Here is a 57,671-nt window from a genome sequence, read left to right on the forward strand (position 1 = left end):
CCTTTTAATTATGAAATATCTAAGTCCTGAAATTGCAGCCTTCTATGCAAATCAAAATCAAAAGTCTTTAGTGCGATCAAACACTTCTTGTGGGATATTTCAAGAATGTGATTTTGATACATCGAAACAAGAGGACTATCATAATTTCTTAAATCAAAAACACCGCAAAGGTTAATTCGTCTACTGTTAGGTTCTAAAATCAGGCTTAAACTATTTGTTTTCATTATTTTATAGGAAAATACTTCACAAAATTGACTCTTCATCGATTTTTTGAGAGTTTAATCTACACTTCATTAAGATTTTATATATATTGGTGTATTACAAATTGTTAAAGTCTTAGCAATGAATGTCTTTTAAGAATCAACCATCGGTTTTTTAGGATCGACTCAAATAAATGACATTCACTCCCTCATCGCTAGGTATAAAAAAGTATTTATCAACTAAATTATATACTAACCATGTAAACTTGGAAGCGCCCCTTGTGTCTTTAAGTTTACGTCAACACCTAAAACCATGATGAGAACATTACTTAAAACCGCATTAATTTTTTGTGTGATTGTTTCATGCAAAACCAACGGATCTGAAACTAAAGTTGCAAACGATTGTGATTTGTTTCAAATAGGCCATTATAAGTTTTATAACCCTAGGGTTTATGAACACCCGGTAATATTTGAAAAAGGCAATCACAATTTAATGAACAAAGATTTCACCCCTGTTTGGTACGATGGTTATTGTGCTGAAAATTTACCATCTCATTTCGATACTAAAGAGGCTTATTTAAAATATATCCCCACCGATAGAATTAATAAAGAAGGTCGTACCTCTTTTGCTAACTTTTATGAAGTAAATAAAAACAGTTTAAAAGGAAAGCCAGGTTTGTATCATGATGATTACCATTTGTTATTTAGAGGAACGGTAAGTGTTAAAAACCTAAAATCAGATCAACAATACCTTTTGGTAGCTGGTAAAAATTACATTTTAAAAGAAGAAGATTACGATAAGAATACCGAGTTTTATGAGCCTAATGTAAATACCATGTTTGCTTATTTATTGGAAGATGGGGTTTACAAATCTATAGACATTGATTATGTCTTAGGAAACTTTAGTAAAGCGCAACACGATAAGGTATTTGAAGTTTTAAATGTTACCAACTTAGTGAATTCAGTGTGTGTTGAAAGCGTGAATACACAAGGGAAGCCTAACTTTGATAGTGCATCACTGCCAAAATGGGTATATAACAAATCTGAAATTAGTGACTACTAAAATACAAGTATAAAAACTTTATATTTCCAACCAAAAATTTTTAACCAAAACTAACCAACCAGAAGCTTCACTTTTAAAAGTGAAGCTTCTTTTGTTTAAAAGCTAGCCTTAACTAATTTTTAAGGCGTATTAAAATTATGTATTGTATTTTTGCTATGAACTGATTTAACCTTTTTTCATTTGCCAAAAAATGGCTCTTTTTCACCCATTTTTTACTTTTTTTCTTTCCGTAGCCCAGCTATGGCATTCAAAAAACTTTCAAATGGTAAAAAATGTTTAATTTTCGCTTAAACACAAAAAGTTTAAACCAGTTCTAAACTTAATAGATTGATGAAAAAAGGCATACTACTTGTAAATTTAGGTTCTCCAGACAGCCCGGAGCCCAAAGATGTAAAGCGATATTTAGGTGAGTTTTTAATGGATGAGCGTGTTATTGATATACCGTTTTTGGCTAGAACAGCTCTGGTAAAAGGCATTATATTAAAAACACGTCCTAAAGCCTCTGCAGCAGCATATAAAAAAATTTGGTGGGATGAAGGTTCGCCATTAATCGTTATTTCTGAAAGGTTACAACATGGTATTCAACAACAGGTTGAAGCCCCTGTAGCTCTAGCTATGCGCTACGGTAGTATGACCATCAAAAAAGGCCTTCAGGAATTGGTAGATCAAGGGGTAGAGGAAGTGTTGTTGTTTCCGTTGTATCCTCAGTTTGCCATGGCCACAACCGAAACCATTACGGTTTTAGCTGAAGCATTGCGTCAAGAATTTTTTCCGAAGTTAAAAATAGAATCGGTACCCGCTTTTTATAACAAACCCGATTATATAGCAGTACTATCTGATTCTATAAAAAATCATTTGGCCGATAAGAAAGTTGATCATTTATTATTTTCATATCACGGGGTTCCAGAGCGTCATATTAGAAAAAGTGATGTGACGAAATCACATTGCAAAATAGACGGAAGCTGTTGCGCTACCCCAAGTAAGGCACATGAGTTTTGTTATAGACACCAATGCTTAGAGGTGACCCGTTTGGTGGCCGAAAAACTAAATCTTGATGAAGGGACCTATTCCACCTCGTTTCAGTCGCGTTTAGGCTTTGATCCTTGGTTACTGCCTTATACCGATCGTACTATTGAACGCTTGGGTAAAGACGGTATAAAAAATATGGCCATTGTAACCCCAGCTTTTGTAAGTGATTGTTTAGAAACGCTTGAAGAAATTGCTATGGAGGGTCAGGAAATCTTTCATGAAATGGGCGGTCAAGCTTTTACTACGGTGCCTTGTTTGAATGATGACAAACCTTTTGTAGATTTATTGTCTAATTGGATTAATACATGGCTCATGCCAACTACATAAGTTAAATATGGCAAAAATATCATCTCAAGATTTGGGGTCTCAGCCTATCGGGAAGCTTTTAGTTAGGCAAGCGGTTCCTGCGGCCATAGGAATTTTGGTGATGTCATTAAATATTTTAATCGATACCGTTTTTGTTGGCCATTGGATTGGAGTGAATGCTATTGCAGCAATAAATGTGGTGCTTCCTGTGTCCTTCTTTATTGCAGCCCTAGGAATGGCTATTGGTATTGGGGGGTCTTCCATTATTTCTCGTGCTCTTGGGTCTTCCAACCATAAAAAAGCCTTAAAAACTTTTGGTAATCAAATCACTTTAACCCTCTTACTGTGTACCACGTTTGTAACCGTAGGTTTATTATTTCAGGATGCTATAATTAATTCATTTGGTGGTAAAGGTGATATTTTTGAACCCGCTAAAATTTATTACCGCATTGTGCTTTATGGCGTGCCTATCTTGGCTTTAAGTATGATGGGTAACACGGTAATTCGTGCTGAAGGCAAGCCAAAATTTGGAATGTACGCCATGATGATTCCTTCAGTTAGTAATTTATTGCTCGATTATCTTTTTATAAATCTTTTTGACTTCGGAATGGCTGGAGCTGCTTGGGCAACGACCTTATCTTATGGGTTTTGTTTTGCTTTTATTCTTTGGTTTTTTCTTTCGAAGCATTCTGAATTAAAAATTAATTTCTCTCATCTCGTCTTAAATTTTAGCGTGGTGAAAGAAATTAGTGCCTTGGGTTTTGTGACCTTAGCCAGACAAGCTGTGGTGAGCGTGACCTATTTGTTTATGAACAATATTTTATACAATTTAGGAGGTGTGCATGCGGTAACTTCTTATGCGATTGTGGGGCGTATGCTTATGTTTGCCATGTTTCCTGTTTTAGGGGTGACCCAAGGATTTTTACCCATCGCAGGCTTTAATTACGGGGCCAAACAGTACGACCGTGTGAAAAAAACCATCTATATCTCGATTAAATACGCCTCGCTTCTGGCCACATTGGTGTTTATTATATTGATGAGCTTTCCAGATCTTATCACTAAAATGTTTACCACCGATCCTGACGTTATTAAAGAAACCCCAAGTGCTATGCGTTGGGTGTTTGCGGCAACGCCAATCATTGCGCTTCAGCTTATAGGTGCTGCTTATTTTCAGGCCACTGGAAAGGCTAGACCAGCTTTATTATTAACCTTAACACGACAGGGATTTTTCTTTATTCCGTTAATTTTTATCTTGCCAAATTTTTATGGCGAATTGGGTGTTTGGATTTCATTTCCTATTGCCGATACACTAGCCACAATTGTTACCGCTTATTTTTTAAATCGAGAAATTAAAAAAACTTTAAATTCTAAATCCCCAGAAGTCAATTCAATCCTTTAATCATGGAATATTATAACTATATAAAATCGTTTCACCTCATTTTTGTAATTACTTGGTTTGCCGGATTGTTTTATATTCCGCGTTTATTTGTGTATCAAATTGAAGCCTTCCACAAGCCTTCTCCAGACAAAGAAATTCTAGGGAAACAGTTAAGATTGATGACTAAGCGTTTGTGGTATATCATCACTTGGCCTTCAGCTATTTTAGCAACCGTTTTCGCGATTTGGTTGCTTATTTTACAACCATATTGGCTAGAACAACCTTGGATGCATGTGAAATTACTTTTTGTGCTCTTGCTTTTTATTTACCATTATATGACCCACGTTTATTACAAACAGTTGCAAAATGATGTGGTTAAAAAATCGTCGAGCTACATGCGTATTTGGAACGAAGGCGCTACTTTTATCCTTTTTGCCGTGGTGTTTTTGGTCATATTAAAAAATACTATCCATTGGATTTGGGGTGTGGTCGGTATTGTAGTTTTAGGTGTTTTGATCATGGTTGGTTTTAAAGTCTACAAGAGTATTAGGGATAAGAACCCCGACGCCTAAATACCAGGTTCAAATCAAGGAAATTGCTTTTTAAACCAATCTATTAGCCCTTGGTTTGATTATTGCTATATTTAACCTTCAATACAAGCTCAAGTGCCTTTAAAATTTAAAAAACCATCGCTGCGTACCCGTATTTTCCTTGCTATGATCCTGTTGGTATTGCTGGGGTCTGTGCTGATTACCGTGGTTGCTATTAGGCAATACAAGCAACAAAGTGAAGATTATCACAACGATCGTTTACAGGCTAAAGAACAGAGTATAAGCACACATCTTAGGCGTGTGCTTAACGGTAGAAACAATACCTGGGAGGTGAAAACCGAAAATATTGCCATCATATTTAAAGAGGAAATTTATAATATCGCCGATATTCATAAGCTTCAAATTAACTTATACGATTTAGATGGTACGCTATTAATTTCTTCAAAAGCAGGTTTTAGAAATAATGTGGCCGATAAATGTATAGATACCGAGGTTTTGAACGCTATTTCCAACACAGCCGTGCACCGTTACGTTGATAAGCACATGGAGAATGGTGAAACTTTCTTATCTTCTTACACCTATCTTACCGATCAGAAATCTAGAGAATTAGTGATTTTAAATATTCCCTATTTAGAAAACGACGATTTTTTAACTAATGAGCTAGAAGCTTTCCTAACCCGCATGGCTTACGCCTTTACTTTTGTGCTTTTAATGGCTATTGGTTTGGCTTTTTTACTGTCTAAATTCATCACCAAGTCTTTAAAAACCATTAGCGATAAAATAAATGCCACGCGATTAGAAAGACTTAATGAAAAAATTGAAATCGATGATACCAGTGAAGAGATTACCACTTTAGTAAACTCTTATAACAGTATGATTGACGAGCTTGAAGAAAGTGCCATCCAATTAGCGAGAAGTGAACGAGAACAGGCGTGGCGAGAAATGGCCAAGCAAGTGGCGCATGAGATTAAAAATCCGTTAACACCCATGCGATTAACGGTACAAGATTTTCAGCGGAAGTTTAATCCTGAGGATACCAACATCTATTCTAAAGTTGAAGAATATAGTAAAACCTTAATTCAACAGATAGACACCATGAGTTCTATAGCTTCAGCATTTTCAAATTTTGCCAAAATGCCGGCACAGCAAAATGAAAATTTGAATGTTGTTGAAATCATAAAACTTGCCTTAGATATTTTTAATGAAAATTACATTAGATTTTCATCTGATAAGGATGTTGTTATAGCAAAATTAGATCGTACGCAGTTAATTCGTGTGGTGACTAATTTGGTTAAAAATGCCATTCAAGCTATGGCTGAAAATGATAATCCGGAAATTTTAGTAAAGGTGTCTGAAGTTGGTGAGGCGGTTGTTATTTCGGTATCTGATAATGGTTCTGGGATTTCAGAATCGAGCAAATCAATGGTGTTCGAACCAAAATTCACGACCAAAACAAGTGGTATGGGCTTAGGGCTGGCCATGGTTAAAAATATTGTTGAAACTTACAATGGCACCATTTCTTTTGTTTCCGAAAAAGGGCGTGGTACGACCTTTACGGTTACTTTTCCTAAAGTTGAAGTTTAGGCAATAAGTTATTCTTTATTTCAATACTTATTGCTTTCACGTTCGTGCTTCATTTTAAAAATCATTAAATTTAAGTCATTAAAAAGAATATAAAATAGCGCTGTTAACAGATACTTAATTGGGCTTTAACTTTAAAATTTCTTGTCATTATGAATTATAATACCATTATTTTAAATAAAATAGGAGCCATAAGCACGATTATCATTAATCGTCCTAAAAAATTAAATGCTTTAAATAAGGAAACGATTGAAGAACTACATGACGCCTTTAAAGAAGCTGACTCAGACAAAGACACTAAAGTGATTATTATTACCGGAAGCGGTGAAAAAGCGTTTGTCGCTGGTGCCGATATTAGTGAGTTTTCAGATTTTAATGCTTCTGAAGGTAAAATGTTGGCGGCGAAAGGTCAGGAGCAGTTGTTTGATTTTGTTGAAAATTTATCGACACCAGTGATTGCCGCGGTAAACGGATTTGCTTTAGGAGGTGGTTTAGAGCTCGCTATGGCTTGTCATTTTAGAGTAGCGAGTAGCAATGCTAAATTAGGACTTCCAGAAGTGTCTCTAGGGCTTATTCCTGGTTATGGTGGTACACAACGTTTACCACAATTAGTAGGTAAGGGACGTGCCTTAGAAATGATTATGACAGCAGGGATGATTGATGCTGCTAAAGCTTTAAATTACGGTTTAGTGAATCACGTAGTTGATCAGAGTGAATTACTGCCTTTTTGTGAAAGTATCGCTAATAAAATAACTCAGAACTCATCTGTTGCTATTGCTGCGGCTATAAATGCGGTAAATGCAAATTATAAAACTTGCGTTAATGGTTTTGAAGTGGAAATAGATGGTTTTGGAGCTAGTTTTGGTACTGCCGATTTTAAAGAAGGTACTACGGCTTTCTTAGAAAAACGCAAAGCAGAGTTTCCAGGAAACTAAAAGATGAAGAATGTCAATACCATTAAAAAAGAAAAAGGCTATCTGATACGATAGCCTTTTTAATAATAAAATGTGGTTCTCATGTGCTTTTAAATGTGTTTAACATATTCACGTCCATCCGTATGGAATACAATTTTATGACTGCCATCTTCCAGTCCTTTTAATCTGTAAACCTTTTGAATGTTTGTTGTGTTTTCAATGGTTTCAGAATGTAAAAGAGTTTCCTCATCAAAGGCTGTAGAATAGATGTAAATTTTAAGCATTTGTTCTTCTAAGGCCAACTTGTTAACGTATACTACGTTGCCTTCAACGCGAGTATGTGGCTTGTGAATAATCGCTTCCTTTTCCTTTTCAAATAATACTAATCCTGATTTTACTGAAAACGGGATCATACTAATTTCAAGTCCTTTATCTACTTCAAAGCTATATGTTCCATCAGGTAACATCGTAAGATCAAATCCTGTCGAAAAAATGCCCGTTGCTTGTATAACTTCTTTATGTAGAATGACACCATTACTATCTTTAATTGATAATAGATTCCCTGGCTTGACGTAATCTAAACCGAGAGCAGTTCTTGTTGTTTCATTTTTAATGTTGAAAGATGAAACTTCATTTGCGAAACTTAACAAGGTAGTCATCATGATTACCATTAAGAATCCTTTTTTTGAGTTTTTTAGTACGTTTTTCATAATGTATGGTTTTTAACGTTCAACTACTCAAAGTTAGGATTTAATTACAAATCATAAAACACTGATATTGAAGGTTTTATGTGGTATTTTATCTGTTATTTTTATATATCTACTGTGTTAGCTTATAATGAATTATGGGGGAGATTGTTAAGAATAGGTTATAAGATTAAAGGATAAAAAAAAGGTGAACTCTTTTGGGAGTTCACCTTTTTAGTAAAAACTAAATAAGATAATAGTTCAATATTGTTGTTTTAGATTGTTTTTTCGTAAACTCTACCAGCAGAGTGAAGTACAACTTCATAGTTGCCTAAGTTAAGACCATCTAATTTGAATGCTTTTTCAATTTTAGAGTCATGGCTTGCAACTTCAGAAAGAATTAATTCTTTGTATTTATTTTCATTATTTGTGAAGTAAATGTTTATTTCAAGAGGTTGACCGTCTACAGCTAATTTGCTAATGTACAGGAAGTCACCAGATACTCTAATGAATGGTTTGTATACAACCTTTTCTTTTTTCTCGTTGATGAAAGCATTTCCAGAGTTAATAGAAAAAGGAATCTCCTTAATAACTAAATCTTTATCAACTTCAAACATGTATTTTCCGTTAGGTAAAAAAGATAAGTCAAAAGCTCTTGAGTATCTTCCAGTTACTTTAATCGTTTCAGAGTAAAGTACGGCCCCGTGGCTATCCTTGATTGATAGTGCACTTCCTTCTTGAACATTATTTAAAGTTAATGTTGTTTTTGCAGCAGCAATTTCAACAGTGTAAAACGGATTTTCATTGGCGAAACTTAACATAGTAACTAATAAAGTTACTACTAAGAATCCTTTTCTTGAGGGTGTAAATATGTTTTTCATAATCTTAAATTTTATCATTTTGATACTACAAAGATAGGGTGGTTTCATGTGGTGTAAAACATTGGTATTGATTACTTTGTGTGTTATTTTGCCTGTTGTTTAACCGTTGTTTTAGTGTTAAGTTAATTTAGTATAAAAGGAGGGTAATTGTGTGTTTTATTTGGATGGTGAGTAGTATTACTAATAGATTGTGATCACATTTGAGATAAGCACAAAAAAAAGGTGTTCCACATAAAGAGGAACACCTTTTTCTAACTAAACTAAACTAAGATCTTAGATTTCTTTTTCAAATTTTCTATGAGCTGTATAAAGTACTACTTTGTAGGTACCTTCATTTATACCGCTTAATTTATAAGCTCTTTCAATTTTTTCAGTATCTGTGATTTTTTCAGAAACAACAACGTGAGAGTTAAAACCGTTTCTTGGTGTGTAAACAATTTCGATATCTAAAGGTTCACCGTCAATAGCTAACTTGCTAATGAAAAGCATATCGTCAGCCACTCTAATAAATGGTTTGTAAACTGTTTTTTCTTCATATTTATTGAAAGCAGCTACACCAGATTGTACTGTGAATGGAATTTCTTTAATTTCAAGGTCTTTTTCTAATTCAAACATGTATTTTCCGTTTGATAAGAAAGATAAATCGAACTCTCTAGTGTATTTTCCTGTTGTTTTAATAGTCTCTGAACAGATTACCTTACCAGCAGCGTTTTTAAGAGATAATAAACTTCCTTCTTTAGCATTGTCTAATGTTAAAGTCGTTTTCTTAGCCTCAACATCAACAGTGTAGAATGTAGCTTCTTTTGCGAAACTTAATAGGGTAGCAAATAAAGTTACCATTAAGAATCCTTTTCTTGTGTTTGTGATTATATTTTTCATAGTATAAAATTTTTCTGTTTTGATACTACAAAGATACAGGCGTTATGGCTTGTAGAAAACATGGAGATTGACGTATTTATGTACTATATTATCTGTTATGTTTTTGTTGTACAATTGTTAAGTTAATATAGCATATAAATGAGGTAATTTCGATATATAATGACTTACCTGGTCTATAATTAATAAAATGATGATGCTCTTGGTTGCCTATTTTTCTTGGACTGGTCACTTTTTAATAAAGTTTATAAAGCAAAAAAAAGGTGACCTCGTTGAGATCACCTTTTGTTAACTAAATCTGAATTTAAGATTTAGATATTCTTTATATACGTTCTGTTGGCAGAATGTAAAACAATTTCATAACTTCCGTTGTTAAGACCTTCCAATTTATAAGCCTTTTGGATGCTGTTCTCATTTGAGAATTGCTCAGAAATTACAAGCTCTGAATTTGATCGGTTTTTCTCTGTATAAAAGATTTCAACTTTTAGATCTTCACCGTCGATAGCAAGTTTGCTGATATAAACGATATCGTTAGAAACTCTTACGAATGGCTTGTAAACTAATTTTTCTTCGTTTTTATTGAAATTAGCAACACCTTCAGTTAAAGTAAAAGGAATTTCTTTAATTTCAAGATCTTTTTCAACTTCAAATAGGTAGTTTCCGTTTGGTAAAAAAGTTAAATCAAACTCTCTTTTGTAACTTCCTGTAGTGGCAATAGTTTCAGAATAAAGCACTGAACCAGCTACATCTTTAATAGATAAAGCACTTCCTGCTTTTGCGTAATTTAAAGTTAATGTCGTTTTGTTAGCTTCAACGTTTACATTGTAAAATGAAGTCTCGTTTGCGAAACTTAATAGGGTAGCAAATAAAGTTACCATTAAGAATCCTTTTCGTGTTTTTGTTAATATGTTATTCATAATATATAAATTTTCTGTTTTGATACTACAAAGATACGTGGCCTATATGATGTGCAAAACATTGGAATTGATGAATTTATATGTTAGATTAACTGTCAGTTTGACACAGATTCCTTTGTGAGTTAATATAGTATAATTGTAAGGTAATTGTAGTTACTTTTAGCCTTTGAAATCTGTTTAATTGTATTTTTTACTAATTGGAGTTTATGATTTTTAAAACCAAAAAGGCACCCTTTTTTATAAGAGTGCCTTTTGGCTATTAAAAATACTATGTTTCAAATTACTTAAAGAGCTGTTTTGTCTTCTTTGCTACTTCCTTATAATGAATACGATTATGCCGGCCTTCATATAGCTGACTTAAATGGTAAATGCTGCCATTAATTTTTGCTTTATTTCTGTCTTCTTCTTTATTGAAAAAAATTAAATTCTTAGTTACTCTAAATGGAATACGACTGGCTTTCATGTTTTGAATTTGAAAATAATATGAACCGTTGTCTAAAAAAGATACATCAAAACCCTTGGAGTATGAATTTGTTTTTTGATAGAGTATGTTGCCTTGAGTATCAACTATGGAAATAAAACTTCCAAGAGGGATTTGATCTAAGGTCATGGCTGTTTTTTTAGCCGTATTACTTAATGTGTAATAGCTAGCTTTTCTAGCAAAGCCCGATATACTAAAAAGTAAGGCGCCCGCGAAAAGCAGTGTTTGTGTGAGAGAGGTTATGTTTTTCAAAATGAGTAATTTACAATATAAAAGTAACTGTGTTGTGGAGTTATTAAAACAACACAATTGATGATATTGTATGCTATATTGATAAGGTTGAAATTCATCAATAATTTAATGTTAGATGCTGTTTGTGAAACCTAAATAAATGGCCTTAGGGATGTTACCTCAAATATGTTGAATTCTTCTGCACCTTTGGAAAGTGTTATAGTGGAACTGCTAAAATTTTTGGATGTGGTATGGTGAGAAAATATGCTATATTGATTTTTCTTGAGAGCGTTGGTTAATGGTTAAATATAGAGCAAAAAAAAGTGGGCCACCACAGCCCACTTTACCAACTAAACTAAACTAAACTAAATAAGACATTAAACTAATTATTAATGAATTTCGTGTACTCCTTGTTATTAGAGTTTATTGTTATTTTGTAATTACCTTGATTCAATTTGTAAACCTTTTCAATTACTAATGCATCTTCAATTAATTCTGAGTGAATCATTTCGTATTCACCTCCTGCAACTTCAGCAAAAATGTTGATGATAGCAGTTTCATTGTTAGAACATAGTTTGGTTACATATACTAAGTCATTTTCTTTCTTAGTGTGAGGTTTGAAATATGTAGATTCTGCCGCTTCATCAAATTCAATTACCGTAGTACCTACTTTAAAAGGAATGGTGTTAACTTCTAAATCTTTATTAATTTCAAAAACATAGTTTCCATTAGCTAAACCTGTTAAATCAAATCCTTTTTTATAAGTACCAGTTGCTTCAACCGATTCTTTAAAAATGATGATCCCTTGGTTATCTTTAATAGTAACTAAGTCACCTTGCTTTACGTCTTCTAATGTTATTGTTGTTTCTTTAGCGTCTCTTTTTACGATCATTTTGTCTTCAGAACTGGCGAAACCTAAAATCGTTTCTAGCATAGCTACCATCAAGATCCCTTTTTTCGTTAGTGTAAGTACGTTTTTCATAATGAGTCGTTTATAACGTTCAACGGTACAAAGATATGTGAGATATAGAAGGTGCAAAACATCAATTTTGGCTTATTTATATGCTATTTTATCTGTTAACTATTTGTTAACTGTAGGTGATGTTAATTTAACATATATTTGAGGTAAATAAATATACAATGTATGCATAATAAGTATTAATTTTGCCAATAAAACCCTCCATTTATGATTGCTAAGAAACCCACGTTAAAGAAGCTCAGCCCTAGTTTTGGTAGCTCTATTTTGGTTAAACAGCATGTAGAGCAGGTAGATAGGAACGGTGCCTTTTGGCATTTTCATCCAGAATTAGAACTTATATATATAAATCAAGGACAAGGAAAGACACATATAGGTAGTCACCTGTCTTATTTTAACAATAGTCAATTGATATTAATAGGGTCTAATTTACCACACAATGGCTTTACCGATCGTTTAACCGCAAACGGAACCGAGACCACTATTCAATTTAAATCAAATTTTTTAGGAGATGATTTTTTAAGTGTTCCTGAAATGGCCAATGTGGCCGCTTTATTTGAGCGCGCTAAAAAAGGTATTCGTTTTAAAGTTGAAACGAAGAAAAAGTTAGGTCCGAAAATTGAAAAATTATATGATTATAAAGGATTAAAGCGTGTTATTAAGTTTTTAGAGATATTACACCATTTATCTAAGACCGATGATTACAATTTATTAAACGCCGACGGTTTGGCTTTTGAAGCCGAAGCTCAAGACAGTGCTAAAATTGGTATCATCTTTAAATATGTGAATAAAAACTTTACACACCACATTGCTTTAGATGAAATAGCCGATAAGGTAAGCATGACCGTTCCTGCTTTTTGTAGATACTTTAAGAAAGCTACAGGTAAAACATTTACTCAAATTGTAAATGAATACCGTGTGGTACATGCTACAAAATTATTATCGGAGGAATTAGAAATGAGTATCGCCGATGTTTGTTTTGAGTGTGGCTTTAATAACTTCTCACACTTTAATAAAACCTTTAACGATATTACCGGTAAGAGTGCTTCCAAATTCCGTAAAGAGATCAAGAAGATTATAGGTTAGGCGTTTATTTATTTCCTTTCCATTCATTATAAAACTGCTCTAGAAAGCCCAACATATAATTGTGGCGTTCTAGGGCAATTTTTTTGCCCGTTTCTGTATTCATACGGTCTTTTAATAAAAGGAGCTTCTCGTAAAAGTGATTGATGGTTGGTGCGGTAGAGTTTTTGTATTCCTCCTTAGTCATATTAAGGTTGGGTTTAATTTGAGGATCGTAAAGCCCTCTGTTTTTAAAACCTCCATAATTAAAGCACCTAGCAATACCTATAGCGCCAATAGCATCTAGTCTGTCGGCATCTTGTACAATATCTAATTCAAGCGATTTAAAAGTTTGTGTTTCGTTACCTCCTTTAAAAGAAATGTGTTTAATGATTTGACACACATGTTCAATAACTAAAGGGTCCACATGAAGCCCAGTTAAAAATGCGGCTGCTTTTTTAGGCCCTACAGTCTCATCACCATCATAGAACTTACTATCGGCAATATCATGAAGTAAAGCGCCTAAAGCAATTATGAAAGTGTCTGCTTGCTCGGTTTTTGAAATAAGCAAAGCGTTTTTATAAACACGCTCTATATGAAACCAGTCGTGTCCGCCTTCAGCGTTAGCTAAAGTGTCTTTTACAAAAGTGATGGTTTTATTAATAATGTCTTCGGAAGAGTACATAAGCTGAAATAAAAAATTCCTTTCAGAACAAACTGGAAGGAATTGATTGTTATTTTAAATTGATTTTGTCATTCAGAGGGAGGTACGACTGAAGAATCTTTTAATAATTGTTGAGATTCCTCGATTCCTCGGAATGACAAAACTGTTATTATTCATTATGAGAACCTAAATCACCCGCCTGCGGCCGGCATGAGTTTAGGTTGATGAGCGTTATTACTTAATAATAGCAGGTTCTACCCATTTAAATTGGAATGAGTTTTCAGGCACTTTCATACGGTCTGATAAACGGTACATTCTAGCTGGAAGCTTCATTAAATAATCTCTAGCTTTTTCAGCTTCGTCGTTTAATCCTGTGATTTTATCAATTTCCCAACGGTCAATTAATTTTTGTAAGATATCAACATAATCAGTGGCTGTATATACACCAATACGTTGGGCTGTGTTAGAAAATTCTTCAAAAGCAGAACTTATTTTACCACCAGATTCTCTTAAAAAGTGTGCAGGCATGGTGATTTTTTGTTTCATCATATAATGAAAGGCCATCATCATTTGACTAGGGTCTACTTTAAAAATACGATCTACAAAATCTGAATACGCATGGTGGTGACGCATTTCATCACCTGAGATAATTTTACACATTTTAGACAAGCGCTTGTTGCCCATGTCTTTAGCGATTTTAGCTACGCGGTTATGTGAAATATAAGTAGCTAATTCTTGAAAACTCGTGTAAACAAAGTTTTTATAAGGGTCTCTATCGGTCCCGATATCAAAACCATCGGCAATTAAATGCTGTGTGGTTATTTCAATTTCTTTCATATTTACCCTTCCAGAAAGGTAAAGGTATTTGTTAAGCACATCACCATGGCGGTTTTCTTCAGATGTCCATTGGCGTACCCATTTACCCCAACCACTTTCTTTGCCGTCCATTTGGTCTACACCTTCAACATCCATTAACCAAGATTCGTAGGTAGGTAAGGCTTCTTCGGTAATCATATCACCAACTAAAACTACCCAGAAATCATAAGGTAATTCTTTAGCAAGCTCTCGTATTTCTTTAACTTCTTCGAAAAACTTTTCGTCTGTCGTTTCAGAATTTGGTAAAAAATCAGTTGGCTGCCAAATGGTATCAATAGGGATTAAATATTTTTCCATTAGGGCGTCAACGTCTTTTTCCAAAAACTTCATGACTTCTAATCTTTTATTTTTCAATGACATGTGGTTCGATGTTATGGTTTAATACTGTTTGTAATAGTAGTTTCAATACTATGTATTAGGTCTTGTTTATTTGCAAAGGTACTAACTTTTAAAGGCTTATGCACGGTAAATGTAATATGAGTACCTAATCCCATTGGGAAATTGCCATATTTTAACATTTTCCATGAATTATTTATAGTAATGGGAACCACTAGTGCTGAAGGAATCTTTTTAAATAGCACCTCTAAGCCTCTAGTTTGAAATGGTTTTGGTTCTCCGTTTTTGCTACGCGTCCCTTCCGGAAAAATTACCGCGGCGCGTTTGGTGTTTTCTATATATTCGCCAAATTTCATTAAGGCAGGGAGGGATTGTCTTGGGTTTTTACGGTCAATCAAGGCACCTCCACCATGACGCAAATTGTATGAAACGCTTGGTATGCCGCGTCCTAACTCAATTTTACTAATAAATTTAGGGTGGTGTTTACGCATGTACCAGGTAATGGGGTAGATGTCATGCAAACTTTGATGATTGGCAACAATAATTAGTGGCTGATTGGTATCGATATCATAAGGATTGGTAAAGGTAAAACGGGTGCCTAATAATCGCGCACAGCCTATTAAGGATACTTGAAGACCATCGACCACTTTTTTATGTACAGGGTAGCCAAATATATTAAAGCTTAGCCACTGTAATACGTGAAATACACATAGAGTCAAAAAGAATACGATCACATAAATGACGCTAATCGGATATGATAAAATTTTTCGCATGGCTCAAAAATAAGTAAATCTTAGTTCTGTTTAAATGAAGCTTCATGTATTTTCTTTACTATGACCCCATAGGGTTCTGAATTCATAAGAAAGAAACAAAAAACCACGATCGTTTGAAGTATCGTGGTTTCGTATATTTTGCTATTTATTTTATGTTAAAAAGCGACGGGTTTAAAGTGTTGCTCACTTCAACAAAAACAACTTACTAGCAGTGCTCGTTATAAGCATCTTTTAAGTTCTCTGCTATTAACTCAGCAGGACGTCCTTCAATGTGGTGACGCTCTAACATGTGAACCAATTCACCATCTTTAAATAAAGCCATACTTGGCGAACTTGGTGGGAATGGTACCATATGACCACGAGCTGCATCTACAGCTTCTTTGTCAACACCTGCAAAAACAGTCACGATGTTGCTAGGTTTTTTAGCGTTGTCTAAACTCATTCTTGCTCCTGGACGCGCATTAGCTGCTGCACAACCACAAACTGAATTTACAACAACTAAAGTTGTTCCTGCTTTTGCTAAAGCCGCATCAACTTCTTGGGCAGTATGTAATTCTTCAAAACCAACTTTCGTTAAATCTTCGCGCATTGGTTTTACTAATTCTGCTGGATACATATTTTTAAATTTTATTAATTAACATTTCAGACTGCAAAGATACCAATTGTGTAACAATTCCGTAAAGCAATCCACTAACAAATATTATATTTACGCTTTTATCTGATTTTTCAATAAAATTTGAGCGTAAACCATATAAAAACTTCCTTTTTTCTGTACAGGAGGTTTTGAATCTAGTTTGACGTTTAACAAAATAAATACTTACATGAGTTATTCAAAATGGATTGGCGGAGCGATTGGTTGGTCATTGGGCGGTCCTATAGGTGCTATTATTGGTATAGCCATAGGGAGTATAATTGATTCGATGGCTAAAAGTGGTGGAAGTCCGTTTTCTGCTGAACGCGAAACGTATAATCAAAGCGACCCGAGACAGCATCAACGCACTCAATCTGGTGACTTTGAAGTCAGTTTACTTATTCTAGCTTCGTCTGTTATTAAAGCTGATGGAAAATTAGATCAGCGCGAATTGGATTTTGTGCGTCAGCAGTTTGTTGGCATGTACGGGAAAGACCGTGCGAATCATGCTTTTAAGTTGTTTAAAAACATCAATAAACAGCAAGTGTCTATTCGTCCGGTGTGTTTGCAAATTCGTCAAATGATGGAGCATGCTTCGCGTTTACAACTCATACATTTTTTATTCGGAATTGCTAAAGCCGACGGGTTTGTGACTGAAAGCGAAGTGAATCAAATTCATAAAATAGCCGGGTACTTAGGTGTTTCAGCTCGAGATTATGAAAGTATTAAAGCTATGTTTTATAGTGATAGCGATGCGTCGTATAAAATTTTAGAAATTGAAAAAAGTGCTTCAGTAGATGAAATTAAAAAAGCTTACCGCAAAATGGCCAAAAAATATCATCCCGATAAGGTCATTCACTTAGGGCCAGCACATCAAAAAGGGGCCGAAGAAAAGTTCAGACAAGTGCAAAAGGCCTATGAACAAATTCAGAAGGAGCGCGGGTTTTAATAGCTTTTATTTCGAATTATTCAAATACAATAGACGATGCGTCTTTGGTCACTTTTAGAGTAATTTGGTCTCCAAAAATCAACGCCCGATTGTCTTTCGCGTGTCCCGCTTGCATATTAAAGGCTACAGGGAAATCATAATCGGCTAGAACATCAACTATAAGTTGTTCAATAGAGCTGCCCCAAGGCGTGGTGTTTTTCTTAATTTTGGTCATATCTCCAATAATAACACCAGCGCAGTCATCAAAATAGCCGGCGCGTTTCAAACTTTGTAGTAAACGATCAATATGGTATTTGTACTCGCCAATTTCTTCAATAAATAGAATTTTTCCTTTGGTGTCTAAACTAGATTTAGAACCTAGCATAGTTTGTAAAATACTTAAATTTCCACCGGCCAATTCTCCAGAAACGGTTCCTGGTTTATTGTAGGTTGATCCTTTTAGCGTGTAAGCAAGCGGATTTCCAAAAAGCGCATCTTTAAAGGTAGAAATGGTTTCTGCAATAGTTTCTGGTGCATCCTGTAAACTGGTACACATCATGGCATGTAAAGACTGGTAGCCTAAATTATGAACATCGCTATGTAGGGCAGTGATATCAGAATAGCCAATAACCCATTTCGGACTTTCCTTAAACTTGGTCCAATCCAGTTTGTCTAAAATACGCACGGCGCCATAGCCACCACGAGCACACCAAATGGCTCTAATGTTTGGGTTGTCTATGGCTTGTTGGAAATCTTCGCAACGTTCATCATCGGTTCCAGCAAAATGGTTGTTCTGATTAAAAACCGATTTTCCAACTACCGAATGCAGTCCCCAACTCTCTAAAAGGGCTTGGGCTTTTCTAACTTCGCCAACACGATTTTTTAAAATTCCTGAAGGTGCAACAATAGCAACCGTATCGCCTGCTTTTAAGTGTGGTGGTTGTATCAAGCTTTTGTTCTGTGTTTCGTGAGTTGTATTTTGAGCCGTTGGTTTTTGAATTCCGAAGAAAAAAACAGCGCAAAATAGACTAATTGTTAATAGGTTTTTTGCCATAATGTAAAAGTACATTTTTTTTCTAAATCGCTGCTTAAATGATTACTTTTGTGGCTTTATTAAGACTTGGTCATTGGATTATTAATGGCCTAAAACTATATTTTTACTTTAGATGAATACACCAAAACGATACACTGTTACTACAGCTTTACCATATACAAACGGCCCAATTCATATCGGGCATTTAGCAGGCGTTTACGTACCTGCCGATATTTATGTGCGTTATTTACGCTTAACAGGTAACGATGTTGCTTTTATTGGTGGAAGTGATGAACACGGTGTGCCAATCACGATTAAAGCAAAAAATGAAGGGGTTTCGCCTCAGGATATCGTTGATAAATATCATGCGATTATTAAAAAGTCTTTTGAAGATTTCGGAATTACCTATGATAATTACTCACGTACTTCGGCGCCTATTCATCATGAAACAGCATCAGAATTTTTTAAAACTTTATACGATAAAGGAGAATTTATTGAAGAAACTACCGAGCAGTTATACGACGAGCAAGCCAATCAGTTTTTAGCTGATCGTTTTGTTGTTGGAACCTGCCCAAAATGTGGTAACGAAGAAGCTTATGGCGATCAATGTGAAAAATGTGGTGCCAGCTTAAATGCTACCGATTTAATTAATCCTAAATCGGCATTAACAGGAAATGTACCAACCTTAAAGGAAACAAAACACTGGTTTTTACCTTTAGATAAGCACGAAGCCTTTTTAAAAGAATGGATTTTAGAAGGCCATAAAAAAGATTGGAAACCCAATGTTTACGGACAAGTAAAATCATGGATTGATGACGGTTTACGCCCTAGAGCGGTAACCAGAGATTTAGATTGGGGTATTCCTGTGCCTGTTGAAGGGGGTGAAGGCAAAGTCCTTTACGTGTGGTTTGATGCACCTATCGGGTACATCTCATCAACCAAAGAGTGGGCCGCGCGCGAAGGGAAAGACTGGGAGCCTTATTGGAAGGATGAAGATACCAAATTGGTACATTTTATAGGAAAAGATAATATTGTATTTCACTGTATTATTTTCCCAGCCATGTTAAAAGCAGAAGGCAGTTACATTATGCCAGATAATGTTCCGGCAAACGAGTTTTTAAACTTAGAGGGTAATAAATTATCAACTTCTAAAAACTGGGCCGTTTGGTTACCAGAATATTTAGAAGAGTTTCCTGGGCAGCAAGATGTGTTGCGTTATGTATTAACCGCAAATGCCCCTGAAACTAAGGATAACGATTTTACTTGGAAAGATTTTCAAGCGAGAAACAACAACGAATTGGTAGCCATTTTTGGTAATTTCATTAATAGAGTGGTGGTTTTAACCAATAAATATTATGAAGGTGAAGTGCCTACTCCAGCCAATTTTGAAGCTGTAGATGAAGAAACTTTGGCTGCTGTAAAAGCTTATCCAGACGTGATTGCTAGTTCTATTGAGCGCTACCGTTTTAGAGAAGCGGGACAAGAGCTTATGAACTTAGCCCGTTTAGGAAATAAATATTTAGCTGACGCTGAACCGTGGAAGGTGATAAAAGTTGATGAAGAACGTACTAAAACGATTATGTATGTGGCGCTTCAAATTGCCTCGGCATTAGCGACTTTAAGTGAGCCGTTTTTACCGTTTACTTCAGAAAAATTAAAAGGTATCTTGAATCTGGAAAAAGCTTTACAATGGAATGAAGTCACTACTGAAGACGTCTTACTTCCTGCAAGTCATAAAATTGGTAAAGCTGAATTGTTATTCTCTAAAATTGAAGATGAAACCATTCAGAAGCAGCTAGATAAATTAGAAGCCAGTAAAAAAGCGAACGAAGCTGCCAATAAAGTGGTAGAACCTCAAAAAGATACGATTACTTTCGATGATTTTACAAAATTAGATTTGCGGGTTGGGACGATTATTGAAGCTGAAAAAATGCCAAAAACCAAAAAACTATTGGTTTTAAAAGTGGATACTGGTTTAGATGTTCGTACCATCGTTTCTGGTATTTCCGAAAGCTTTAAACCCGAAGAAGTTGTTGGAAAACAAGTTACTGTTTTAGTCAATTTAGCGCCAAGAAAACTACGTGGTGTAGAGAGCGAAGGCATGATTTTAATGACTGAAAACGCCGAAGGTAAATTGGTGTTTGTAAACCCGGATGAAGCGAACATAGCTAATGGTTTACAAATTAGCTAGTATGGCCTTTTTATGAAGCTATCAGGTATTGTTTTTCCTTAATCTGTGGTTTTGCACCAAAAAAAAAGAGATGATCTAAAACCTGTTCTTCATAGGTTAGATCATCTCTTTTTCAATTAAGATAAATCACTAATTTTTAGCGCCTGCTTTCATGATCGATTCAATAGCTTTATTGATATCTAATGAAGCTGACTCTTGCCTTGGAGGAAATTCCTTAAAGGTGCTTAAATGCTTGTTCAGTAATCCAATGGCTGGTTGCATTACCCAAGATTTTCCCATGATTTGATGGAAACCAGTAAGGTCATCGTATTTTTCGAAAGGATCTTTTCTTAAATTGAATAACTGTGGCATGGTGTGGGCAACCATATCATCAAAATAACGTTCCTTAGTAGCAAAATGCATTTTCCATGGTCCAACACGTATAGCGGTCATATTGGTTTCATAATAATAGAAGAAATAATTTCTAGCCGATTTATCTGATTTTCCAGTCCAGTAATCTAAATTATTAAAACCATCAATGTAAACTTTGTAGTTCATACCATCTATTTTTTTACCGCTTTTTAGTTCCTCTTTAATGTTTGATTTTCCAACTGCTGCCATTAAAGTAGGTAACACATCTTCGTGAGCTGAGATGCCATTTCTTACTAATCCAGCTGGAATTTCTTTAGGCCAGCGCACTAAAAATGGAGAACGAAGACCGCCTTCATAGGTTGTCATTTTCTCGCCTCTAAACATGGTAACTCCCGCATGTGGCCATGTACTTTGTTCTGGTCCATTATCGGTGGTGTAGATTACTATGGTGTTTTCATCTAAACCTAATTCTTCTAAATAATCTAAAAGTTGTCCAACATGACCATCATGTTCAATAAAACCGTGACCAAATAAATCGCCATCCGTACTAATTTTTGTTGCTAAATTTTTAGACTCTTCTTTTAAGTGGGTATAAACGTGCATTCTACTAGAGGCATGCCAAATGAAAAACGGCTTGTCTGCATCTTTAGCTTTTTTCATAAACGCTTTAGAGCGCTTCACTAGTTCCTCGTCAAAAGTTTTCATGTCTTCAGTAGTTAAAGGTCCTGTATCTTTAACACGTTGTTTTCCAATAACACCAAATCTAGGGTCTTCTGTATTATCAAAACTGTCTGTAGCATAAGATTCTATAACACCTCGAGGGCCGTACATATTGGCAAATTCTTCAGATTTAGGATAATCTGCTTGTTCAGGTTCTTCCGAAACATTTAGGTGATATAAATTTCCGTAAAATTCGTCAAACCCATGAACTGTAGGTAAATGTTCATTTCTATCACCAAGATGATTTTTCCCTATTTGAGCTGTCATGTAGCCCAGTGGTTTTAAAAGTTCAGAAATGGTAGGATCTTCTTTTTTTAATCCAAGCGGGTTTCCTGGTTGTCCTACTGTTGTAAGACCTGTTCTAACTGGTTTTTGTCCAGTGATAAATGCTGCACGACCTGCAGTACAACTAGGTTGCGAGTAGTGGTCGGTAAATAAAACACCGCCTTTTGCTATACGGTCTATATTTGGTGTTGGGTATTGCATCCCCATCGTGTAAGCACTGAGGGCATTTGGTGCGACGTCGTCAACCATAATAACCAAAATATTTGGTTTATCCTGGGCGTAAATGTTTAAAAAGGTGCAGAAAAGCACAAAAAGTAAGGGTTTTTTCATAAAAATGGATTTAATTAATTTGTAGTTAATAAAAAGAATTTTAAAGATACTTGTTTTTTTTCAAAAAAAACAATGGTGTTATAATTTAATATGTTGTAATTGAGTTGTTTATAAGAAAATATTAAAAGAGAAGTATTTATTTTTAAAATCAAAATATGAATCAATACTCAAATTAAGTATCTTTATTAAATATTTTACAATACAGTATTCAAAATTTTTTATTTAAAAATCACAATCCATGAAAAAAATAGTATTAGTATTAATGACTTTAAGCTTGCTTGTGGCTTGTAAATCAACGCAAACAACTGCTGGTCCAAGTCCAGCTAAGAAAAAAGTACTTAAGGGCGATTGGACGCTTAGTTCGATTTCTTACAGTGAAGACGCCGAATTTAATGTAACCCTTTTAAATGAAGCGACCAAAGCGTGTTTTGAAGGGAGTAGATGGAATTTTATTCCTAACAATAATACAGGAAGCTATTCTATAGCAGGAGATGCCGATTGTAATAATGGTTTGCGCCATTTTATATTCACGGTAGACGGACAAAATTTCCTGTTAAAACCAACTGATGCCAAAGGAAAATCTTTAACAAATGTAGGATTTCATTTTAATTTAGTGTCTATGTCTGAAACTTCATTAATTATAGCTCAAACCGTTGCTATAGAGGGCGAAGAAGATTCATTAACGATTACTTGGCAATTTTCAAGATAATTATAGCCTTAAAGGCAAGTAACGTAGTATAATTTAAATAATCATTCAATTCAATATAAAATGAAAAAATATATTCAAAAAACATCTATAGCGTTATTAACAGCTATCACATTATTTTCTTTTGTGAACTGTAAGTCTGTTGAAAACGCAAACAATAAACAAAAAGGTGCTGCAATTGGTGCTGTTGGTGGTGCTATATTAGGTGCTATTATTGGTAACAACGTAGGACATGGTAACAGTGAATTAGGTGCTGCTATTGGAGCTGCCATTGGTGGAGGTGCCGGTGTGGTTATTGGAAATAAAATGGACAAGCAAGCGCAACAAATTGAACAAGAAGTTCCTGGAGCTCAAGTAGAGCGTGTTGATCAAGGTATTGTAGTGACTTTTGAGGATGGTAGTGGTGTGTATTTTGCAACAAATAAGTACAATATCAACGGGGAGTCTCAAGAAACATTAAATAAACTAGTAGGTATCTTTCAAGATCATCCAGATACCAACTTATTAGTAGTTGGGCATACCGATAGTCAAGGCGATGCAAACTACAACATGACGCTTTCTAAAAATAGAGCCAATGCGGTAACTGGATTTTTAAAGCAAAACGGAGTCAGTTCAAGCAGATTAACAACACACTGGTTTGGTGAGGAGCAACCTGTTGCAGATAACAGTACTGCTGAAGGTCGTGCCGAAAATAGACGTGTAAACATCGTTATTGTGCCAAATGATGACATGATTAACAACGCTAAACAAGAGGCCGGAGAAAACTAGAAAATAAGCTTTAAATAAAGCCTTTATTAAATCCACTAAAATGTATTTTTTAGTGGATTTCTTTTAATTAAGACTTATTATAATTTATTAATTATGTAATCTACGAGTTATAATTCCATAAAGAAATCTGTAACTTTACGTTAAAACGAATCATTATGTTATCAAAAAAGATAGAGAGTGCATTAAATGCACAAATTAAAATAGAAGCTGAATCTTCACAAATTTATTTAGCTATGGCCTGTTGGGCTGAGGTTAAAGGATTAGAAGGTGTGGCTAATTTCATGTATGCACAGTCTGATGAAGAACGCGAACACATGTTAAAGTTAGTGAAGTTTGTAAACGAGCGTGGCGGTCATGCTAAAATTTCTGAGCTAAAGGCTCCTAACGTGACCTTTACTTCTTTTAAAGAGATGTTTGAAAAATTATTCGAGCATGAAGTATTCGTGTCTGAAAGTATCAACGAATTAGTGCATATTAGTTTACAAGAAAAAGATTATGCGTCGCATAACTTCTTACAATGGTATGTAGCTGAACAAATTGAAGAAGAAGCTGTTGCGCGTACCATTCTTGATAAAATTAATATGATTGGTGATGACAAAGGTGGTTTATACTTATTCGATAGAGATATTGAAAACTTAACGGTAACCACAGCTGCTTCATCTGGACCTCAAATCTAAACTTTAACCTTATCTAGGTTGAGAAATAAACTTGCTTAGCTTTACTCGTTTAATAAGATAAAGAAAAAAGATTCCTCTATTTATAAAGCGGACTTTAGAATTTCGAGTAATTTATTCGAGGTATAATATTCAAAAACTCTATTATTTATAGTAAAGTCTTTATTTAAAATAATAGTTGCAGGTAATGTAAAAGGAAATCCCTCTCTAGTTGCTAACAAGAGCGGGATTTCATGTTTACCATTACGTTGTGTTTGGGCTTGCTTGTTTGTAAATGTCACATTATCAAACACAATAGAATCTTGGGTTTCTACATCCATTTCAACGGCATAGAACTCCGAATTAATCATATTAATAACTTCTGGCTTTGTAAATATTTTGCGTTCTATTTTTTTACAATAGGCACACCATTCGGCATGAAAAAAGATGAAAACAGGTTTCGGATTTTCCTTTAAGGCAATTTCTAATTCAGGAAAGGTCTTCCAATGAATCTCGGTGGTTTTTTGTGAGATTGCATTGGAATAACTTCCTAAACAAATGAATATGAAAAGTGAAAATTTTAGCATTAACCTGTGTTTTTAAAAATCACCAAATTTTAGTCCAACAAAGTATGTTCTTGGTTGGTTCGGACCGTAAATATAAGTAGAATCTCGGCCAGCACCAGAATCAAAATCATCTTGGTAGCTGTTGAAAATATTTTGCACACCTCCGCTAATTTCAACATGAAAACCTTCAATAGGGTCGAAGTGGTAGGTTATTTTCGTGGTCATATCAAAAAAGGCTTTGGTATCAACAAGATCCATATAACCAGAATCGCTCACCACATGTGGTACAATCATAGACCCTGTGTAACTTCCAGTAACATCTAATCTTAAATCATCAATAATTTCCCAGTTTGTATTTATAAAGCCATAAACATTTGGAGATCGTGCAAATTCATCTAAGATAACATCGCCTTCACCAGGTACACTTCCATCGGCTTCAAAAAGGACTTGATCTTCATTGTACATTGATTTCTGAAAGGTTACACCAGCTTGAAAAAATAATGAAGAGCTTGGAGAAACGGTGAATTCTATATTAGTACCAGCTACGTAGGCACCTTCTCCATTTCGTGTTTCTTCTAAAATAGAACCGTTTGGTAATGATGTTCCTGTACTCACAATAGTAAAAGGATTTTTCAATGTGGTATAAAAACCTTCTACAAGTATATTAGTTTGTGTTTTGTTATAATCTTTAGTGAAATTCAAAGATGCGGTATATGCGTTAGAAAATTCGCTTTCTAAGTCATCAGAAAGAATTACAAAACTTGGTTCACCACCAACAGATGCGATATGAAGATCTTCGTTAAACGCTTGTGGTGCACGAAACCCTCTTGCATATCCTCCTCTAAATTGAAGCGCATCATTTATGTTGTATAAAAGTGTTATACGCGGACTTAAAACGGTTTCATTGACTTCAGAAGTACTTTCAACATCCTCTACGGTGTAGTAACCATCCACATTTACATGGTCTAGCCTTGCACCAATTAAGGCTGTAAAACGTGAAGAAGGTTTCCATTCGTACTGCCCATAAAGTCCATAATTATTAACTTTTTGATCCACTAAACGGTTGTATCCTGCAATAACATCATCGGTGTCATTTAACTGATATTCCATTCCTGTGGTTAGCACATCGTTATTTTTAAATCGATGCGCAAATTTTGCTCCAGCAACAAAAGCGACGTCTTTAGTGGTTCCAAAAGCATTGTTAGCCGCAATAGAATCTGCATAGGTACGACCGCCTCCTAAACCACCGTAATAGCTACCACGATCGGTATGCTGTCCAGAGACATAAGCAGTAAAGGAATTTGTTCGATCATCGTTAAACAATTCATAGTCTAGTCCTGTAAAAACCGTATTATGATCTAGTTCTTCAGTTACATCTGTAAATTGAGGTGCGAGGTCTAGTTTGTCTCCTCCGCGACGAAATTCTCTAATGGCTGTAAAGTCTATCCCAATTTTACTATTATCGTTTGGCTTTACAAAGGCTTTAGCTCCTAAAGAGTTATTGGTTAATTCTGTGATTTCACTAAAACCGTCGTCATTAGCATCGTAAGCATCTCTATTTCTATACATACCATAAACTGTAATACCGCTACTTAAGTCTTCATTAACGATAGAAGCATTCATATTGACACTACGATCTGCTGTTTTTCCATCGATAAGCCCTAAGTAAGAGCTCACATCCCAAGTATTATTTACGGGTTCTTTTGTAATCACGTTTACTGTTCCGGCGATGGCATTCGACCCAAAAAGGGCAGAACCTCCACTACGAACAACTTCCACACGGTCAATAATACTTGTTGGTATTTGTTCTAAACCATAAACGCCATTTAGCGCACTAAAAACAGGACGGCTGTTTACAAGTATTTGAGTATACTGTCCTTGAAGTCCATTAAGACGCACTTGAGTAAACCCACAATTTTGACAATTCGTTTCTACACGAACTCCTGGTTGATAATTTAGTCCGTCTGCTAAAGAAATGGATTGCGTGGCTCTAAATAATTTCGGACTTAAAACATTAACAATAACGGGAGCTTCTTTCTTGCTAATTCTATTTCTTGTGGCACTTACCACAACTTGATCTAAGCCCATAGCGTCTTCTACTAAATCAAAATCTATGGTTTGGTTTATTCCAGATGTAACAGTCACTTTTTTATACTGCGTGCGGTACCCTTGAAACTGAACGGTTAAGGTGATTTCTCCGTCTGGAACCGTTAAAACATAGTCGCCATTTCTATCGGAGTCAACACCCTGAGTTCCATTTTTTACATATACACTAGCAAAGGCTACAGGGGTACCATCGGAAGTTATCGTTCCTGAAATACTTGTATTTGTTTGTTGTGCCGAGACGACAAAACCAGTTAAAAATAAAAAGTAATATATTTTTTTCATAAATTCTAAATATATATTATATGATGGTCTAATTAAATATTTAGGCAAAACTAAAAATTTATTTTGAAAGACTAATACGTAGATTGATGTTTTATTTTATCAAGGTTTATAGTCAATGGAATTACATCTACTTTGCTGTTTGTAACATGTTGTGAATGAGAAGTTTTTAATTGTTTGTTTTTTTGAAAAATATCTTCAATAGTTATAGGAATAATAATACAACGCGTATTTTTATAATGAAATGTAGCAGGTTTAATCTAAAAACTAATAGTTACAATTGAAGAAGAAGTTTGTAGAGGTAATGAAAGTTAACGATAAGCATAACCGCTTTATCTCGACATCAAATCTAAATTTTAACACTTAGTCTTATTTAGATTTAATTAAAATAATATATATTTGCCCCGATAACGAACCGTGTTACAGTATTGTGGGTAAGAAAAAGCAAAAGAAAGCAGAAAAAAAATTACGTAAATTAGGAATTGAACTTCCTGAAAAAGTAAAAAGTAGCTGTTGTAAAAAATTTAAAAAAGGAGAAAACAAGCGTTGTAAAAAATGTCCTTGTTTTGATTTAATAAAGAAAGTGGCGTAGCGTTTTTTGAGTATGTGAACTTATTTTAAGTATCAGCAAAAAATACACGTTTTAAATATTATAAAGACCTGTTAGTTTGAAAAAGCTAACAGGTTTTTTGTGTTTTATGGGGTTTTAGTTTAAGCCTTAATACCTTTACAACTTAGATTTTTGTTTTTAAATTCAATAAATGGACTTGTTTAATACTGATTTAGTATCGAATATTTTACCTTACGATGGCGAGGTTAACTATTATGGTAAAATCATATCAGAAAAAAATATTGCACAGTATTACCATCAATTATTAGAAGATATTGCATGGCAACATGATCAAGCCATTATTTTTGGAAAGCTTATCGTTACCAAAAGAAAAGTATCCTGGTATGGTGACGAGGCTTTTGAATATACCTACTCCAAAACAACCAAACATGCTCTGCCTTGGACTAAACTCCTTTTAGAACTTAAAAACGTGGTGGAACAAAATACTGGCGAAACTTATAATTCCTGTTTACTTAACTTGTATCATAACGGTGATGAAGGGATGGCTTGGCACAGCGATGCCGAAAAAGATTTGAAAAAACACGGCTCAATTGCCTCACTAAGTTTTGGAGCAGAACGCAAGTTTTCCTTTAAGCACAAAACAACGAAACAAACCGTTTCTGTAATTTTAGAAAAGGGAAGTTTATTAGATATGAAAGGTGATACTCAATCCCATTGGTTACACCGTTTGCCTCCAACAAAAAAGGTGAATACACCTCGAATAAACTTAACATTTCGAACCATCGAACCTTAGTTGATTTATAAATAAATTTCGAACTCTCCAAAATGCCATGTAAGGCAGATTTGATTGCGTTTTAATATTTAAATTCTTTAGTTTAGCCAGCAATTAGTTTGTTAGTGTTCATGATAAAATATATAGTTCAACATACGCAGCTTCAGGAACAATCGGTTAAAAATACCGTAGACCTGTTAAATCAAGACTGCACCATCCCGTTTATATCGCGTTATAGAAAAGAGGTTACAGGTAATTTAGATGAGGTTCAAATTGGAGATATTGTTAAATTTAAAGAGCAATTTGAAGCCTTAGAAAAACGAAAAAAAGCCATTTTAAAAGCCTTAGATGAACAAGAGGTTTTAACTCAAGAGTTGAAACAAAAAATTGAATCGACTACCGATTTAACGGCTCTTGAAGATTTATATCTGCCTTTTAAAAAGAGCCGAAAAACCAAAGCTGAAAAAGCCAGACAAAACGGATTAGAACCACTGGCTAAAATCATCATGAGTCAGAATGCTCAGGATATTGAATCAATCGCCTACAAGTATGTTAAAGGTGATATTGATTCTACTGAGGCCGCCTTAGAAGGGGCTCGTCATATCATTTCAGAGTGGGTTAATGAACGTACTGATGTTCGGAATAACATACGTCATCAATTGGAGCGTTTCGCTATGATTTCCACGAAAGTGATAAAAACCAAAGCCGATGATGAAAATGCTCAAAAATTTAGAGATTATTTCGATTGGGAAGAAAGCCTGAATCGCATGCCTTCGCATCGTTTTTTAGCCATTTCAAGAGCTGAAAAGGAAGGTTTTATTCGTGTAAAGGTTAGCATTGATGATGATCGTGCTTTAGCAAAAATCGAGCAGCGTATAATGCGTTCTCATAACGCTTGCGCGGAACAAATTGCGTTGGCAATCAAAGATGCTTACAAGCGTTTATTATTACCGTCGTTGGTTAATGAAGCCCTTCAAATAGCGAAAGATAAGGCTGATGAATCAGCGATTTCAGTGTTTGCTAAAAATCTAAAACAACTATTGTTGGGTTCGCCATTAGGTGAAAAACGCGTGATGGGTATTGATCCGGGCTTCAGAACTGGTTGTAAAGTGGTATGTTTAGATGCGCAGGGCCAGTTAAAATATAATGAAACCATTTATCCGCACCCGCCAAAAAATGATAGTGTTGGAGCTGTGAAAAAGATAAGTTCCTTGGCCGATGCTTATAAAATTGAAGCCATTGCCATTGGAAACGGTACGGCCTCACGAGAAACCGAGGCTTTAATTAGGAAAGTACATTTTAAAAATGAAGTTCAGGTTTTTGTGGTGAGTGAAGCGGGGGCGAGTATTTATTCAGCTTCAAAAATAGCCCGTGAAGAGTTTCCTAACTATGATGTGACGGTACGTGGTTCGGTGTCTATTGGGAGGCGTTTGCAAGATCCTTTAGCCGAATTGGTTAAAATTGATGCCAAATCTATTGGAGTCGGGCAATATCAGCATGATGTAGATCAATCAAAATTGCAGAAACAACTCGATGTGGTGGTTGAAAACTGTGTGAATGCCGTGGGTGTTAATATTAATACCGCCAGCAAATCTTTACTGAGCTACGTGTCTGGTATTGGTGATAAATTAGCCGAGAATATTTTTAATTACCGACAAGAAAACGGTCCCTTTACTTCTAGAAATGCCATTAAAAAAGTGCCACGCTTAGGCGGAAAAGCTTTCGAGCAAGGGGCAGCATTTTTAAGAATTAAGACGGCAAAAAACCCCTTAGATGATTCGGCGGTACATCCTGAAAGTTATCCTATTGTGATGCAAATGGCCAAAGATTTAGGCAAATCGGTTCAGGATTTAATTGGTAACGCGGAGCTGCTCAAAAAAATCAATTTAAAAAATTATTGTACCGAAACCGTTGGTTTGCTCACTTTAGATGATATCATCAAAGAACTGGAAAAACCAGGCTTAGATATTCGTGAACAAGCTAAGGTGTTTACCTTCAATCAAAACATAAAAACCATCAACGATTTACGTGAAGGACAATTGCTTCCGGGTATTGTAAACAACATCACCAATTTTGGGTGTTTTGTTGATGTGGGGATTAAGGAAAGCGGCTTGATACACGTTTCTAATCTATCGGATAGTTTTGTGAAAGATGTGAATGAACACGTGAGTTTACATCAACAAATTATTGTAAAAGTACTCGAGGTTGATGTTCCGCGAAAGCGTATTCAGTTGAAGTTACATTAAAAGACGGTGTAGTTTTTTTTAGTTGTATAGTTACAAAGATATAGCGTTTCAAAGTGTGTAGCGAAGTTGAGGCTTTGTATAGAGCTATATGCTCTGTGTAATATGAAGTATGCTGGGGCAACTGCTTAAAGGCAATGTCACAATGAGCTTGTCAAAGTGCTTTTATAACCACAAGATTTCAATAACCCAAATAAACAGAAAAAGACACAAATTTCACAAATTTATACGAATGACCATGACGCCTGATTCGTGCTAATTTGTGAAATTTGTGTCTGTTTTTAAGAGCGTGTTTGTTTACTTTATGATTGAGGCTATTCTTGTATGCATAAGGCTTATAGCCTACAGCTTACCGCTTAACTCAAACATAACCTATTGATTCATCGTCTTGATTTGTTCAACAAAAGTTTCTAAATCTACACCGTTTTCTATGAGTGTTAAGGCTTTGTCTGTAATGTATTTTACATTAACTGCATGAAAGCCCAAGCCAACAGCAATTTTGTTTAAAATGTGGTGTTCCGGGTCGCCTTTAATCTGGTCAACATGTACCATGCGGGCCAAATCATATAAACGCTCTAATCTTCGGTCGTAAGAGCTTGGCGGGTTTATAGGATGCGATTTATAATCTTTTAAAATAGCGATGTATTTTTCTTTGTGGATGTTTAAATTGTGGGCTAACCGGTCTAAAAAAGCCTGTTCTTCGGCTGTGATAATACCATCGTCCATGGCCACGCGAACTATAGATGCAAAATGGTTTTCATTACGTTCTTTAAAACCACTATCAAATAATTTTGAAATTGACATGTTGTTTGAGTTTAGTTTAATAACAAATATAACTAAAGTTCACTGCTTTTTTAGTTAATAAGAAGCAAAAATATTACTAGTAAACAGCTGCTATTTAGGAATGGTAAAGAAAAAGGTCGTGCCTTTATTTATGGTAGATTCAAACCAAATTTGACCGCCTAGGGATTCTATAATTTTTTTACAAAAGGCAAGACCAATTCCTGTGCCTTCATAGGTTTCTCTGGAGTGTAAACGTTGAAAAATAGCAAAGATTTTATCCTTGTGTTTAGGTTTAATACCAATACCGTTATCACTAATTTCAAACTGCCAAAATACTTGAGTTTGGTGCTCAGGAACCGTTGTGGTGCAAGAAATATTTATTAGCGGAGATACCTCTGGTTTTTTAAATTTTATGGCATTATTGATTAAATTCTGAAAAAGTACCGAGAGCTCTACTTGACTTGCTCTTACCGTGGGCAAATCTTTGCAGTTAATTTTAGCCTTGTTACGATGAATGGCATGATCTAAATCGTTAAGAATATCACTAACTAGGGCGTTACAGTCGATGTCTGATTTGTTTTTAGCTTTTCCTAACCTCGAGTAGTTTAATAAGGCGTCTATGAGGTTTCTCATACGGTTACTGGACTTGCTAATAAAGTTCATACTTATGATGGCATCTTCATCAAGCTGATCTTTATAATCGTCCTGAAGTAAATCTATTAATCCCGAAATGGTGGTAAGGGGCTCTTTAAGATCGTGACTGGTTATGTATGCAAACTCTTCCAGCTCTTTGTTTTTAGAAGCAATTTCTAGAGACTTATTAAAAATATCATTGTTCTTTTCCTGTAAATCGTTGTTTAAGAATTTAATAAATCTATAGTTTCTATAAAGCAGTAGGGCGGCAATTAAAAATAAAATAAGTAAGGCAAGTAGTAAGTAATTAACGGTTTTTTGAGTGCTTAAATTGGTGTTTATGTGGGCTATTTTTTCTTCTTTAGTATCAATTTCTTGCTTTTGCGCATTTAAGGTTGCTGCTTGGTCTGCAATTTTGCTATTATTGTCGTGTATAAGGCCTTTCTTTGCATTTAAAGAATCGATTTGCTTTAAAATACGGGCTTCTAAAGCGGCTTCAATTTTTAATTTTTCAGAGTATTTTTTCTTTTGAAATTCTGAAAGGTTAATCAACGCGTTGATTTCAGACTGCTGGGTGTTTAAGCTGTTTTTTTGAGCTCTTACTTGTGAGCTAATCGTACTGATGGTTTCGTTCTGAAGGGAAATGTCTTCATCTTTGTGCTTGATGTTATCTTGAGCAATTTCCAGAGCTTCTTGGGTTTCTTCTAGTTTGTCTTCGGTGTCTTGAAAAATTTGTTTCCATTTTTCAATGGAAGAGATGGCGTTTTCTTTCAGCGAAAGCGAAGCACTAAGATTGTTACTTGTTAGTAGGTCTTCATTAATTTCATATTGAAAATCGTCACCAATATTTACAATATTCACCATAGAGGAATGGAACGGAAAGTCTTCTGTAATGAGCAAGGTGTTATTGCCTGATATTTTGTTTAGGATGTAATCAACATTAAAATTATTATCATGATGCACATACACCACATCAACATCGGTAATGTCTTTAATACTATTAAAACTTAAAACATGTACGGGTTTATTTTTTATTTGGCGTCTTTGAGCCTGTGCCTTTAAATCGATGAGCGTCCGGTCTTTCCCAAGAACGCCAATAGTGAAATTTGGGTTAGTATTTGTATCGTTGTAGTAAATTTGTTCGGCAACATTAAAAATAAAAAGTGCGCGTTTTACGCGTTTTATTTGGGGGTTTAAATTGGACTGTGAAAATCCTTGATGCGCCCAGCTGAGGAAGAAAAAAATAAAGACATATTTTAATGTACGAATCCTCATGGTCTTATAAACGTAATAGTAATTTTATAAAGGCGTTAGCGCCATTTACACCAAATTGTTGCACACGTCTGCTATAGGTGAAACTGCCGTTAATAGTATTGCTAGAATGGGTGTGCTCGTCTGGGTACACGTTAAAAATATTGTTGCAGCCTACTGTAGCATTTAAAAAGTTTGTAACACGATAGGTCACAAATAAATCGGTTACAAATTTCGGACTAAAAGTTTGGTCTCTGGTTTCTACCTTTCCAGTGTACTCATTAAGCTGCCAGTTATTAGGGTCGCCATCATCGGGGTGAAGATACTCTAAACTTCCAAAATAAGTACCCACTAAATTAAACTCAAAATGGTCAATTTCATATTGAAGGGATGAATTTACTTTAAAATTGGGTTGGGCCGATTCTACTCTAGAGCGTTCTTCGCGATTGAATAAATCGTCAATATCACCGTTCTCTACACTGTCTTCGTTAACGTTTGTTACGTTAGTTTTCATGTAGTTAGCAGCGATTCTACCGTTAAATAGGCCACTGCCTAGTTTGTCTTGATAGGTAAATGTGGCTTCTACACCATTGGTTTTAGAGTCAATGGCATTTACAAAAAACTGAGCGGTAGTCACGCCATAGGGTTCGAGTTGTGTAAGGTATCCTTTTCCAAAACCTCCCGATAGGATGATACGGTCTTTGATATTAATGTTGTAATAATCTAAAGCAAAGCTGTATTTATTATTGAATTTGGTGCTCCAACCCAGGCTAAAATGTTTTGAAAGTTCAGGAGTTAATTTATTTACTTTAAAAAGATCGGTAACTAAGGAGCTTTCGTGGTTGAAAGTTCCCACTTGACTAATATCGCCATCAAAGTATTGGGTGCTTATTTTTTGAAAATAAACCTGGTGTAAAGAAGGGGCTCTAAAGCCAGTAGAATAACTAGACCTGAAAGAGATATTTTTGTTGAGTAAATAGCGCCCCGACAGTTTCCAAACTGAATTTTCACCAAAATCATTGTTTGATTCAAAACGGTAAGCCGCTTTAAATAAGAGCGGTTCTAAAGGTCTTAATTCTAAGTCAAGGTATACCGAAGCATTTGATCTAATACGTTCCAATTCATCAGAAGGCTGTATACCAGGAAAAACCTGTGCACCAATAAGACGTGGGTGTTCATCGCCATTTTCGTCAATGTACGTAGCATCACCATTAATATAGGAAGCTTCTTCTCCGCTAATAATTTCATAACCTTCTACACGTAGTTCGCCTCCAAAAGCTACGCTTAAGCCTTCGAGGTAATCAAATTCTTTATCAATATCAATATTGGTGGTGTTCAATGAATATAGGTATCCGCCAGATTTAAACGTTTTGGGTGATCGTACCCCTAACGACGCGTTGTTAGAATTGCTAACAGTGAAATCAACAGTGTTATTGCCCATGGAATGGCTAAAATCTAAGTTCCAATCATTTTTTTCTCCACTAAGACCGATGGTCAGTGCATTATCTTGAATATTTGTGATGATTCTTGGTGAGAATCCGTTTGGGTGTAAAGCCTCTACCACACGATCAGGTTCATTAGGAAAACGGTAAAATCCTGCCGAATTGCCTTCTCTAGAATTTCGTCCGCCAAAAAAATACAGTTTTGCTTTTTTAAATACCGAAAGTTCACCGTTAACAGAAACGGCTGTGTTTCTAACGGCAGCACTACCAATTTCCATCACCTGCTGGTCGTTATAACCTGTTTTTCCGAAGAAATCATTTTGGGCTATCAATTGTGCGTCTATAGCGTCATCAGTACTGTAAATATTGCCTGTGTAATTACCAGCCCTATTGGTGGCTTTACGATCTCTAAATTCACCCGTGATATTGATGAAACCTGTATTTCCAATTTTGAATCCGAAATTTGCACCAAAATAACTGGTTACGCCATCGCCTTCAATATTAGTTTTTAACCTAGAATCGATTTTAATGATATCAGTTTGATTTTTAAGTACAATATTAATCACCCCAGCGATGGCATCTGATCCATACTGTGATGTAGCGCCATCTCTTAATATTTCTATGCGGTCTATTGATGATACAGGAATAGCGTTAAAATCGGTGCCCACAGTACCACGGCCAATAGTGCCGTTAATGTTTAGCATGGAGCTGGTATGGCGTCTTTTACCATTAATTAAAACCAAAACCTGATCAGGCCCTAGTCCACGTAAGGTGGCAGGATCAATATGATCGGTTCCATCTGAAATGGTTTGCGGTGTAGAATGAAAGGAAGGTGATAAATAATGTAATATTTCAGTGAGCTCAAAATGTGACGATTCACTAATTTCTTCGGGTGTTATGATTTCAATTGGTACTGTGGTTTCTAAGGCAGACTGTGGTCTAGACCGGGTTCCTAATGACACAGGTTCGTCTGCAGAAAATCCCGTTTCTAACATGAAATTTGCAATCAAATCATCACCTACATTTATGGTTACAGAAACACTTTTAGATTGGTACATGATAAAAGAAGCAGTTACTACATAGTCCCCCTCTTCTAAATTTAAGGTATAATTACCATCAATATTAGTGGTGGTTTGAATATTGCTGCCTTCAATAGAAATTAGGGCGCCAGGAAGTTTACCAAATTCATCTGTTACAGTTCCAGATAAAATTGCTCGGTTTTGAGCGTGTAAAAATTGCCCTGAGAGTAAACTTATTAAGGTTAGTAGGTGTAGACAAATTTTTATGGGCATGGGGTTGTTCAGTTAGTTCTGTAGAACTACATAAAAATCTTCAAGGGGGTAATTTGGTAGTGTATTGAATGGTTTTTATGAGGTTTTACAGGGTATTAGGTTTTCAATAATGTTATCTAAAATAGAGAGGGAAAGGGGTTTATTAATATAATTGGTTATTTCGTTTAAGGTTTGTGAGCGTTGTTTGTCTCTTGGGTTAGAAGAGGTAGTAAGCATAATAATTTTAATATCGTTTGTAAATGCCGTATCTAATTCGCGATACGCTTCAATAAACTCCCAGCCATTCATGGCGGGCATGTTAATATCTAGAAAAATAACATCAGGTTTTAAAGCCTCACCGGCTAATGCTTCATTTAAATAGTCTAAGGCCGCTTTACCGCTGTTTACTGAAATGATTTCGCCAAACTTATTATGTTTTTTTACAATTTTTTCATTGTAAAAACTTGTAAACTTATCGTCGTCTATCAGTAGTGTTGATGTTATTGATTTCATTAGAGGGATTAATTGTTATACAAGGATAATACCTTTTTTTTAAACTTTAAACTTATTGTTGTGAAGTATAGCCTTTTTTATGATTTTTAGAGGACAAAATAATAAAAAAGCTACAAGATGTTGTTGTCCCTAAGATTTTATTATGTTGTACCGCGTTAAAAAATGAATAAGTTTTGTTTCCTAAATTTCAGAATCGCAATATGCTACCTATATTTGTAATTCCAAAAATGAAAATATTTTAAGTGAGTAAATCTACCCTCTCTAAAACGTATTTACAGGCTTTGCAAACGCAAAATCTGCAAAATGCTATTGCCCAAACTGAAAGTAAAACACATCTAAAAGGACTTGTAGGGTCTGCATTTTCCTTTGTAATTTCAAGTGTTTTTAAGGAAGCTAAAAAGCCTTTTCTTTTAATTTTTGATGATAAAGAAGAAGCGGCTCACTATTTAAACGACCTAGAACAGCTTTGCGGCGAAAAAGATGTGCTGTTTTACCCAGGGAGTTACCGAAGACCTTATGATATTGAAGAAACCGATAATGCCAATGTGCTTTTACGAGCTGAGGTTTTAAATCGTATAAATTCTCAAAAAAAACCAGCGCTCATTGTTACTTATCCCGATGCCTTATTTGAGCAGGTAGTTACCCGAAAAGAGTTGGAACGCAATACCTTAAAAGTTGGGGTATATGACAATTTATCTATCGATTTTGTTAACGAAGTGCTTTTTGAATATAAATTCAAACGTGTTGATTTTGTTACCGAACCTGGTGAGTTTTCGGTGCGTGGTGGTATTGTTGATGTGTTCTCGTTTTCGCATGATGAACCCTATCGTATTGAGTTTTTTGGTGATGAGGTAGATAGTATCAGAACTTTTGATGTGGAATCTCAGCTTTCTGTTGAGCAGATTAAAAAAATTAATATTATTCCCAATGTAGCGAATAAATTAATGCAAGAGAGTCGTCAAAGTTTCTTAAAATATATGGCTCAGAAAACTATTGTGGGTATCAAAAATGCCGATTTGTTGTTTTCGAGAATTGATGATTTTTATGGGAAGGCCGAAGAAGCGTTCAAAACCCTTTCTGAAGATATTAAACACGCCAAACCTGAAGCCCTTTTCTGTGATTCTAAATTACTGAAACGTCAGCTTTTAGATTTTTCTATTATTGAATTTGGTAATTCTTTTGTGCTGTCTACCAATTCCAAGCCTTATACCACCATAAATTTTGAAACCACGCCACAACCATCTTTTAATAAGCAGTTTGATTTATTAATTGAAGACTTAAATACCAAGCACAACAAGGGCTACACCAATTATATTGCCTGTGTTAGCGAGCAACAGGCTAGGCGTTTTCATGATATTTTTGATGATGCCGAAGAAGAAGTGGCTTACCAAACCATTGTATTGTCTTTACACCAAGGTTTTATAGATCATGATAATAAAGTGGTATGCTATACCGATCATCAAATTTTTGAACGTTATCATAAATTTCAACTTAAAAACGGCTATGCTAAAAAGCAGGCCATCACTTTAAAAGAGCTAACAAATTTAGATATTGGCGATTATGTCACTCATATTGATCATGGTATTGGGCGTTTTGGGGGATTGCAAAAAATAGATGTTGAAGGCAAGAAGCAGGAAGCTATTAAATTAGTTTACGGCGAGCGTGATGTGTTGTATTTAAGCATTCACTCCTTACATAAAATCACGAAATTTAATGGTAAAGATGGCAAAGCGCCTAAGATTTATAAATTAGGAAGTACCGCTTGGAAAACCTTAAAACAGAAAACTAAAGCCCGTGTTAAACATGTCGCGTTTAACTTGATTAAACTTTACGCCAAGCGAAAAACCGAAAAGGGTTATCAATACAGACCCGATAGTTCAATGCAACATGAGTTAGAAGCTTCTTTCATTTATGAAGATACACCCGATCAAAGTACTGCAACTGCCGATATCAAATTGGATATGGAAAGCGAACGCCCAATGGACCGTTTGGTTTGTGGTGATGTGGGCTTTGGTAAAACCGAAGTCGCCATTCGAGCCGCTTTTAAAGCGGTAGATAACGGTAAACAAGTGGCCGTTTTGGTGCCAACCACCATTTTGGCCTACCAACATGCACGAACTTTTAAACAGCGTTTAAGGGATTTTCCAGTGACGGTTGATTATGTAAACCGCTTTAGAACGGCTAAAGAAAAACGTGAAACCCTTGAAAACCTAGAACAGGGGAAAGTAGATATCATCATTGGAACCCATCAATTGGTGAATAAAAGTGTAAAATTTAAAGATTTAGGCCTTCTTATTGTTGATGAAGAGCAGAAGTTTGGAGTTGCCGTAAAAGAAAAATTAAAAACCTTAAAGGATAATGTTGATGTGTTAACTTTAACCGCGACACCTATTCCTAGAACGCTTCAGTTTAGTCTTATGGCGGCTCGAGATTTATCGGTGATTACCACGCCACCACCAAACCGATACCCTATTGAAAGTCATGTGATTCGTTTTGAAGAAGAAACTATTAGAGACGCCGTGAGTTATGAAATTGAGCGTGGCGGACAAATATTCTTCATTCATAATCGTATTGAAAATATTAAAGAAGTGGCGGGTATGATTCAGCGTCTGGTGCCCGATGCTAAAATTGGAGTGGGGCATGGTCAAATGGAAGGTAAAAAACTTGAAGAACTTATGTTGGCCTTTATGGATGGGGCTTTTGATGTGCTCGTGAGTACCACGATTATCGAAAGCGGACTCGATGTGCCTAATGCCAATACCATTTTTATAAATAACGCTAATAATTTTGGCTTGAGTGATCTGCATCAAATGCGTGGTCGTGTGGGGCGTAGTAACAAAAAAGCCTTTTGCTATTTCATAACGCCTGAATATTCAGCAATGACCGAAGATGCTAGAAAAAGAATTACGGCTTTAGAGCAGTTTACTGAATTGGGCAGCGGATTTAATATCGCCATGAAAGACCTTGAAATTCGTGGTGCTGGAGATTTACTTGGTGGCGAGCAAAGTGGTTTTATGAATGATATTGGTTTTGATACCTATCAGAAAATTTTAAACGAAGCCATTGAAGAGCTTAAAGAAAATGAATTTAAGGATTTATATGATGAACCCGAAGAAGATAAAATCTATGTGAAAGATGTCACCATCGACACCGATTTCTCTCTGCTTTTTCCAGATGATTATGTGAATAATATTGCTGAAAGATTAAATTTATATACGCAGCTAAATAATTTAAAATCAGAAGATGAATTACATATCTTTGAGAAGGATTTAATAGATCGATTTGGTGAGTTACCAACGCAGGTTGTTGATTTATTAAATAGCGTAAAAATAAAGTGGTTGGCGACTAAAATAGGCTTTGAAAAAATCATTATGAAGCAAGGGAAGCTAATCGGTTATTTTATCAACGATCAACAAAGTCGATTCTATCAAAGTCCGAGTTTTACTAAAGTGTTGCAGTTTGTGCAAACACATCCAAACGCTTGTAAGATGAAAGAAAAACAAACCCGAAACGGTTTACGACTAATGATTACGTTTGACAAAATTAAAACGGTAAAACAAGCCTTAGAAGCCTTAAAACCTATTGTGGAATAAAATAGTGTTTCATTTCAAACAGGTTCGCGTCATCCTGAACGCGTTTCAGCGTTGCTAAACAAAATTATCAGTTGATTACAGGCTAAAAAATAGTAAAAGACTGAAACGGATAAATTAAAGACAAGTGTTTTACGAATATGAATGTCATTATTAAAATATTTAAAAAGATAATAAATAATAAAAAAATGATTTTAGCTTTTATATTTCTTATTGTCTTTCTTCAAAAATGTACCGTAATAAATATAACATCATCATCATTATTTAAAAAAAAGGCGTATAATAATTATACTTATTTGCATGAAGGCGTAAAAAATGATCATTCAGAAATAGTAAAAATTTCTAAATACCCATACAACTCAATTATGTATGATGATAAAGAAAATTATTTTATAATTTATGGAGATTATGACATTCGTAAAATAAATAGTAAAGGGGTTGAGGAGTTTTTCATATCTAGTACCGGTGATGTAAGTTATGCTAATTCAGGTTGGTTTGTTTTTACAAAAAATATGGTATATGATTTGTCTAAAACACCAGTAACAAAAACTAAGATAAATAATATAATACATGCTTCTGGTGAGCAATTAGAATTAGATGGATTTTTAAATTTATTGAATCAGTATTATCAAAAGGCTCATACGGTTATATATGCTGAAGAAACTTCTGCAGACAAAAATCATAAGGTATATCTAAAAACAGAAAATGAATGGATGGGTATCTATATATCTAAATTAGAGTCTTCTGGAGTAAATTTTTATCATGACGGGGAAATATTGCAAAAATTTCCAGAAAAATTTCAACGACTAATTTATCTTAAAAATCCCGTAAATAATGTGTATTCATCACGTTCTTCAGGTAGTGAAACGTTCTCTTCTTATCCTGATGTTTTAAGATTGACTAAGGAGGAGGACATGGAGTATCCTGATAATAAAAAGATAGATATTTCTTTTTATCAAAAAGAAGAAACATTAGGTGTAATAGCATACACAAGTATACCTACTTCATTTAAAGGAACAGCTTATTTTAATTTAAAAATAGGCGACCAGAGGTATCGTTTTAAAGAAATGGGGTCTAATAGAATAGGTCTTTTCTCTAAAGTTAATCACGATTTATCGTACTATTCACTTCCTAAACAATATTTAAAAAAATCGGAAGTTAGTTTTTTAAAGGTCTTTTCTCCTTCAAGTAAGCTTAAAACAAAAAGTGAAGGGTTATACGTTGTAAGACCGATAAATATTCAAAAACCAGAAAAATCAAATCAAATAAACTAAGATCATTATTTTGAAATCATTACTTTTTTTAGCCCTCATTTTTCCCTCAGTACTTTTAGGTCAGCATACCATAAAAGGGGTGTTTACTCCCGCAGAAGATTATAATATTGTCTTATTGTATAAGGTTACACCAACCATTTCGGAGTATGTGACTAGTGAAGAAGTTCAAAAAGATGGCAGTTTTAGGTTTCAGTTAGATTCAACAGCCACAAAAGGGATGTATCGCTTGGTTTATGCAATCCCTCAAGAAGATTTTAATTTTGATGTCATTTACAATAAGAAAGAAGATATTGAGCTTAAATTTAATTCAGAAACTGGTGTAAAATTTGTAAAATCTAACGAAAATAAATTATTAGCTTCTTATCACAACAGCATGGCCATGGTGATTCAAAGCATCACGAATTATTATAAAAGTGAAGCCAAAGATACCACGGCGTTAAAGGCCATTTTTAAAACCCAAAAGGATACCCAATTAAACTTTGAAAAGGCCGCTAAAAACACCCTCGCACATCAATTTATAAAAGCCAATGCCCCCTATATTCCTACTAAAGCCCTGTCAGCAGAAAAGTATATTGGGCAATTAAAAGCGCATTATTTTGACTACGTTGACTTTAATAATCCAACACTTCAAAGTTCAAGTTTTCTTGAAGAAAAAATGCTGAGTTATGTATTTGGAATCACTACCCCAGGCCTCAATGACATTGCAAACTACAAAGCCAATATCGATGTGTTTTGTAAAGCAATGAAGGATGCATCTCAAGAAATTAAACGCATGCTTTTATTTGATTTGTGGCAGGAAATGGTAGATTTAAAACAAGAAGTTGTCGCCAATTATATTTCTGAAAAGTATTTGATAACTATTGCTACAGGCTTGAAAGATGAAGAGCTCGTGCAAGCCTTAACCTTGTATAGGAATATTTCCAACGGAAAAAAAGCGCCCGATTTCGCAATAACCATAGGTGAAAAGGATAAAAAAGTAAACACCAAATTAAGCGCCTTAACTGGTGCCGAAAATTATCTTATCGTTTTTTGGAGTAGCACTTGTTCACATTGTTTAGATGAGATCCCACAGTTGAAAACTTTTGTAGATACCTTAGAAAAAGGTACTGTTAAAGTAATAGCTTTTGGTTTAGAAGAGGAAGCCGATTTAAACAACTGGAAAAAAGTTATCGCTGATTATCCAGAATTTATTCACGTTTTCGGAAATGGAAGATGGGGAAATAAGGTGGCTCATAGCTACGGCGTAATCAGTACACCAACATATTTTGTACTTAATAAAAACAAAAAAATTGTTGAGAAACCTGAGCATATTGAAGATGTTGAGATGTTTTTTGAATAGTTGTCTAGCTTGTATCTAGTTGGTTTTTTTAGCCCTTTAGGTTCATTTTTTTTCCTCCTGTATGTCAAAATGACTTCATGCGCTGCTACCTTCTCAACTGTTCTCGAAAACCGTTAATATGCATAACTAGAACCGGTGTTCGAGCGGAGTCGAGAACAAAATACACCAGAAAAAAAGAACTTCCGTTTGTTTAAAATTGATATTCAATTGAAAGAAATAGCGTATGCGTTTATAATTATAATCAGACTTCTCGACTCCGCTCGAAGACCGTTTTAAAGTTGATTATTACATTTTTGTATGTTGTAATAAGACTTTTTATTTCGCTACCTTCTCTATTGTTCTCGAAGACCGTTAATATACATGATTGTAAGCGGTGTTCGAGCGGAGTCGAGAACCATTAACGGTTAAACAAATAAACGTATAAACGAATTAGTAAAGACTTCCGTCTTCTGTCAAATTTATTAATTCTTATAATTGGTATTACCTATTCAGAAACAATCACTTTCTTAGAAACTTCGGCCTCATTGGTATTCACTGTAAAAACATACATGCCAGTGGCTAGTTGTGTTGGTATTCTAATGATTTTATCGGAAGTATGAACTTGGGTTTCAAAGACCACTTGCCCGAGCATGTTAACGGCTTTGAGGCTTTCAATGTTCTTGGCATTAGGATTGCTAATGATGAGATTAGCATCTTGTTTGCTGTAGTACAACTCGAGATTTAGCTGAGTGGCTTCGTTTATATCTAAGGTTGAATCTTTAGAAAAAGCGATTTCAAAACGATCGTGAATTTCACCAGCAGCAACATTTACTAAAAACGAACTAGCACGTAAATCATGATACGTATCGTAATCTTTTAAGTAAACTTCTACATCGTTTGGCACGTTTTCTAAAGCCGCAATATTTATTTCAACTAAACCACCCGATTTAGTTTTTACCGTTAATGGTAAAACGGTTTGTTTGGTGATGGTATCAATACCTTGAATGACGTATTTTTCGTTTTCAATCTCCCAATACATATCTTCAACAATAAGACCGTCTTCACCAATGGCCCCATCATAACCCCAATCTTTTCCTATAGTTGCGTTTTTATCAACGGTAGTTAATAACTGACGTAAGTAGCCTTTAGGTGATTTGTAATTCAATCTGATTTTTGGTCTCAGGTCTGCAGTTGTTGTTTTGGCTTCAGCTTCAGCGTCTTTTTTACTAGCACTTTTCATGAAAACGGAATTTGTTCCTTCTTTTTCAAAAACACGTTGCCCATTATTAAACGTTATTGTTGTTTCTGTTTGTCCAGATTTTGCTTTCACAAAAAAGCCTTGTCCAACAGGTATGTATTGTTGTGGTGTTTTTGTTGAATCCTTTCCTGTGTCATTCCCGTCAGTCGTAGGTGTATAACCATTAAGAATATCTGCAGGAGATCCTACAGAACCCGAAAGGTTATACATTCCATAACCACCTTCGTATTCTTTTAAGTAATGTGACCCACCACCATGATGATCCCAAAAATATAGGGTTCCGTCAATAGTATTTTGGTTATCGGTTAAAAAGGTGTTTGCATCTAAAGCAGATGGGTAGGGGTTACCTACTAAATATTCGTTTCCAGAATCTAGAGTCAACGTGTACTCCCCATTATTAGGAATCCCTTTAAAAGTATAATTTTCTTCATCGGTAACGGCTTTACTAGCACTTGTCCCCTTCATGCTATAGCCTTGACCAACCTTTAAACTACCGGTGTTTCCAACGTGTTTCCAAGCATAATAATTGTCTACTGCTGCATTTTCAAATTTGTATAACCAATACGAAGCAATTTTCATAGCTCCTGCTGCATCACTTCCATTATAACCTCCAACGTAAGTAATGTCTATAGGTGCAGAATTTCCATCAGAGCCATCTTTTAATATACCACCAACAGTATATTGCTTGCTGCCTGTATTAACTGGTGACGACCAATAATTATAGGTATATAAATTGGCTGTACCTTGTTGGTCGCGTTCTAGAGTACCCGTACCTGCTCCGAGTGTACTGTCTTCGGTTTGTATAAGTTGTGATTCGCCTTGTAAATCGATAATTCCATTATCGTCAATATTTAAGTACCACGAGTTGTAAATGCCTTTATCGCCCTCAACCGATAATTTTTTATCACGATCTACTATAATACCAACCGAGCCTTGGGTGTCGTAACCACCATCCATAACTAGGTTTTGTTTTACATGAATAATAGATGCACCATCTGGATTATCCATTTTGGTAGTAATATCCCAAACATCGCCGTGTAGCCAGGTGTTTGGATCGCTCCAATCGCCGCCAATGTTTGTTGTTTCGTATGGTAGCGGTGCGGTTTGAGGGTATATGTTTTTGGCATTGTATATTGTTGCTCTAGTAGAACTAGGATTAGTGATATCAATTAATTTATCGTCAAGATAGGTATCCATTTTATAATAACGAATCAAACTACTGCCCAAATCGGAAGCGATATCTAACGGAATAATTCTACCACTATTAAAATTATTGGTATCATCTAACTCTTGATATACCATACGCTTTAATTCGGTTTCGGTAAGTGCTCTATTAAAAACGCGTACTTCATCGATTTCACCTTGTAGATGAGTTGAATTATGAGATGGTGAATGACCTAGTACAAAATGTATACCGTCATTGTCTATTGAGGCGTCCGTCATTGGTATTTTCTTTTTTAACTCACCATTTAAAAAGAAAGCTAGACTATCTGCAGTTTTATAAGTACATGCCAAATGTGTCCATTCCCCCTTCTGCATAGGCTCTATGTCAATCAGTTTATCTTTATTAACATCTGAAATGATCCTACCAGAAGAGTAAAAAAAGTTAATATTTAGTTGGCCCATTATAAATTGCTTTGTCGTTGTTGAAGTAGGGTCTATTTTCACCCAGCACATCATGGTACCTTCTCTTGTGTTATCTAAAAATGGTGATTCTTCTACATAATCGTTTATGCCATCAAAGTATAGGCTGTAGCTGTGGTTTAAATTCCTTGGAGAGCCAAAATTGCTATGATCCGTGTCAAAGACGTCTAAAAGGCCATCGCTGTCTGTATCTTTATTGTCATCTATGGTGCCATCTTTGGGAGAAGAAGTGTCGAGATGGGCATAAATTTCTGGAATATCAAAATTAGTGCCATCAGATTTAACGTTTAAATAATCTGGAGTTCCTGGTGTTGTTTCTATAGGATCTGTATAGCCATTTAGTCCAAAACCATAAAAATTATCGATAGTGTCAAGTGCACCATCGCCATCTGTATCAGGGCCATCTCCAGCACCGTCTCCGGTAACGTCTATTTCGCCTAGCCCATCGTATTCATAGTCATCAAATACACCATCGTTGTCTGAATCTAAATCTAGATAATTGGGTACGCCATCACCATCAAAATCTAGTAATGTAGCACCTGTAGGGTAACTATCATGTACACCATCATTATTAGCATCATCCCAATCTGAATTACCATAAAGAGTACCGTCGTTATCATCATCAGAAAGTCCTAATTCTACCAAAGTTGGTATACCATCGTTATCATCATCAATATCTAAAACATCAGCCACGCCATCGCCATCAGAGTCGCAAAAAAGTTGTTCTACTCTAATATCGTCAATGGCAAGATCATTGCCTAAGCCACCAGTCGCAAGATTACTTAATCTTACGGTAAAAGCAGAGATAGTAGGTTTAAAGATAAGTTTGTTAATTACCCAACCTTCAATGTCGGATGCTACTATGGGAGCAGTTTGGTGTGATTCAATAACTGTAAAACCGTTAGGGTCTACGATTTCCATTAAAATTTCTGGTTTACTTCTAGAAGGATCATCCACACGATCTAAATTAATAGCCGCAAAACTATAGGTCACCTCAACACCTGGTGTTACCCCTGTGATTTGATTTTCATAAAATACACCACCAGCTTGATCTTCTGCATTGAAAATGGCCATTCTACCATTGGTGTCATCAGGCGGCGTGTGGTCCTTACCCTTATACCAATATTTATCTGCCCAGTGTGCTATGTCTTGTGCGTTTTGATAAACGGTATAACTACCATCATTAACGTCTCCACTAGCGGCATATTGATAGGTTGTACTCGCGTCAGCAAAATTAGCGTCTATCTCCACGCGGTCTGTTCCAGTTCCAAAAGTTTCATATAAAAACACAGTTTTAGCAAGAGATGCATGGGGGTTTGATTGACAGTTACTGTTTTCAATTTCATCTAAAATCCCATCATTATCATCATCTATATCGATGTTATCGGTAATGCCATCACCATCGGTATCTGGATAGACTGTTGGGTCTGGTACTGGTACTGGATTTGTACTTATTCCTCGTCCTTCAATTAAAAAGGTGTAGGGGCTTTTTATAGGGTCATCGTTTTGTACAATAACCGTTGCTTGTTTTAGTCCAGTAGAGGTTGGGGTGAAGGTGATTTCAAAAGTTGCAGTTTTGTTACCGGCTAGTGTCGTTTTTTTTGTTGGTTGGGCTGTTATTGTAAAATCACTAGTTGCTCCAGATAAACTTATAGGGTTTTCAGGAAGTTCTATATTCCCATTTCCTGTGTTTGAAATACTAAACGTTTTAAGCAGGCTACCTGTAACGGCATCTGTGCTTCCAAAATTGGTGTTATTCGTACTGCTTGTAGTTGTAGATCCGTTGGAAATGCTATTATTATTTCCTGTGATTACTAGGCTTGGTGAGTTTTTTGCGTAAATGTTTACGAAGTAGTCTTCGAATTCTTGAGTAGTTTTAAGTTCACCACATCCATTATGCTGCAACCAATTGTCCTGCTCAATTGCTACTCTCATAACTGTAGTGCCTACTAAAACATTATCTGGTACTGTAAACTTAATACTATTACTTGTGCTTTGAACATAGGTCAGTTCATTGGATATATTAAACTTACCATCTTGGTTATAATCAATAAATATACCTGCTGATTGGGGTGAGCCTTCTGTTGTTAAGTAAATCGTATAAGTCTTGCCCATTTGCATATCTGCGGAAGGCGTGTTTAAATAATTGCCATATCCACCGTCGTCTCCAGAAGGATTACTAATACTTGAGTTTTCTCCTGTTAAAGAAACATTCTTTATATAAACAATGCCATAAGAATTTGAAACTGGCGTACATGCCCCTAAATTAACAGCGATATTAACTGTTGCCGTATCACAATTACCCTGGCTATCACAAATTGAATAGGTAAAACTATCGTTTCCAACATAGTCGGTATTTGGTACGTATTCAAAGATGCCATCACCATCAATAGCGGTAGATTCAATAACTTGACCATAAGTAGGGTTAGTTGCAATACTAAAATCATCACCATCTCCTCGCTCAATACTGATATTGTCATTTGCGCCTACATTAATTTGATTGCTAGTACCACTTGAGTTTTTTTCTAAAAGAAGTTCGTCATCAAATGCTTCAGGCGTATTAGGAAAGTCGAAGTTTAATGTGTAATCTTCAATTTCTAATATAGATGTCTGTGATTGGTTGTGAATATCATTATTAGTAAAATCGCAAGGTTGGGATGGAACTACATTACAATGATCACAGGTATAATAAAAAGCTACAACACGTAAAGTTGCTGAAGATAGTGTTGTGGGAGCGATCGTGATGGTCCCTGAGAAATTCGTAGTAACTGCTGGTGCGCCAGAGTCGTATACTTGTGTGAAATTACCCGAACTATCATCTGTCATCCAAATAACAATTTTTACCTTTTTATTATTGTTTTGATTGGTAACCATAAAGTCGTATCCCGACCCCGAAGTTACATTAACACTTTGTGTTGAAAAGTAATTGGTATAACCCTCATTTATGTCATTGTAAGGAGGATTACTTTCATTAATTATTGAAGATTGGCTATCTCCAGTAATTTTAAACTTTGTTATACCAAGTCCGTACTCTATATTATAATCACTAGGCACACACTGCCCATAAACAAAATAAACATTAACCAATAAAAATAAAGGCATAAAAAAAGCCTTCAATATAAACGTATAAGATTTTTTCATAATACTTTGAGAGAGTGTTAGAGAGCGCTATTAATCTTTTATTTTCTATTTAAACTGCTAACAATAAATAATTTGCAAAATAAAGTTTTATAATGGAATGCATATAATGTTGTGGGTTTTATTCGATAAATGGAATGTTTTTTCTAAAATTTAACATTTTTAGTAGTGTTATGTGTGCATAAAATGTGAATTAGGTAGGAAATAATTTTTTTAAACGTAGGTTTATACGTTCAATTTTGTTGGAATACCATTAGATTTGAGTGTGATAATACCCGTTTTATGAGTATTCAGGTTAAAAATAAATGTATATTTGATTTACCCAAATCTTTAAAAAATATGAAAACCACCTTTTTAAAACCTTGGTTCGCCTTGGTTTGCATGACCATGCTAATTTTTAGTACCGCTTGTTCTTCAAGTGATGACTCCAATGGTAACCAAGGAGACGAGAAAAAAACGCTAAGCACACAATTATTAAATGGTTTAAACGATCACCGATTGAGTTTAGGACTTGACGCATTAATTTTACATGACTATGCCAGTACTTTAGCGCAGGAGCATAGTGAATACATGGCAGAAGCAGGTAAAATGAGTTATGATAATTCTTATGAACGTGCCGAGTTAATGTTTAAAGCAGAAAGTCCGAGTAAGATGTCTGAAAGTGCGGCATGGAAATACAATACTGCCGAAGAGGCTGTAGCAGCCATGTTAAATGCCTCAGAGCATAAAAACAACATTGAAGCTGATTTTACTCATATCGGCATTGGTACGAGTAAAAGTGACGCTGGTATTTATTTTTATTCTTTGATTTTTTTGAGAAAGTAACGTTTAGTACGTAGTTATCAATATTCTAAAATCTGTTTCACTGATTAAGGTGTAACAGATTTTTTTGCTTAAAGCAGATACCATGGCTTATTAACCTGATTACTATTTTTAATCTTACCTTAGTAGAAATAGTAGTTATAATTGGTGTTAGACATCTAATTTAGTAAACCATGAGCAAAAATATATTAGATTTTGGTATAGATGAAGCCCTTAAAACTTTAGGGATTTCATCTGAAAACCCAGGAACTTCTACCGGGGTAAAACAGTTTTCAAGCGGCAGTATGATTTCTAGTTGGTCTCCCGTAAACGGAAAATTAATCGCGAAGGTGAAAAGTACCACCAAGGCTGATTATGCTCTAGTTATGGATACAGCGACTGAAGCTTTTAAAACCTGGCGGAAGGTACCGGCGCCACAGCGCGGCGAGGTCGTACGTCAGTTTGCCGATAAATTACGAGAAAAAAAGGAAGCGCTAGGTAAATTGGTATCTTTTGAAATGGGTAAAAGTTACCAAGAAGGTTTGGGTGAAGTTCAGGAAATGATTGACATCTGCGATTTTGCGGTAGGGCTTTCACGTCAGCTGCACGGCCTCACCATGCACAGTGAGCGTCCGGGACATCGCATGTATGAGCAGTACCATTCGCTTGGCGTGGTGGGTATTATTTCAGCCTTTAATTTTCCAGTAGCCGTTTGGGCTTGGAATACCGCTTTGGCTTGGGTGTGTGGTGATGTTTGCGTGTGGAAACCTTCCGAAAAAACACCACTTTGCGGTGTTGCGTGTCAGAATATAGCAGCCGAAGTTTTTGCCGAAAACAATCTACCCGAAGGTATTTCTTGTTTAATTAATGGTGATGCTCAAGTGGGCGCTTTAATGACTAAAGATACTCGAATCCCGTTAATTTCAGCAACCGGCTCTACAAAAATGGGTAAAACCGTAGCCCAAGAAGTAGCGGCAAGATTAGGAAAAAGTTTATTAGAACTTGGTGGTAATAATGCTATTATTGTAACGCCGGATGCTGATATAAAAATGACGGTTATTGGGGCTATTTTTGGTGCGGTGGGTACTGCTGGGCAACGTTGTACTTCTACACGCCGATTAATCATTCATGAATCCATTTACGATAAAGTCATCGCTGCCGTTGTTAAGGCTTGCAAGCAACTGCGTATAGGAAATCCTTTAGATGAAAACAATCATGTGGGGCCCATTATAGATGCCGATGCTGTAAAAATGTACACCAAAGCCTTAAAAGACGTCGTAGAAGAAGGCGGTCGTGTGCTTGTTGAAGGGGGTGTGATTTCAGGCGAAGGTTTTGAAAGTGGGTGTTACGTGAAGCCCGCTATTGTTGCTGTAGAACCACATTTTAAAATGGTGCAGCAAGAAACATTTGCACCTATATTATATGTGATGACCTATACTGGTGCTGTTGAAAATGCTTTAGAAATTCAAAATAGCGTAGCACAAGGACTAAGTTCTGCGATTATGACTAATAATTTACGTGAAGCCGAACGTTTTCTGTCGGTTGAAGGTTCCGATTGCGGAATCGCTAATGTGAATATTGGGACTTCAGGTGCCGAAATAGGCGGGGCTTTTGGTGGTGAAAAAGAAACCGGCGGCGGTCGCGAATCAGGTTCAGATGCGTGGAAAATCTATATGCGCCGACAAACCAATACCATTAATTACAGCGCCGAGTTGCCTTTGGCACAGGGGATTATCTTTGATATGGATTGAATGGTTTATACGCTTAATCGTGGTTAGAAATTGAATATTTATTTTTACCTACAGCCTACAGCCTACAGCCTACAGCCTACAGCCTACAGCCTATTGCATGACAACTTGAAATCTGAAATGTAGAATCTTTCAAAAATGATAAAAAGCATCCTCTAAATGCTCTATTTGAAAGGTTTTTCCGGCTTTTACAATGGCGATAATATCAAAGCGCACATCAACATCTAAACCGTTTTTTTGAACATAATGGTTAATTGCGTAAACCAAACGCTGAATTTGCTTGGGCTTGACAAAGTCCTGCGGATTTCCAAAATCAATAGTCGAGCGGGTTTTGACTTCAACCACAGCCAGGGTATCTTTAATTTTGGCAATGATGTCAATTTCCGATTTTCCGAAGCGGTAATTGCGTTCTAGAATTTGGTAACCATGTTTTAATAAAAAATCTACAGCGAGCTGTTCGCCCTTTTCTCCAAGTTTGTTATGTTCTGCCATGATGTAAATGTAGGAAAATATTTTCTTTTTAAAGTTGCAAAGGCGCTGTGGTAAGATGACTATGAATATTTTTAGACTTATCTAAAAATATTTTTAATACCTATTGAAGTTCAGTATATTTGCCTGTATTTTTTAATGTTATGGTGACACTATCAGAAGAGAATTATTTAAAAGCCATCTACCATTTGGGTAAACAAGGCTCGGTTGCGGTAAGTACAAATGCTATTGCCGAAAAGATTGAATCGAAGGCCTCATCGGTTACCGATATGATTAAGAAATTAGCAGAGAAAGATTTGGCTAATTATGTCAAATATCAAGGCGTGACCTTAACCGAATCCGGACGATTAGCAGCGGCATTAGTTGTTAGAAAGCACCGCCTATGGGAAGTTTTTCTCGTAGAAAAATTAAATTTCACTTGGGATGAGGTGCATGATGTAGCCGAACAGTTGGAGCATATCAAATCGCTTAAATTGGTTAATGAGCTCGATGCTTTGTTAGGCTTTCCAACACACGATCCACACGGCGACCCGATACCAGATAAAGAAGGGAATTACACACTAATAAAAAGTGTAAATATTTTAGAAGTAGAACCAGGAAATGAGGGGGTTTTGGCTCAGGTGAAAGATTCTTCAGATGTGTTTTTAAGATATTTAGACAAGAATAATTTAGCCCTTGGCGATAAAATAAAAGTTTTAGATTTTGAACCTTTTGATAATTCGTTAACCATAGAAACCAGCTCCCAAAAGATGATTATTTCTAATGATGTGGCTAAAAATTTATACATAAGTTTATAATATGGAGCAATATAATCCAATTTTGGCGCTAGCCGTTTTCTTTGCTTTTGTAGGCTTGCTATACCTGTTACTTAGGCCTGTAAAAGGGTGGTACTGGTTGCTAGCAAAGAATTTTAAAAGCAACGAAAAAGTTATTATTGAAGATATTTTAAAGCAGCTTTACCATTTTGAGAATTCCGATAATAAGGTCGACATGAAAACCCTGGTTCAGGTGCTTGATTTTAATAACGGACGTATTGTTGAGGCCATAAAAAAAATGACCATCAATGATTTAATTTATTTTGAATCTGATATTTTAAAGCTCACCGAAAAGGGTCGTGATTATGCCCTGCGTATTGTCCGTGTACACCGTCTTTGGGAACGATATTTGGCTGATAAAACTGGGTTCAATAAAAAGGAATGGCATGACCGAGCTGAAATGATGGAACACAAGCTTTCACATGCCGATGCCGATGCCCTTTCAGCTAAATTAGGAAATCCTAAGTTTGACCCGCACGGTGACCCAATTCCAACCAGGACGGGGAAAATAGCTGAAGTTAACGGCGTAGAATTACCGCGCTTACCCGTTGGTGCCGTGGGGAGAATCACCCATATTGAAGATGAACCAGATATCATTTATAAGCAAATTTTAGCCGAAAATATCCACATGGGGTCGTTGCTTAAAGTTATTGAAAATAATGCTACGCGTATCGTATTCCGCTCTGAAGGGGAGGAATTTAAATTAGCGCCTATTGTAGCTGCTAACTTAACGGTTGCAGTGATCGAGAAAGAAGTGGTGGTTGAAGATAATGTGGCTCGCTTATCAAGTTTAGAAGTCCATGAAACAGCGATTATCATAGGGATTTCAAGAGAAAGTCGCGGCGAAAGTCGTAGAAGACTATTAGACCTTGGTTTTGTAAAAGGCGCTACTGTAAGTATCGATTTGGTCAACCCTTTAGGACAGCCCAATGCTTATTTGATTAAAGGAACCTCCATTGCCTTAAGGAACGACCAAGCGGCAAAAATCTTAATTAAAAAAGATTAAACCATGGAAACGAAAGTAAATACAGCTTGTGAAACCTGTGCCCATTTTAATAAAGAAGGGCTGAAGAAATTAGGTGTAGAAACCGATAATTTTGATTTCGTAGTGGCTTTAGCAGGCAACCCGAATACGGGTAAAAGTACGGTTTTTAATGCCTTAACCGGATTAAGGCAACATACAGGAAACTGGCCAGGGAAAACCGTAATGCGCGCTGAAGGTGGTTTTGAATATAATACCCAAAAGTATAAATTGGTGGATTTGCCAGGAACTTACTCTTTGCTTTCTACTTCTGAAGATGAAGCTACGGCACGTGATTTTATTCTCTTCGGAAAACCAGATGTGACCATTATTGTGGTTGATGCTAACCGATTGGAACGTAATTTAAATCTGGTGCTTCAAATTTTAGAAATTACCGATAAAGCCGTTTTATGTTTAAACCTTATGGACGAAGCCAAGCGTAATAAGGTTGAAATTGATGTGCGTACCCTTTCCAAAGATTTAGGAATCCCTGTGGTACCTGCAAGTGCCCGATTTAATCAAGGTATTCCAGAACTCATACAAACGGTTAGTGAAATTGCAAGCGGACAAATAGTATGTAAACCACATCGGATTAAAAACGTACCCGAAAATATTGAGAAGGCGGTTAAAACTTTAACGGAAAAAATTGAAAAAGAGTTTCCAAACATTCCAAATAGTCGATGGATTGCTTTTCGTCTCTTAGAAGGGGATAAAGAAATTATAAATGCGCTAAAATCTGGTGAATTTGTTTAATGCTTCAATAAGATGAAAGAGAATAATATAGATGACATTATAGAATTATCAAATGAATTACGTTGGCAAATTGGTGACGAATTTCACGATAATCTTACCGAAGGTATTTATGCCGATGCAGCCGATATCGTTAAAGATACCGTAAAAACGAATGATTCTGAAAAACGATTTCGATTAGATGCGAAAATTGATAAAATTGTCACGAGTAAGTATTTCGGATTCCCAATCATGTTTTTAATCCTTGGGACGGTACTTTGGCTCACCATTGTTGGGGCTAATTACCCGTCTTCCATGCTGGCGACACTATTTTTAGATACCATTCACCCGATGTTAAAAACTGGTGCCGAAAGTATTAATATGCCTTGGTGGCTCGCGGGGTTTTTAATTGATGGTGTGTATCTTGCCGTGGCTTGGGTGATTGCGGTCATGTTGCCGCCTATGGCGATATTTTTTCCCATGTTTACCCTGTTGGAGGACTTTGGTTATTTACCGCGTGTGGCTTTCAATTTAGATGCCCTGTTTAATAAATCTGGAGCCCATGGAAAACAAGCGCTAACCATGAGTATGGGCTTTGGTTGTAATGCCGCTGGTGTTGTCGCGGCACGTATTATTGATAGTCCCAGAGAGCGTTTAATTGCCATTATTACCAATAATTTTTCTTTGTGTAACGGGCGTTGGCCAACACAGATTTTAATTGCGACCATATTTATTGGTGCTGTAGTTCCTGAATCTATGTCGAGTTTTGCCTCTTTATTGGCGGTAATTGGCATCGCTGTTTTAGGTATGGCCTTTATGTTTGGCGTGTCTTGGGCTTTGTCTAATACCGTACTTAAAGGTGAGGTCTCTACTTTTAATTTAGAATTACCACCATACAGGCCACCACGTTTTTGGAAAACGATTTATACTTCTTTAATTGATAGAACTTTAATTGTTTTATGGCGGGCTATTGTTTTTGCTGCCCCTGCAGGTGCTGTAATTTGGCTCATTTCTAACTTACATATTGGTGATGAAACCATTGCCACTTGGTTAATTGAGGGCATGGATGGTTTTGGGTTCTTAATCGGGCTTAATGGGGTGATTCTATTGGCATATATCGTGGCTATTCCTGCTAACGAAATTGTGATTCCTACCATTTTGATGCTAACCGTAATGGTGACTGGTATTGGTGGCGGTGCTGGAGCGGGTGTGATGTTTGAACTGGATTCTATAAATGCTACTGGCGATATTCTTAGAGCAGGGGGATGGACGCTTTTAACGGCTATTAATTTAATGTTGTTCAGTTTACTGCACAACCCTTGCAGTACCACTATTTATACCATCTACAAAGAAACTAATAGTGCCAAATGGACGGCTGTAGCGTCTATCATGCCTGTGATTTTAGGGTTTATTGTTTGCTTTTTAGTGGCTCAAGTTTGGCGTCTTGCTTTTTAGTTAGGCTAGTTATGTGCGCTTAAATACCTAAAGCCCCTTTAGGTTTTTAAAACCTGAAGGGGCTGAAAATACGAATTGTAGTAAACTTTTATGTTGTTTGGTGAGGCCTTATTGAATTTAAGTTCAAAAAGGATACTATTTATTTTAATGCACACCGTTCACCTTATGCAGGGCTTCAAAAATATTGGGTGTTTTATTTAAGGTGGTATTTCCCGTTTTCATCAGTTGTTGTGGCTTTTTTGAAGTTCCTTTTATGTACACGCTAGCATAGACAAGGGACATGTCATCATATAAAATACGACCACTAAGATCTTACGTGCTTAAAGACATTGAAGTTAAACTAAAAATAATGTTTCAAAATTGAATCAATCGATTTGATAGCTGTTAAAAATTTTAGGTAGGTGCTTTAGTTCTGAATGAATTATTAAGATTTTGATAATAATGGCGTTTAAATAAATTGTAGTAAGTCAATTCTTATTCATAATGTAGTATTAAGTATGAAAATTTTGTTGATGTTTATTAAAACCAATAAAATAGGTACTTAAACGAATTTATTGAAGTTGTACTAGCTTGGTGTTTACATTTGAATACCCCCTCATTTTATAGAACTTAATTTAGTGATTATGAAGACTTCATTTTTATTGTCGATTCTTGTATCTCTCTCGGTTTGTAATTTATATTCTCAAGTAAAAGATTATAAATTCAATAGGCTTAATACAAGAATACAAACGTTAAAAGGTCAATCTGCTTTAGATATCTATGGCGTTTCTTATGCCAAAACACAGGAATCAATAAACCCTGAGTATACCAAGTTAGTTAGTGAATTAGATAAGCTAAAGGCTGATAGTATTTCAATAAATACAGATTACAACAAGGCACTGGTTAGATTTAATGACATCTCCAAGATTGAACATAAGGTTGAGGCATTTAATAGTTCAACAGTGCCTTTTGGTAGGAAAGTAACGTTTTTAAAAGAAGCTCAAGTGCTTGCTTCAAAGCATCACATCAAAGAACTTTTTTATTCAGATAATAATATCAATAAGGAAATGAAGGCAGGTTTTTTACTTTTAAAGTTGAATACGAATGCTTTGGAGGCCCATTTAAATTCGGTTTTATTGAGATTGGATGAAAAAAATGTAATTCCTGAAGAACCACTATATCCCTCTACTGCTGATATAAGAATAAAAATATCGAATACACCGAGAATAAAAAATGATGATAAGCTCAAAGAAAAAGAGGGTTATATTCTGCAGAATACTATTGTGCCACCTGAAGATATCGTAGGCGACTTTAGGCTAATAAATCGTTATTTTGTTTTGAAAATGGATACTAACGGATTTAAAAAGAATCAATTAGTATCGAAAAAAATGGTCTATAGTTTTGGCATATCAAGTAAAAAGCTATGCTCAAATAATGAAAAGATGTTAATTCAAAATATAAGTACTCAAGATCTGTATTTGGTTGATCATAGTTTTTTAGACCATTTTTCAGTTAAAAGTTAAAAGAAGTTCTAATAGATCTCTCAACGTTTGTTTTTATTAAAATCCACTCTATTATGAAAAATTTCAACTCAATAATGTATTT

46 protein-coding genes and 1 pseudogene (1 of these 47 only partly in view) are annotated in these 57,671 nt (G+C 35.5%); 26 read left to right on the forward strand and 21 right to left on the reverse strand.

Translation table 11 applies throughout. From position 1 onward, the window contains the following. The first annotated feature begins 10 nt into the window (after positions 1-10). The 7 genes from F6U93_RS14685 (at position 11) to F6U93_RS13515 (ending at position 7,043) form a co-directional block, all read left to right on the forward strand. Positions 11-175 (forward strand): hypothetical protein, encoded by a 165-nt coding sequence (locus F6U93_RS14685; RefSeq protein ID WP_191963520.1) that lies wholly within the window; start codon positions 11-13, stop codon positions 173-175. A gap of 338 nt (positions 176-513) precedes the next feature. Then, a complete protein-coding gene (locus F6U93_RS13490) occupies positions 514-1,263 on the forward strand; it encodes a hypothetical protein (RefSeq protein ID WP_150940722.1) in 750 nt (249 codons plus the stop codon). Positions 1,264-1,593: 330 nt separating this feature from the next. Next, complete coding sequence (hemH, locus tag F6U93_RS13495; RefSeq protein ID WP_150940724.1) at positions 1,594-2,619, forward strand: ferrochelatase; 1,026 nt, start codon at positions 1,594-1,596, stop codon at positions 2,617-2,619. Positions 2,620-2,626: 7 nt separating this feature from the next. Continuing rightward, on the forward strand, positions 2,627-3,997 hold the full coding sequence (locus F6U93_RS13500) for an MATE family efflux transporter (protein ID WP_150940726.1): 1,371 nt from the start codon (positions 2,627-2,629) through the stop codon (positions 3,995-3,997). 2 nt (positions 3,998-3,999) lie between these two features. Continuing rightward, the gene (locus F6U93_RS13505; RefSeq protein WP_150940728.1) at positions 4,000-4,548 is read left to right on the forward strand and encodes a CopD family protein; all 549 of its coding nucleotides are present in this window, start codon (positions 4,000-4,002) and stop codon (positions 4,546-4,548) included. A gap of 144 nt (positions 4,549-4,692) precedes the next feature. Beyond that, on the forward strand, positions 4,693-6,111 hold the full coding sequence (locus tag F6U93_RS13510; RefSeq protein ID WP_150940802.1) for a sensor histidine kinase: 1,419 nt from the start codon (positions 4,693-4,695) through the stop codon (positions 6,109-6,111). A gap of 149 nt (positions 6,112-6,260) precedes the next feature. Next, on the forward strand, positions 6,261-7,043 hold the full coding sequence (locus F6U93_RS13515; protein ID WP_150940730.1) for an enoyl-CoA hydratase/isomerase family protein: 783 nt from the start codon (positions 6,261-6,263) through the stop codon (positions 7,041-7,043). Positions 7,044-7,132: 89 nt separating this feature from the next. Here F6U93_RS13515 and F6U93_RS13520 read toward each other — a convergent pair whose 3' ends face one another. The 6 genes from F6U93_RS13520 to F6U93_RS13545 all read right to left on the reverse strand — a co-directional run bounded on the left by F6U93_RS13520 (position 7,133) and on the right by F6U93_RS13545 (position 12,076). Next, entirely contained in the window at positions 7,133-7,732 is a 600-nt protein-coding gene (locus tag F6U93_RS13520; RefSeq protein ID WP_150940732.1) for a hypothetical protein, read from the reverse strand. A 251-nt stretch (positions 7,733-7,983) separates the two neighbouring features. Next, a complete protein-coding gene (locus tag F6U93_RS13525) occupies positions 7,984-8,589 on the reverse strand; it encodes a hypothetical protein (RefSeq protein WP_150940734.1) in 606 nt (201 codons plus the stop codon). 273 nt (positions 8,590-8,862) lie between these two features. Beyond that, the gene (locus tag F6U93_RS13530) at positions 8,863-9,468 is read right to left on the reverse strand and encodes a hypothetical protein (protein WP_150940736.1); all 606 of its coding nucleotides are present in this window, start codon (positions 9,466-9,468) and stop codon (positions 8,863-8,865) included. Between the two features lie 308 nt (positions 9,469-9,776). Then, on the reverse strand, positions 9,777-10,382 hold the full coding sequence (locus F6U93_RS13535; RefSeq protein WP_150940737.1) for a hypothetical protein: 606 nt from the start codon (positions 10,380-10,382) through the stop codon (positions 9,777-9,779). A gap of 280 nt (positions 10,383-10,662) precedes the next feature. After that, positions 10,663-11,115 (reverse strand): hypothetical protein, encoded by a 453-nt coding sequence (locus F6U93_RS13540; protein ID WP_150940739.1) that lies wholly within the window; start codon positions 11,113-11,115, stop codon positions 10,663-10,665. A 361-nt stretch (positions 11,116-11,476) separates the two neighbouring features. After that, positions 11,477-12,076, reverse strand: a complete 600-nt coding sequence (locus tag F6U93_RS13545) for a hypothetical protein (protein ID WP_150940741.1) — start codon at positions 12,074-12,076, stop codon at positions 11,477-11,479. Positions 12,077-12,280: 204 nt separating this feature from the next. Between F6U93_RS13545 and F6U93_RS13550 the strand changes: the two genes are divergently transcribed. Then, complete coding sequence (locus F6U93_RS13550) at positions 12,281-13,156, forward strand: AraC family transcriptional regulator (RefSeq protein WP_150940744.1); 876 nt, start codon at positions 12,281-12,283, stop codon at positions 13,154-13,156. A 4-nt stretch (positions 13,157-13,160) separates the two neighbouring features. On the opposite strand, the gene F6U93_RS13555 is transcribed toward F6U93_RS13550, so the two are convergent. The 4 genes from F6U93_RS13555 to F6U93_RS13570 form a co-directional block, all read right to left on the reverse strand. After that, positions 13,161-13,817 (reverse strand): HD domain-containing protein, encoded by a 657-nt coding sequence (locus F6U93_RS13555; protein WP_150940746.1) that lies wholly within the window; start codon positions 13,815-13,817, stop codon positions 13,161-13,163. A 213-nt stretch (positions 13,818-14,030) separates the two neighbouring features. Next, on the reverse strand, positions 14,031-15,032 hold the full coding sequence (locus F6U93_RS13560) for an acyl-ACP desaturase (RefSeq protein ID WP_150940748.1): 1,002 nt from the start codon (positions 15,030-15,032) through the stop codon (positions 14,031-14,033). 11 nt (positions 15,033-15,043) lie between these two features. Beyond that, positions 15,044-15,781, reverse strand: coding sequence for a lysophospholipid acyltransferase family protein (locus F6U93_RS13565; protein WP_150940750.1), 738 nt, complete (start codon positions 15,779-15,781; stop codon positions 15,044-15,046). Between the two features lie 205 nt (positions 15,782-15,986). Next, complete coding sequence (locus F6U93_RS13570; RefSeq protein WP_150940753.1) at positions 15,987-16,397, reverse strand: BrxA/BrxB family bacilliredoxin; 411 nt, start codon at positions 16,395-16,397, stop codon at positions 15,987-15,989. Between the two features lie 205 nt (positions 16,398-16,602). Here F6U93_RS13570 and F6U93_RS13575 point away from each other — a divergent pair, with 205 nt between their 5' ends. After that, positions 16,603-17,361 carry a tellurite resistance TerB family protein gene (locus F6U93_RS13575; RefSeq protein WP_150940755.1) on the forward strand — a complete coding sequence of 253 codons (759 nt, stop codon included), beginning with the start codon at positions 16,603-16,605 and terminating at the stop codon, positions 17,359-17,361. 16 nt (positions 17,362-17,377) lie between these two features. Here the strand turns inward: F6U93_RS13575 and F6U93_RS13580 are convergent, their stop codons facing one another. Further along, positions 17,378-18,394 carry a S66 peptidase family protein gene (locus F6U93_RS13580; protein WP_150940757.1) on the reverse strand — a complete coding sequence of 339 codons (1,017 nt, stop codon included), beginning with the start codon at positions 18,392-18,394 and terminating at the stop codon, positions 17,378-17,380. A 112-nt stretch (positions 18,395-18,506) separates the two neighbouring features. Between F6U93_RS13580 and metG the strand changes: the two genes are divergently transcribed. Next, positions 18,507-20,564 carry a methionine--tRNA ligase gene (metG, locus tag F6U93_RS13585; RefSeq protein WP_150940759.1) on the forward strand — a complete coding sequence of 686 codons (2,058 nt, stop codon included), beginning with the start codon at positions 18,507-18,509 and terminating at the stop codon, positions 20,562-20,564. A 129-nt stretch (positions 20,565-20,693) separates the two neighbouring features. Here the strand turns inward: metG and F6U93_RS13590 are convergent, their stop codons facing one another. Then, positions 20,694-22,250, reverse strand: coding sequence for an arylsulfatase (locus F6U93_RS13590; RefSeq protein WP_150940761.1), 1,557 nt, complete (start codon positions 22,248-22,250; stop codon positions 20,694-20,696). A 238-nt stretch (positions 22,251-22,488) separates the two neighbouring features. Here F6U93_RS13590 and F6U93_RS13595 point away from each other — a divergent pair, with 238 nt between their 5' ends. From F6U93_RS13595 to F6U93_RS13605, 3 genes are all read left to right on the forward strand, one after another. Next, positions 22,489-22,959 (forward strand): lipocalin-like domain-containing protein, encoded by a 471-nt coding sequence (locus tag F6U93_RS13595; RefSeq protein ID WP_150940763.1) that lies wholly within the window; start codon positions 22,489-22,491, stop codon positions 22,957-22,959. A gap of 60 nt (positions 22,960-23,019) precedes the next feature. Then, on the forward strand, positions 23,020-23,724 hold the full coding sequence (locus F6U93_RS13600; RefSeq protein ID WP_150940765.1) for an OmpA family protein: 705 nt from the start codon (positions 23,020-23,022) through the stop codon (positions 23,722-23,724). Between the two features lie 155 nt (positions 23,725-23,879). Next, positions 23,880-24,401: a ferritin gene (locus F6U93_RS13605; RefSeq protein WP_150940767.1), complete on the forward strand. Its 522-nt coding sequence runs from the start codon at positions 23,880-23,882 to the stop codon at positions 24,399-24,401. An 80-nt stretch (positions 24,402-24,481) separates the two neighbouring features. On the opposite strand, the gene F6U93_RS13610 is transcribed toward F6U93_RS13605, so the two are convergent. Both F6U93_RS13610 and F6U93_RS13615 read right to left on the reverse strand, forming a co-directional pair. Beyond that, complete coding sequence (locus F6U93_RS13610) at positions 24,482-24,964, reverse strand: thioredoxin family protein (protein ID WP_150940769.1); 483 nt, start codon at positions 24,962-24,964, stop codon at positions 24,482-24,484. Positions 24,965-24,976: 12 nt separating this feature from the next. After that, positions 24,977-27,331: a TonB-dependent receptor gene (locus F6U93_RS13615; protein ID WP_150940772.1), complete on the reverse strand. Its 2,355-nt coding sequence runs from the start codon at positions 27,329-27,331 to the stop codon at positions 24,977-24,979. Positions 27,332-27,758: 427 nt separating this feature from the next. Between F6U93_RS13615 and F6U93_RS14690 the strand changes: the two genes are divergently transcribed. The 3 genes from F6U93_RS14690 (at position 27,759) to F6U93_RS13625 (ending at position 30,917) form a co-directional block, all read left to right on the forward strand. Then, the gene (locus F6U93_RS14690) at positions 27,759-27,920 is read left to right on the forward strand and encodes a hypothetical protein (protein ID WP_191963521.1); all 162 of its coding nucleotides are present in this window, start codon (positions 27,759-27,761) and stop codon (positions 27,918-27,920) included. A 169-nt stretch (positions 27,921-28,089) separates the two neighbouring features. After that, positions 28,090-28,692 carry an alpha-ketoglutarate-dependent dioxygenase AlkB family protein gene (locus F6U93_RS13620; RefSeq protein ID WP_150940774.1) on the forward strand — a complete coding sequence of 201 codons (603 nt, stop codon included), beginning with the start codon at positions 28,090-28,092 and terminating at the stop codon, positions 28,690-28,692. Positions 28,693-28,802: 110 nt separating this feature from the next. After that, positions 28,803-30,917: a Tex family protein gene (locus F6U93_RS13625; protein WP_150940776.1), complete on the forward strand. Its 2,115-nt coding sequence runs from the start codon at positions 28,803-28,805 to the stop codon at positions 30,915-30,917. Positions 30,918-31,286: 369 nt separating this feature from the next. Here the strand turns inward: F6U93_RS13625 and F6U93_RS13630 are convergent, their stop codons facing one another. The 4 genes from F6U93_RS13630 to F6U93_RS13645 all read right to left on the reverse strand — a co-directional run bounded on the left by F6U93_RS13630 (position 31,287) and on the right by F6U93_RS13645 (position 36,807). Beyond that, on the reverse strand, positions 31,287-31,718 hold the full coding sequence (locus tag F6U93_RS13630) for a tellurite resistance TerB family protein (protein ID WP_150940778.1): 432 nt from the start codon (positions 31,716-31,718) through the stop codon (positions 31,287-31,289). A 90-nt stretch (positions 31,719-31,808) separates the two neighbouring features. Continuing rightward, positions 31,809-33,605 (reverse strand): YfiR/HmsC family protein, encoded by a 1,797-nt coding sequence (locus F6U93_RS13635; RefSeq protein WP_150940779.1) that lies wholly within the window; start codon positions 33,603-33,605, stop codon positions 31,809-31,811. A gap of 4 nt (positions 33,606-33,609) precedes the next feature. After that, the gene (locus F6U93_RS13640; RefSeq protein WP_150940781.1) at positions 33,610-36,315 is read right to left on the reverse strand and encodes a TonB-dependent receptor; all 2,706 of its coding nucleotides are present in this window, start codon (positions 36,313-36,315) and stop codon (positions 33,610-33,612) included. A 75-nt stretch (positions 36,316-36,390) separates the two neighbouring features. Further along, a complete protein-coding gene (locus F6U93_RS13645) occupies positions 36,391-36,807 on the reverse strand; it encodes a response regulator (protein WP_150940783.1) in 417 nt (138 codons plus the stop codon). A 242-nt stretch (positions 36,808-37,049) separates the two neighbouring features. Here F6U93_RS13645 and mfd point away from each other — a divergent pair, with 242 nt between their 5' ends. The 3 genes from mfd (at position 37,050) to F6U93_RS13660 (ending at position 43,010) form a co-directional block, all read left to right on the forward strand. Further along, the gene (gene mfd / locus F6U93_RS13650; RefSeq protein WP_150940784.1) at positions 37,050-40,400 is read left to right on the forward strand and encodes a transcription-repair coupling factor; all 3,351 of its coding nucleotides are present in this window, start codon (positions 37,050-37,052) and stop codon (positions 40,398-40,400) included. Positions 40,401-40,537: 137 nt separating this feature from the next. Next, complete coding sequence (locus tag F6U93_RS13655; protein WP_150940785.1) at positions 40,538-41,671, forward strand: hypothetical protein; 1,134 nt, start codon at positions 40,538-40,540, stop codon at positions 41,669-41,671. Between the two features lie 10 nt (positions 41,672-41,681). Beyond that, positions 41,682-43,010, forward strand: coding sequence for a TlpA family protein disulfide reductase (locus F6U93_RS13660; protein ID WP_150940786.1), 1,329 nt, complete (start codon positions 41,682-41,684; stop codon positions 43,008-43,010). Positions 43,011-43,494: 484 nt separating this feature from the next. Here F6U93_RS13660 and F6U93_RS13665 read toward each other — a convergent pair whose 3' ends face one another. After that, positions 43,495-48,993, reverse strand: coding sequence for a LamG-like jellyroll fold domain-containing protein (locus F6U93_RS13665; protein WP_191963522.1), 5,499 nt, complete (start codon positions 48,991-48,993; stop codon positions 43,495-43,497). A 375-nt stretch (positions 48,994-49,368) separates the two neighbouring features. Between F6U93_RS13665 and F6U93_RS13670 the strand changes: the two genes are divergently transcribed. Together F6U93_RS13670 and amaB are read left to right on the forward strand one after the other, a co-directional pair. Beyond that, positions 49,369-49,854, forward strand: a complete 486-nt coding sequence (locus F6U93_RS13670) for a CAP domain-containing protein (RefSeq protein WP_191963523.1) — start codon at positions 49,369-49,371, stop codon at positions 49,852-49,854. Between the two features lie 170 nt (positions 49,855-50,024). Continuing rightward, a complete protein-coding gene (gene amaB, locus F6U93_RS13675) occupies positions 50,025-51,581 on the forward strand; it encodes an L-piperidine-6-carboxylate dehydrogenase (protein WP_150940789.1) in 1,557 nt (518 codons plus the stop codon). A 129-nt stretch (positions 51,582-51,710) separates the two neighbouring features. Here the strand turns inward: amaB and F6U93_RS13680 are convergent, their stop codons facing one another. Beyond that, the gene (locus F6U93_RS13680; RefSeq protein ID WP_150940790.1) at positions 51,711-52,070 is read right to left on the reverse strand and encodes a YraN family protein; all 360 of its coding nucleotides are present in this window, start codon (positions 52,068-52,070) and stop codon (positions 51,711-51,713) included. A gap of 140 nt (positions 52,071-52,210) precedes the next feature. Here F6U93_RS13680 and F6U93_RS13685 point away from each other — a divergent pair, with 140 nt between their 5' ends. From F6U93_RS13685 to feoB, 3 genes and pseudogenes are all read left to right on the forward strand, one after another. Further along, positions 52,211-52,864, forward strand: a complete 654-nt coding sequence (locus tag F6U93_RS13685; protein ID WP_150940791.1) for a metal-dependent transcriptional regulator — start codon at positions 52,211-52,213, stop codon at positions 52,862-52,864. Between the two features lies 1 nt (position 52,865). Then, entirely contained in the window at positions 52,866-53,888 is a 1,023-nt protein-coding gene (locus F6U93_RS13690) for a metal-dependent transcriptional regulator (RefSeq protein ID WP_150940792.1), read from the forward strand. A 3-nt stretch (positions 53,889-53,891) separates the two neighbouring features. Then, a pseudogene (gene feoB / locus F6U93_RS14905) lies at positions 53,892-56,087 on the forward strand (ferrous iron transport protein B). 144 nt (positions 56,088-56,231) lie between these two features. Here feoB and F6U93_RS14910 read toward each other — a convergent pair. Beyond that, positions 56,232-56,369 carry a hypothetical protein gene (locus F6U93_RS14910; RefSeq protein ID WP_225312712.1) on the reverse strand — a complete coding sequence of 46 codons (138 nt, stop codon included), beginning with the start codon at positions 56,367-56,369 and terminating at the stop codon, positions 56,232-56,234. A gap of 341 nt (positions 56,370-56,710) precedes the next feature. On the opposite strand from F6U93_RS14910, the gene F6U93_RS13700 reads away from it, so the two are divergent. Both F6U93_RS13700 and F6U93_RS13705 read left to right on the forward strand, forming a co-directional pair. After that, positions 56,711-57,589: a hypothetical protein gene (locus F6U93_RS13700; protein ID WP_150940793.1), complete on the forward strand. Its 879-nt coding sequence runs from the start codon at positions 56,711-56,713 to the stop codon at positions 57,587-57,589. A 53-nt stretch (positions 57,590-57,642) separates the two neighbouring features. Continuing rightward, positions 57,643-57,671, forward strand: partial view of a hypothetical protein gene (locus tag F6U93_RS13705; protein ID WP_150940794.1) — the beginning only. The gene runs 1,288 nt beyond the window's last position; 29 of the gene's 1,317 nt are visible here — the first part of the coding sequence; it begins with the start codon at positions 57,643-57,645; its stop codon lies beyond the right edge, outside the window.

This window comes from Pseudotamlana haliotis (assembly GCF_008806375.1).
Classification (GTDB): Bacteria; Bacteroidota; Bacteroidia; order Flavobacteriales; family Flavobacteriaceae; genus Pseudotamlana; species Pseudotamlana haliotis.

Bases quoted from the DNA above. Each gene is read 5' to 3' on its own strand.
- F6U93_RS14685 (WP_191963520.1), top strand. From the start codon at position 11: ATGAAATATCTAAGTCCTGAAATTGCAGCCTTCTATGCAAATCAAAAT.
- F6U93_RS13490 (WP_150940722.1), top strand. From the start codon at position 514: ATGATGAGAACATTACTTAAAACCGCATTAATTTTTTGTGTGATTGTT.
- hemH (WP_150940724.1), top strand. From the start codon at position 1,594: ATGAAAAAAGGCATACTACTTGTAAATTTAGGTTCTCCAGACAGCCCG.
- F6U93_RS13500 (WP_150940726.1), top strand. From the start codon at position 2,627: ATGGCAAAAATATCATCTCAAGATTTGGGGTCTCAGCCTATCGGGAAG.
- F6U93_RS13505 (WP_150940728.1), top strand. From the start codon at position 4,000: ATGGAATATTATAACTATATAAAATCGTTTCACCTCATTTTTGTAATT.
- F6U93_RS13510 (WP_150940802.1), top strand. From the start codon at position 4,693: ATGATCCTGTTGGTATTGCTGGGGTCTGTGCTGATTACCGTGGTTGCT.
- F6U93_RS13515 (WP_150940730.1), top strand. From the start codon at position 6,261: ATGAATTATAATACCATTATTTTAAATAAAATAGGAGCCATAAGCACG.
- F6U93_RS13520 (WP_150940732.1), bottom strand. From the start codon at position 7,732: ATGAAAAACGTACTAAAAAACTCAAAAAAAGGATTCTTAATGGTAATC.
- F6U93_RS13525 (WP_150940734.1), bottom strand. From the start codon at position 8,589: ATGAAAAACATATTTACACCCTCAAGAAAAGGATTCTTAGTAGTAACT.
- F6U93_RS13530 (WP_150940736.1), bottom strand. From the start codon at position 9,468: ATGAAAAATATAATCACAAACACAAGAAAAGGATTCTTAATGGTAACT.
- F6U93_RS13535 (WP_150940737.1), bottom strand. From the start codon at position 10,382: ATGAATAACATATTAACAAAAACACGAAAAGGATTCTTAATGGTAACT.
- F6U93_RS13545 (WP_150940741.1), bottom strand. From the start codon at position 12,076: ATGAAAAACGTACTTACACTAACGAAAAAAGGGATCTTGATGGTAGCT.
- F6U93_RS13550 (WP_150940744.1), top strand. From the start codon at position 12,281: ATGATTGCTAAGAAACCCACGTTAAAGAAGCTCAGCCCTAGTTTTGGT.
- F6U93_RS13555 (WP_150940746.1), bottom strand. From the start codon at position 13,817: ATGTACTCTTCCGAAGACATTATTAATAAAACCATCACTTTTGTAAAA.
- F6U93_RS13560 (WP_150940748.1), bottom strand. From the start codon at position 15,032: ATGTCATTGAAAAATAAAAGATTAGAAGTCATGAAGTTTTTGGAAAAA.
- F6U93_RS13565 (WP_150940750.1), bottom strand. From the start codon at position 15,781: ATGCGAAAAATTTTATCATATCCGATTAGCGTCATTTATGTGATCGTA.
- F6U93_RS13570 (WP_150940753.1), bottom strand. From the start codon at position 16,397: ATGTATCCAGCAGAATTAGTAAAACCAATGCGCGAAGATTTAACGAAA.
- F6U93_RS13575 (WP_150940755.1), top strand. From the start codon at position 16,603: ATGAGTTATTCAAAATGGATTGGCGGAGCGATTGGTTGGTCATTGGGC.
- F6U93_RS13580 (WP_150940757.1), bottom strand. From the start codon at position 18,394: ATGGCAAAAAACCTATTAACAATTAGTCTATTTTGCGCTGTTTTTTTC.
- metG (WP_150940759.1), top strand. From the start codon at position 18,507: ATGAATACACCAAAACGATACACTGTTACTACAGCTTTACCATATACA.
- F6U93_RS13590 (WP_150940761.1), bottom strand. From the start codon at position 22,250: ATGAAAAAACCCTTACTTTTTGTGCTTTTCTGCACCTTTTTAAACATT.
- F6U93_RS13595 (WP_150940763.1), top strand. From the start codon at position 22,489: ATGAAAAAAATAGTATTAGTATTAATGACTTTAAGCTTGCTTGTGGCT.
- F6U93_RS13600 (WP_150940765.1), top strand. From the start codon at position 23,020: ATGAAAAAATATATTCAAAAAACATCTATAGCGTTATTAACAGCTATC.
- F6U93_RS13605 (WP_150940767.1), top strand. From the start codon at position 23,880: ATGTTATCAAAAAAGATAGAGAGTGCATTAAATGCACAAATTAAAATA.
- F6U93_RS13610 (WP_150940769.1), bottom strand. From the start codon at position 24,964: ATGCTAAAATTTTCACTTTTCATATTCATTTGTTTAGGAAGTTATTCC.
- F6U93_RS13615 (WP_150940772.1), bottom strand. From the start codon at position 27,331: ATGAAAAAAATATATTACTTTTTATTTTTAACTGGTTTTGTCGTCTCG.
- F6U93_RS13620 (WP_150940774.1), top strand. From the start codon at position 28,090: ATGGACTTGTTTAATACTGATTTAGTATCGAATATTTTACCTTACGAT.
- F6U93_RS13625 (WP_150940776.1), top strand. From the start codon at position 28,803: ATGATAAAATATATAGTTCAACATACGCAGCTTCAGGAACAATCGGTT.
- F6U93_RS13630 (WP_150940778.1), bottom strand. From the start codon at position 31,718: ATGTCAATTTCAAAATTATTTGATAGTGGTTTTAAAGAACGTAATGAA.
- F6U93_RS13635 (WP_150940779.1), bottom strand. From the start codon at position 33,605: ATGAGGATTCGTACATTAAAATATGTCTTTATTTTTTTCTTCCTCAGC.
- F6U93_RS13640 (WP_150940781.1), bottom strand. From the start codon at position 36,315: ATGCCCATAAAAATTTGTCTACACCTACTAACCTTAATAAGTTTACTC.
- F6U93_RS13645 (WP_150940783.1), bottom strand. From the start codon at position 36,807: ATGAAATCAATAACATCAACACTACTGATAGACGACGATAAGTTTACA.
- F6U93_RS13655 (WP_150940785.1), top strand. From the start codon at position 40,538: ATGAATGTCATTATTAAAATATTTAAAAAGATAATAAATAATAAAAAA.
- F6U93_RS13665 (WP_191963522.1), bottom strand. From the start codon at position 48,993: ATGCCTTTATTTTTATTGGTTAATGTTTATTTTGTTTATGGGCAGTGT.
- F6U93_RS13670 (WP_191963523.1), top strand. From the start codon at position 49,369: ATGAAAACCACCTTTTTAAAACCTTGGTTCGCCTTGGTTTGCATGACC.
- amaB (WP_150940789.1), top strand. From the start codon at position 50,025: ATGAGCAAAAATATATTAGATTTTGGTATAGATGAAGCCCTTAAAACT.
- F6U93_RS13680 (WP_150940790.1), bottom strand. From the start codon at position 52,070: ATGGCAGAACATAACAAACTTGGAGAAAAGGGCGAACAGCTCGCTGTA.
- F6U93_RS13685 (WP_150940791.1), top strand. From the start codon at position 52,211: ATGGTGACACTATCAGAAGAGAATTATTTAAAAGCCATCTACCATTTG.
- F6U93_RS13690 (WP_150940792.1), top strand. From the start codon at position 52,866: ATGGAGCAATATAATCCAATTTTGGCGCTAGCCGTTTTCTTTGCTTTT.
- F6U93_RS14910 (WP_225312712.1), bottom strand. From the start codon at position 56,369: ATGTCCCTTGTCTATGCTAGCGTGTACATAAAAGGAACTTCAAAAAAG.
- F6U93_RS13700 (WP_150940793.1), top strand. From the start codon at position 56,711: ATGAAGACTTCATTTTTATTGTCGATTCTTGTATCTCTCTCGGTTTGT.